The sequence below is a fragment of the Pseudomonas arvensis genome, assembly GCF_056688935.1.
In genome coordinates, this window is record NZ_CP162038.1 from 5,807,664 (window position 1) to 5,862,497 (window position 54,834).

56 protein-coding genes and 1 riboswitch (2 of these 57 running past the window's edge) are annotated in these 54,834 nt (G+C 61.4%); of the genes, 28 read left to right on the top strand and 28 right to left on the bottom strand.

Translation table 11 applies throughout. The annotated features are described in order from the left end of the window. From AB3G88_RS26450 to AB3G88_RS26460, 3 genes are all read right to left on the bottom strand, one after another. A protein-coding gene (locus tag AB3G88_RS26450; RefSeq protein ID WP_158879138.1) for a formate/nitrite transporter family protein crosses the window boundary here: on the bottom strand, positions 1 to 687 show its 5' portion. It extends 201 nt beyond the left edge of the window; the window shows 687 of its 888 coding nt (coding positions 1-687); it begins with the start codon at positions 685 to 687; its stop codon lies off the left edge, out of view. Between the two features lie 71 nt (positions 688 to 758). Then, positions 759 to 2,675, bottom strand: coding sequence for a patatin-like phospholipase family protein (locus AB3G88_RS26455; protein ID WP_480452354.1), 1,917 nt, complete (start codon positions 2,673 to 2,675; stop codon positions 759 to 761). A 100-nt stretch (positions 2,676 to 2,775) separates the two neighbouring features. Further along, the gene (locus AB3G88_RS26460; protein WP_099585803.1) at positions 2,776 to 3,180 is read right to left on the bottom strand and encodes an acyl-CoA thioesterase; all 405 of its coding nucleotides are present in this window, start codon (positions 3,178 to 3,180) and stop codon (positions 2,776 to 2,778) included. Between the two features lie 198 nt (positions 3,181 to 3,378). Next, a riboswitch (S-adenosyl-L-homocysteine riboswitch) is annotated at positions 3,379 to 3,485 on the top strand. Positions 3,486 to 3,506: 21 nt separating this feature from the next. Between AB3G88_RS26460 and ahcY the strand changes: the two genes are divergently transcribed. The 5 genes from ahcY (at position 3,507) to rhlE2 (ending at position 10,070) form a co-directional block, all read left to right on the top strand. Next, positions 3,507 to 4,916 carry an adenosylhomocysteinase gene (gene ahcY, locus AB3G88_RS26465; RefSeq protein ID WP_480452357.1) on the top strand — a complete coding sequence of 470 codons (1,410 nt, stop codon included), beginning with the start codon at positions 3,507 to 3,509 and terminating at the stop codon, positions 4,914 to 4,916. A gap of 178 nt (positions 4,917 to 5,094) precedes the next feature. Further along, positions 5,095 to 5,940, top strand: a complete 846-nt coding sequence (gene metF / locus AB3G88_RS26470; RefSeq protein ID WP_480452359.1) for a methylenetetrahydrofolate reductase [NAD(P)H] — start codon at positions 5,095 to 5,097, stop codon at positions 5,938 to 5,940. Between the two features lie 83 nt (positions 5,941 to 6,023). Further along, positions 6,024 to 7,106: a hypothetical protein gene (locus AB3G88_RS26475; RefSeq protein WP_480452361.1), complete on the top strand. Its 1,083-nt coding sequence runs from the start codon at positions 6,024 to 6,026 to the stop codon at positions 7,104 to 7,106. 63 nt (positions 7,107 to 7,169) lie between these two features. Further along, positions 7,170 to 7,961, top strand: a complete 792-nt coding sequence (locus AB3G88_RS26480) for a substrate-binding periplasmic protein (RefSeq protein WP_099585805.1) — start codon at positions 7,170 to 7,172, stop codon at positions 7,959 to 7,961. 222 nt (positions 7,962 to 8,183) lie between these two features. Further along, complete coding sequence (rhlE2, locus tag AB3G88_RS26485) at positions 8,184 to 10,070, top strand: RNA helicase RhlE2 (RefSeq protein WP_099585806.1); 1,887 nt, start codon at positions 8,184 to 8,186, stop codon at positions 10,068 to 10,070. A gap of 94 nt (positions 10,071 to 10,164) precedes the next feature. On the opposite strand, the gene AB3G88_RS26490 is transcribed toward rhlE2, so the two are convergent. Together AB3G88_RS26490 and AB3G88_RS26495 are read right to left on the bottom strand one after the other, a co-directional pair. Then, a complete protein-coding gene (locus AB3G88_RS26490) occupies positions 10,165 to 10,743 on the bottom strand; it encodes a YceI family protein (RefSeq protein WP_480452364.1) in 579 nt (192 codons plus the stop codon). A gap of 32 nt (positions 10,744 to 10,775) precedes the next feature. Beyond that, positions 10,776 to 11,327: a cytochrome b gene (locus AB3G88_RS26495; RefSeq protein ID WP_112192650.1), complete on the bottom strand. Its 552-nt coding sequence runs from the start codon at positions 11,325 to 11,327 to the stop codon at positions 10,776 to 10,778. A 272-nt stretch (positions 11,328 to 11,599) separates the two neighbouring features. Here AB3G88_RS26495 and AB3G88_RS26500 point away from each other — a divergent pair, with 272 nt between their 5' ends. After that, positions 11,600 to 13,006 (top strand): adenosylmethionine--8-amino-7-oxononanoate transaminase, encoded by a 1,407-nt coding sequence (locus AB3G88_RS26500; protein ID WP_112192651.1) that lies wholly within the window; start codon positions 11,600 to 11,602, stop codon positions 13,004 to 13,006. A gap of 32 nt (positions 13,007 to 13,038) precedes the next feature. Beyond that, positions 13,039 to 13,758 carry a 16S rRNA (uracil(1498)-N(3))-methyltransferase gene (locus tag AB3G88_RS26505; protein ID WP_158879140.1) on the top strand — a complete coding sequence of 240 codons (720 nt, stop codon included), beginning with the start codon at positions 13,039 to 13,041 and terminating at the stop codon, positions 13,756 to 13,758. Positions 13,759 to 13,831: 73 nt separating this feature from the next. Here AB3G88_RS26505 and AB3G88_RS26510 read toward each other — a convergent pair whose 3' ends face one another. Genes AB3G88_RS26510 through AB3G88_RS26520 form a run of 3 tightly spaced genes read right to left on the bottom strand, consistent with a single transcriptional unit; the run spans position 13,832 to position 16,359 of the window. After that, positions 13,832 to 14,734 carry a transporter substrate-binding domain-containing protein gene (locus AB3G88_RS26510; protein WP_480452368.1) on the bottom strand — a complete coding sequence of 301 codons (903 nt, stop codon included), beginning with the start codon at positions 14,732 to 14,734 and terminating at the stop codon, positions 13,832 to 13,834. Positions 14,735 to 14,750: 16 nt separating this feature from the next. After that, the gene (locus AB3G88_RS26515) at positions 14,751 to 15,101 is read right to left on the bottom strand and encodes a RidA family protein (protein ID WP_480452369.1); all 351 of its coding nucleotides are present in this window, start codon (positions 15,099 to 15,101) and stop codon (positions 14,751 to 14,753) included. A 10-nt stretch (positions 15,102 to 15,111) separates the two neighbouring features. After that, a complete protein-coding gene (locus AB3G88_RS26520) occupies positions 15,112 to 16,359 on the bottom strand; it encodes a D-amino acid dehydrogenase (protein WP_480452372.1) in 1,248 nt (415 codons plus the stop codon). 97 nt (positions 16,360 to 16,456) lie between these two features. Between AB3G88_RS26520 and AB3G88_RS26525 the strand changes: the two genes are divergently transcribed. After that, a complete protein-coding gene (locus AB3G88_RS26525; protein ID WP_480452374.1) occupies positions 16,457 to 17,359 on the top strand; it encodes a LysR family transcriptional regulator in 903 nt (300 codons plus the stop codon). On the opposite strand, the gene trhA is transcribed toward AB3G88_RS26525, so the two are convergent. Beyond that, positions 17,354 to 17,971 carry a PAQR family membrane homeostasis protein TrhA gene (gene trhA / locus AB3G88_RS26530; RefSeq protein ID WP_099585815.1) on the bottom strand — a complete coding sequence of 206 codons (618 nt, stop codon included), beginning with the start codon at positions 17,969 to 17,971 and terminating at the stop codon, positions 17,354 to 17,356. The two genes, AB3G88_RS26525 and trhA, sit on opposite strands and share 6 nt — an antisense overlap. A 144-nt stretch (positions 17,972 to 18,115) precedes the next feature. On the opposite strand from trhA, the gene AB3G88_RS26535 reads away from it, so the two are divergent. Then, the gene (locus AB3G88_RS26535) at positions 18,116 to 19,030 is read left to right on the top strand and encodes a LysR family transcriptional regulator (protein ID WP_099585816.1); all 915 of its coding nucleotides are present in this window, start codon (positions 18,116 to 18,118) and stop codon (positions 19,028 to 19,030) included. Positions 19,031 to 19,140: 110 nt separating this feature from the next. On the opposite strand, the gene madM is transcribed toward AB3G88_RS26535, so the two are convergent. The 10 genes from madM to AB3G88_RS26585 all read right to left on the bottom strand — a co-directional run bounded on the left by madM (position 19,141) and on the right by AB3G88_RS26585 (position 26,760). Continuing rightward, positions 19,141 to 19,905 carry a malonate transporter subunit MadM gene (gene madM, locus AB3G88_RS26540; RefSeq protein ID WP_099585817.1) on the bottom strand — a complete coding sequence of 255 codons (765 nt, stop codon included), beginning with the start codon at positions 19,903 to 19,905 and terminating at the stop codon, positions 19,141 to 19,143. Between the two features lie 5 nt (positions 19,906 to 19,910). Further along, entirely contained in the window at positions 19,911 to 20,303 is a 393-nt protein-coding gene (gene madL, locus AB3G88_RS26545; RefSeq protein ID WP_112192657.1) for a malonate transporter subunit MadL, read from the bottom strand. A 67-nt stretch (positions 20,304 to 20,370) separates the two neighbouring features. Continuing rightward, positions 20,371 to 21,270 (bottom strand): malonate decarboxylase subunit epsilon, encoded by a 900-nt coding sequence (mdcH, locus tag AB3G88_RS26550; RefSeq protein ID WP_480452378.1) that lies wholly within the window; start codon positions 21,268 to 21,270, stop codon positions 20,371 to 20,373. Next, entirely contained in the window at positions 21,267 to 21,863 is a 597-nt protein-coding gene (locus AB3G88_RS26555; RefSeq protein ID WP_099585820.1) for a malonate decarboxylase holo-ACP synthase, read from the bottom strand. The genes mdcH and AB3G88_RS26555 overlap by 4 nt, the downstream gene beginning before the upstream one ends. Then, positions 21,857 to 22,615 carry a biotin-independent malonate decarboxylase subunit gamma gene (gene mdcE, locus AB3G88_RS26560; RefSeq protein WP_099585821.1) on the bottom strand — a complete coding sequence of 253 codons (759 nt, stop codon included), beginning with the start codon at positions 22,613 to 22,615 and terminating at the stop codon, positions 21,857 to 21,859. The genes AB3G88_RS26555 and mdcE overlap by 7 nt, the downstream gene beginning before the upstream one ends. After that, a complete protein-coding gene (locus AB3G88_RS26565) occupies positions 22,612 to 23,451 on the bottom strand; it encodes a biotin-independent malonate decarboxylase subunit beta (protein WP_480452380.1) in 840 nt (279 codons plus the stop codon). Before AB3G88_RS26565 ends, mdcE begins: the two co-directional genes overlap by 4 nt. Further along, a complete protein-coding gene (locus AB3G88_RS26570) occupies positions 23,444 to 23,743 on the bottom strand; it encodes a malonate decarboxylase subunit delta (RefSeq protein ID WP_112192661.1) in 300 nt (99 codons plus the stop codon). The genes AB3G88_RS26565 and AB3G88_RS26570 overlap by 8 nt, the downstream gene beginning before the upstream one ends. Beyond that, positions 23,743 to 24,576, bottom strand: a complete 834-nt coding sequence (locus tag AB3G88_RS26575) for a triphosphoribosyl-dephospho-CoA synthase (protein ID WP_480452382.1) — start codon at positions 24,574 to 24,576, stop codon at positions 23,743 to 23,745. The genes AB3G88_RS26570 and AB3G88_RS26575 overlap by 1 nt, the downstream gene beginning before the upstream one ends. Next, positions 24,577 to 26,247: a malonate decarboxylase subunit alpha gene (gene mdcA / locus AB3G88_RS26580; protein WP_480452384.1), complete on the bottom strand. Its 1,671-nt coding sequence runs from the start codon at positions 26,245 to 26,247 to the stop codon at positions 24,577 to 24,579. 258 nt (positions 26,248 to 26,505) lie between these two features. After that, positions 26,506 to 26,760, bottom strand: coding sequence for a DUF6124 family protein (locus AB3G88_RS26585; protein ID WP_480452386.1), 255 nt, complete (start codon positions 26,758 to 26,760; stop codon positions 26,506 to 26,508). A 563-nt stretch (positions 26,761 to 27,323) separates the two neighbouring features. Between AB3G88_RS26585 and AB3G88_RS26590 the strand changes: the two genes are divergently transcribed. Further along, complete coding sequence (locus AB3G88_RS26590; protein WP_480452389.1) at positions 27,324 to 27,611, top strand: HigA family addiction module antitoxin; 288 nt, start codon at positions 27,324 to 27,326, stop codon at positions 27,609 to 27,611. A 19-nt stretch (positions 27,612 to 27,630) separates the two neighbouring features. Here AB3G88_RS26590 and AB3G88_RS26595 read toward each other — a convergent pair whose 3' ends face one another. Continuing rightward, positions 27,631 to 28,323 (bottom strand): NBR1-Ig-like domain-containing protein, encoded by a 693-nt coding sequence (locus tag AB3G88_RS26595; RefSeq protein WP_158879147.1) that lies wholly within the window; start codon positions 28,321 to 28,323, stop codon positions 27,631 to 27,633. Positions 28,324 to 28,553: 230 nt separating this feature from the next. Between AB3G88_RS26595 and AB3G88_RS26600 the strand changes: the two genes are divergently transcribed. After that, on the top strand, positions 28,554 to 29,360 hold the full coding sequence (locus tag AB3G88_RS26600; RefSeq protein ID WP_158879148.1) for a 2OG-Fe(II) oxygenase: 807 nt from the start codon (positions 28,554 to 28,556) through the stop codon (positions 29,358 to 29,360). Between the two features lie 22 nt (positions 29,361 to 29,382). Beyond that, positions 29,383 to 30,009, top strand: coding sequence for a LysE/ArgO family amino acid transporter (locus AB3G88_RS26605; RefSeq protein WP_158879149.1), 627 nt, complete (start codon positions 29,383 to 29,385; stop codon positions 30,007 to 30,009). A gap of 64 nt (positions 30,010 to 30,073) precedes the next feature. Here the strand turns inward: AB3G88_RS26605 and AB3G88_RS26610 are convergent, their stop codons facing one another. From AB3G88_RS26610 to pilG, 6 genes are all read right to left on the bottom strand, one after another. After that, complete coding sequence (locus AB3G88_RS26610; RefSeq protein ID WP_099585829.1) at positions 30,074 to 30,529, bottom strand: chemotaxis protein CheW; 456 nt, start codon at positions 30,527 to 30,529, stop codon at positions 30,074 to 30,076. Further along, on the bottom strand, positions 30,522 to 36,341 hold the full coding sequence (locus AB3G88_RS26615; protein ID WP_480452392.1) for an Hpt domain-containing protein: 5,820 nt from the start codon (positions 36,339 to 36,341) through the stop codon (positions 30,522 to 30,524). The genes AB3G88_RS26610 and AB3G88_RS26615 overlap by 8 nt, the downstream gene beginning before the upstream one ends. A gap of 107 nt (positions 36,342 to 36,448) precedes the next feature. After that, positions 36,449 to 38,500 (bottom strand): methyl-accepting chemotaxis protein, encoded by a 2,052-nt coding sequence (locus AB3G88_RS26620; protein WP_112192664.1) that lies wholly within the window; start codon positions 38,498 to 38,500, stop codon positions 36,449 to 36,451. Continuing rightward, the gene (locus tag AB3G88_RS26625) at positions 38,497 to 39,021 is read right to left on the bottom strand and encodes a chemotaxis protein CheW (RefSeq protein ID WP_099585832.1); all 525 of its coding nucleotides are present in this window, start codon (positions 39,019 to 39,021) and stop codon (positions 38,497 to 38,499) included. Before AB3G88_RS26625 ends, AB3G88_RS26620 begins: the two co-directional genes overlap by 4 nt. A 12-nt stretch (positions 39,022 to 39,033) precedes the next feature. Then, the gene (gene pilH, locus AB3G88_RS26630; protein ID WP_003176670.1) at positions 39,034 to 39,399 is read right to left on the bottom strand and encodes a twitching motility response regulator PilH; all 366 of its coding nucleotides are present in this window, start codon (positions 39,397 to 39,399) and stop codon (positions 39,034 to 39,036) included. A gap of 46 nt (positions 39,400 to 39,445) precedes the next feature. Then, positions 39,446 to 39,853 (bottom strand): twitching motility response regulator PilG, encoded by a 408-nt coding sequence (gene pilG / locus AB3G88_RS26635; RefSeq protein ID WP_400527561.1) that lies wholly within the window; start codon positions 39,851 to 39,853, stop codon positions 39,446 to 39,448. 238 nt (positions 39,854 to 40,091) lie between these two features. Between pilG and gshB the strand changes: the two genes are divergently transcribed. The 7 genes from gshB (at position 40,092) to AB3G88_RS26670 (ending at position 45,979) form a co-directional block, all read left to right on the top strand. Then, a complete protein-coding gene (gene gshB / locus AB3G88_RS26640) occupies positions 40,092 to 41,045 on the top strand; it encodes a glutathione synthase (protein ID WP_099585834.1) in 954 nt (317 codons plus the stop codon). Between the two features lie 77 nt (positions 41,046 to 41,122). After that, positions 41,123 to 42,028 (top strand): energy transducer TonB, encoded by a 906-nt coding sequence (locus tag AB3G88_RS26645; RefSeq protein ID WP_099585835.1) that lies wholly within the window; start codon positions 41,123 to 41,125, stop codon positions 42,026 to 42,028. 67 nt (positions 42,029 to 42,095) lie between these two features. Continuing rightward, the gene (locus tag AB3G88_RS26650) at positions 42,096 to 42,665 is read left to right on the top strand and encodes a YqgE/AlgH family protein (protein ID WP_099585836.1); all 570 of its coding nucleotides are present in this window, start codon (positions 42,096 to 42,098) and stop codon (positions 42,663 to 42,665) included. Continuing rightward, the gene (gene ruvX / locus AB3G88_RS26655) at positions 42,665 to 43,102 is read left to right on the top strand and encodes a Holliday junction resolvase RuvX (RefSeq protein WP_003176676.1); all 438 of its coding nucleotides are present in this window, start codon (positions 42,665 to 42,667) and stop codon (positions 43,100 to 43,102) included. The genes AB3G88_RS26650 and ruvX overlap by 1 nt, the downstream gene beginning before the upstream one ends. A gap of 73 nt (positions 43,103 to 43,175) precedes the next feature. After that, a complete protein-coding gene (gene pyrR, locus AB3G88_RS26660; RefSeq protein WP_099585837.1) occupies positions 43,176 to 43,682 on the top strand; it encodes a bifunctional pyr operon transcriptional regulator/uracil phosphoribosyltransferase PyrR in 507 nt (168 codons plus the stop codon). Between the two features lie 24 nt (positions 43,683 to 43,706). Next, complete coding sequence (locus tag AB3G88_RS26665) at positions 43,707 to 44,711, top strand: aspartate carbamoyltransferase catalytic subunit (RefSeq protein WP_099585838.1); 1,005 nt, start codon at positions 43,707 to 43,709, stop codon at positions 44,709 to 44,711. After that, the gene (locus AB3G88_RS26670; RefSeq protein ID WP_480452398.1) at positions 44,708 to 45,979 is read left to right on the top strand and encodes a dihydroorotase; all 1,272 of its coding nucleotides are present in this window, start codon (positions 44,708 to 44,710) and stop codon (positions 45,977 to 45,979) included. Before AB3G88_RS26665 ends, AB3G88_RS26670 begins: the two co-directional genes overlap by 4 nt. A 116-nt stretch (positions 45,980 to 46,095) precedes the next feature. Here the strand turns inward: AB3G88_RS26670 and AB3G88_RS26675 are convergent, their stop codons facing one another. Next, complete coding sequence (locus AB3G88_RS26675) at positions 46,096 to 46,524, bottom strand: NINE protein (RefSeq protein WP_099585840.1); 429 nt, start codon at positions 46,522 to 46,524, stop codon at positions 46,096 to 46,098. 250 nt (positions 46,525 to 46,774) lie between these two features. Here AB3G88_RS26675 and AB3G88_RS26680 point away from each other — a divergent pair, with 250 nt between their 5' ends. Next, a complete protein-coding gene (locus AB3G88_RS26680; protein ID WP_099585841.1) occupies positions 46,775 to 47,413 on the top strand; it encodes a C40 family peptidase in 639 nt (212 codons plus the stop codon). Positions 47,414 to 47,492: 79 nt separating this feature from the next. Here AB3G88_RS26680 and AB3G88_RS26685 read toward each other — a convergent pair whose 3' ends face one another. After that, entirely contained in the window at positions 47,493 to 48,527 is a 1,035-nt protein-coding gene (locus AB3G88_RS26685) for a type IV pilus twitching motility protein PilT (protein ID WP_099585842.1), read from the bottom strand. 57 nt (positions 48,528 to 48,584) lie between these two features. Here AB3G88_RS26685 and AB3G88_RS26690 point away from each other — a divergent pair, with 57 nt between their 5' ends. From AB3G88_RS26690 to hemW, 8 genes are all read left to right on the top strand, one after another. Further along, positions 48,585 to 49,271 carry a YggS family pyridoxal phosphate-dependent enzyme gene (locus AB3G88_RS26690; RefSeq protein WP_480452401.1) on the top strand — a complete coding sequence of 229 codons (687 nt, stop codon included), beginning with the start codon at positions 48,585 to 48,587 and terminating at the stop codon, positions 49,269 to 49,271. 33 nt (positions 49,272 to 49,304) lie between these two features. Further along, a complete protein-coding gene (gene proC / locus AB3G88_RS26695; protein ID WP_480452403.1) occupies positions 49,305 to 50,123 on the top strand; it encodes a pyrroline-5-carboxylate reductase in 819 nt (272 codons plus the stop codon). Positions 50,124 to 50,132: 9 nt separating this feature from the next. Then, on the top strand, positions 50,133 to 50,723 hold the full coding sequence (locus AB3G88_RS26700; RefSeq protein WP_099585845.1) for a YggT family protein: 591 nt from the start codon (positions 50,133 to 50,135) through the stop codon (positions 50,721 to 50,723). Positions 50,724 to 50,839: 116 nt separating this feature from the next. Further along, the gene (gene metX, locus AB3G88_RS26705) at positions 50,840 to 51,982 is read left to right on the top strand and encodes a homoserine O-succinyltransferase MetX (RefSeq protein WP_112192671.1); all 1,143 of its coding nucleotides are present in this window, start codon (positions 50,840 to 50,842) and stop codon (positions 51,980 to 51,982) included. 28 nt (positions 51,983 to 52,010) lie between these two features. Continuing rightward, positions 52,011 to 52,631 carry a methionine biosynthesis protein MetW gene (gene metW, locus AB3G88_RS26710; RefSeq protein ID WP_017735309.1) on the top strand — a complete coding sequence of 207 codons (621 nt, stop codon included), beginning with the start codon at positions 52,011 to 52,013 and terminating at the stop codon, positions 52,629 to 52,631. A gap of 21 nt (positions 52,632 to 52,652) precedes the next feature. Continuing rightward, the gene (locus AB3G88_RS26715; protein ID WP_099585847.1) at positions 52,653 to 53,087 is read left to right on the top strand and encodes a DUF4426 domain-containing protein; all 435 of its coding nucleotides are present in this window, start codon (positions 52,653 to 52,655) and stop codon (positions 53,085 to 53,087) included. After that, entirely contained in the window at positions 53,084 to 53,680 is a 597-nt protein-coding gene (gene rdgB / locus AB3G88_RS26720; RefSeq protein WP_112192673.1) for an RdgB/HAM1 family non-canonical purine NTP pyrophosphatase, read from the top strand. The genes AB3G88_RS26715 and rdgB overlap by 4 nt, the downstream gene beginning before the upstream one ends. Continuing rightward, a protein-coding gene (gene hemW / locus AB3G88_RS26725) for a radical SAM family heme chaperone HemW (protein ID WP_099585849.1) crosses the window boundary here: on the top strand, positions 53,677 to 54,834 show its 5' portion. The gene runs 45 nt beyond the window's last position; only the first 1,158 of its 1,203 coding nucleotides appear in the window; the start codon lies at positions 53,677 to 53,679; the stop codon falls past the right edge of the window. Before rdgB ends, hemW begins: the two co-directional genes overlap by 4 nt.

The window sequence follows — 54,834 nt, forward strand, 5'->3', positions numbered from 1 at the left end:
CACTTCTGCCGAACCCACCACGATATGGGTGAAATCCCCCAGCGCCATCAGGTAGGTGATCAGGATGATGATCCACATCTTGGCGCTTTCCATCGATGGAATCATCCACACCATGGTGGCGATCATCCAGCCGGAGATGATGCCCTTGGCGAACATCTGACCGGGGTCGTTTTCCATGATCTTGCGCCCGATCTCCAGGAAGGCCATGTCGGTCTTGGTATCGAAGATCGGCAGGTGCAGCATCACATAGGCCACCAACAGGGTGCCGCAGAGGTTGCCCACCAGCACCACTGACCACAGCCGAAGCAGACGCCCGGCATTGGCCAGAGTTGGCTTGCTCATGACCGGCAGCACGGCGGTAAGAGTGTTTTCAGTGAACAGTTGCTGGCGCGCAAGAATCACCGCCAGAAAGCCCGCACAGTAGCCGAAGCTGGCAATCACCTTGAATGCTTCACCCTCGGGCAGGCGTGAATTGAGCAGGCCCATGGCCATCAGCGACAGGCCCATGGTCAACCCGGCGGCCAATGCCGACCACCACAAGGCGGCCACGTTGCGCTCCAGTTCCTGGTCACCCTGGGTGCGGATGATTTCATGCAGCACCGCTGCACGGGGTGGCTGGTTATCGTCCACATCCTGCTGCTCTTCCTGCGAAAGGTTGGGAGTTTTGCCGTCTTCGTGTTTGGCCATGATGGTCCAGAGTCCAAGGGGTGCCTGTAGCTACGACACGCCCCAGCGATGGCTGTTCAGTGGCCAGGTCACTAAACCGGAATACGCCAGGCCCTGGCCTGTTCCACCGTCGTGGAATTGACCGGCTTACCCCAGGGTTTATTGCGTGCTCCGTAATTTTGAACAATGCCGTCAAGCACGCGGTTGAATGCTGCCGGCGTGGTCGCTTTGGCCAAGTCACGCGCCGCCGCTTGCAACAACTCGACATTGGCATCTGGCTGGCCCGGACGGTACTGCGATGGGTAAATGACCTCACGGGTGAAGTTCTCAGCCCTCACCGCGAGATCACGCCTCTGCATTTCGGCGACGGCACTGGTCATGACCTTGGAGATTGGCGTTTTAACCAATGCCTGCATGGCGCCCATCTGCAAAAGCTGCTGGAAGTTACGCTGCCCACCGGCATTAAGGCGCTGCCCCAGCCACTCGACTTGTTCGGGCCGACGAGCAAGTGCGTCCAGGTTACGTAGTGCCGATGCCAACTTCGGCGTGAGCGCAAGCGCTCCTGCAGATTGATTGTCATCCGTAATCGCACCGTCCAGCACCCCCAACGCCTCGTAAGCATCCTCGCGAAACTTCAGTACGGCTCCGGCAGCCGGATCATTCTCCAAGTGACCCTGAACACGGGTGATGACTTCATCATCCATCGCCAACAGCGCACTTTCCAATGAGGCGAACGGATGATGCTCACGTGTTGTGTCACGCCTTTCCAGATGGGCCGCTACCGCTTGACGCGCCAGCGCCTGCAGATAATTTTTCTGTTCAGGGGTCATGGTGAAGTTGACGGTGCCATTGAGCAGGCCGCGGAAGTCACCTTTTGTGGTGTTCAGCGGCAACGTCACGGTCTGATCAGCGAGTGTTTTGAGCCGATCATCTTGATAAGCCTCGGCCGCCGTGTGCGGAGTATCGGTAAAGGTGTCGACCAGATGACTGAAAAAACCACCGCTTTTTTGCGGCGTTGCAGGCTTTTCGGATTCGAATTGGACGATCAGCGGCTCGTCTCTGTTCCAGATGCTCTCTGGCAACGAACGGTCAATGACATTGGGAGCAGGGGTATTGAGGAGCAGCCCACCATCGCGAAAGGCCGTAACTTCTGAACCCTGCTGAAATCCTTGGCCCTGCTCGACCGGGCTCTTGAACAGCATCGGCAACGAACCCGAAATATGGGCAGCGCGGGCGATGTCCATGTCTGGGGTCAGGTTGGCGTTGAACACCACCAACTGCGGGCGACCGTCGAACATAGCTGTGCCGGTGATATTGAGTTGCTTGATTGCAGGGATAACGCGATTCAACACCTCAAGATCGCGAAAGGTGGGCGCCCCTCCGGCACTGAGCCGGTCGGCAATCTTCATGAGTTCTGCTGGCCGGGTGGCCCTGGGCGTGTCGGCGATATGGGCGAGAATTGATTTGCGCGACTCATTGCGCATCATCTCTACCAATAGGGGTGCCTCGCTTTGCAGGCGCGGCATCATGGTCAATAAGAGCTGGGAAATATTACCAACCGGACCAGGCAGTCGCTTGGCGAGCTTTCCAAGGGTCGAACTTGCATCTTGCAACCAGGCTGTTACCGGGTCTTGGCTGTTGAGCAAACCGGGCAGGTCGATACGATCCAGCAGGCTATCGAACGCCTTGCCGCCTATTCCGCTGGCAAGCAATACGCCAGAAATCGCCCCCGCGGATGAGCCGGACACCACTTTGATACCCTGCATTTTCCCGACATCTTCAAGCGCCTGCGTCATCCCGGAAAAGGCCACACCTTTGGCACCGCCACCGCTGAGCACCAGGTGTCCAGGCGCAGGCGGTGACAAAACCACCTCCACTGCGCCACTGCTGTCGCGATAGAGGCTCAACTTACGGGGCCCTAGACCCTCGACCAACGAGGTGCTAGTGCTTGGGTCCAAAGGACAAGGCAACGGCGGCTGAACCTGATGAACGGAACCGGACACTTTCATACGCAAGCCTCTCACTGCAGGGTGTGAGACTGAGTGATGAGCACGCTACTAAAAGATCCACGCAGAATGATCCGGTAATTAAAATCCAAGCGCTGCCGTGTTATTCACGAAGGCTGTCATCCTGGAACTGGTCTTTCACGTATTTGATCTCTGTACGGCCGTGAGGGGCCGGCAGGCCGTCTTCGCCGAGGTTGACGAAGACCATTTTTTCCACGGTGAGGATGCTTTTGCGGGTGATCTTGTTGCGCACTTCACAGGTCAGCGTGATGGAGGTGCGGCCGAACTCGGTGGCGGTGATACCCAACTCGATAATGTCGCCCTGGCGCGACGCGCTGACGAAGTTGATTTCGGAAATGTATTTGGTCACCACCCGCTGGTTGCCCAGTTGGACGATGGCGTAGATAGCTGCTTCTTCGTCGATCCAGCGCAGCAGGCTACCGCCGAACAGGGTGCCGTTGGGGTTGAGGTCTTCGGGTTTTACCCATTTGCGGGTGTGGAAGTTCATGGTCACTCCAAAGCGTCTTGCCGAATGATGGGCAACATCATGGCAGAGCCCAGGCCCAAGCTCTATGAGCCATTGCCTATCAAGCCCATGAACGATCTTCATGCCGCCGACAGAAAGGCTTGGGAAGTCTGGCGCACACGGCTATAATCGCCCCCGTTTCAAAACGGTCATTTTCAATTGATACCGTTCTCCCGCCACCTGTCCGAGGGGCGCTGCAGCAGGTTCAACCTGTCAGGCTCGGATGGGGCGTTGTCCGGCCTGATTCCCCTGGCCTGATACTAAACGCACAACGGCGCCCATTCGCACACTACGAATGGAGGCTCTTCATGAGCGCTGTCAACACGCCTGCAGATTTCACCGACTACAAAGTCGCCGACATGTCCCTCGCCGCCTGGGGCCGTCGCGAAACCTTTATCGCCGAATCCGAGATGCCAGCCCTGATGGGCCTGCGTCGCAAGTATGCCGGCGAGCAACCGCTCAAGGGCGCGAAGATTCTCGGCTGTATCCACATGACCATTCAGACTGCCGTACTGATCGAAACCCTGGTTGCCCTGGGTGCCGAAGTGCGTTGGTCGTCCTGCAACATCTTCTCGACTCAAGACCAGGCCGCCGCTGCGATCGCTGCTGCCGGTATCGCGGTTTACGCCTGGAAAGGCGAAACCGAAGAAGAGTACGAGTGGTGCCTGGAGCAAACCATCCTCAAAGATGGCGCGCCTTGGGATGCCAACATGATCCTCGACGACGGCGGCGACCTGACCGAGCTGCTGCACAAGAAATACCCGGCGATCCTGGACCGCGTCCACGGCGTCACCGAAGAAACCACCACTGGCGTACACCGCCTGCTGGACATGCTGGCCAAGGGCGAGCTGAAAATCCCGGCCATCAACGTCAATGACTCGGTGACCAAGAGCAAGAACGACAACAAGTACGGCTGCCGTCACAGCCTGAACGACGCCATCAAGCGCGGCACCGACCACCTGCTGTCGGGCAAGCAAGCCCTGGTGATCGGCTACGGTGACGTGGGCAAGGGTTCGTCCCAGTCCCTGCGTCAGGAAGGCATGATCGTCAAGGTCTCCGAAGTTGACCCGATCTGCGCCATGCAAGCCTGCATGGACGGTTTCGAAGTGGTTTCGCCGTTCATCGACGGCCAGAACGACGGCACCGAAGCGAGCATCGACAAGGCCCTGCTGGGCAAGATCGACCTGATCGTGACCACCACCGGCAACGTGAATGTTTGCGACGCAAACATGCTCAAAGCCCTGAAGAAGCGCGCCGTTGTCTGCAATATCGGCCACTTTGACAATGAAATCGACACCGCTTTCATGCGCAAGAACTGGGCATGGGAAGAAGTGAAGCCACAGGTGCACAAGGTTCACCGTACCGGTGCTGGCGATTTCGACCCGCAGAACGACGACTACCTGATCCTGCTGGCTGAAGGCCGTCTGGTTAACCTGGGTAACGCCACTGGCCACCCAAGCCGCATCATGGATGGCTCGTTCGCCAACCAGGTACTGGCCCAGATCTTCCTGTTCGGCCAGAAATACGCCGACCTGTCGCCTGCCCAGAAAGCAGAGCGCCTGACCGTGGAAGTACTGCCGAAGAAACTCGACGAAGAAGTGGCCCTGGAAATGGTCAGCGGCTTCGGCGGCGTAGTGACTCAACTGACCAAGACTCAGGCCGACTACATCGGCGTGACCGTTGAAGGTCCGTTCAAGCCGCACGCTTACCGCTACTGATATGCCTGCTGCCTGCTCTCCTAGTGGGGGCGGGCTTCTAATGTGGGAGGGGGCTTGCCCCCGATGGCGGTAGGTCAGTCGATATATTTACTAACTGACACTCCGCTATCGGGAGCAAGCCCCCTCCCACATCGACGGTGTGCATATTGCGCAATTATGAGCTTCCAAGGGTATGACCATGTCCCAAGACCGTCGCTACAGCTTCGAGTTCTTCCCGACCAAGACCGATGCTGGGCATGAAAAACTGATGGCGACTGCCAAGCAGTTGGCCAGCTACAACCCTGACTTTTTCTCCTGCACCTACGGCGCCGGCGGTTCGACACGTGATCGCACGATCAACACCGTGTTGCAGCTCGAAAGCGAAGTCAAAGTTCCCGCCGCTCCGCACTTGTCGTGCGTGGGCGACAGCAAGGACGACCTGCGCGGCCTGCTGACCCAATACAAGGCTGCCGGCATCCAGCGCATTGTCGCCCTGCGTGGCGACCTGCCCTCCGGCATGGGCATGGCCAGCGGTGAGCTGCGCTACGCCAATGACCTGGTGAGCTTCATCCGCGAAGAAAGCGGCGATCACTTCCATATCGAAGTGGCGGCTTACCCGGAGATGCATCCTCAAGCGCGCAATTTCGAAGACGATCTGCAAAACTTCGTGCGCAAGGCCAACGCTGGCGCCAATAGCGCGATCACCCAGTACTTCTTCAACGCCGACAGCTACTTCTACTTCGTCGAGCGTGTACGGGCGATGGGTGTGAACATCCCAATCGTGCCGGGCATCATGCCGATCACCAACTACAGCAAGCTGGCGCGTTTCTCCGACGCCTGCGGTGCCGAGATTCCACGCTGGGTACGCAAGCAACTGGAAGCCTACGGCGACGACGTCAAGAGCATCCAGGCGTTCGGTGAGCAGGTCATCAGCGAAATGTGTGAGCGTTTGTTACAAGGTAGCGCACCAGGGTTGCACTTCTATACCCTGAACCAGGCTGAGCCGAGCCTTGCTATCTGGAACAACCTTAAACTGCCACGCTAGGCCAGTTTAATAGCAGTACCCGGCCCTCGTTATCACGGGGGCTTTTTTTGCCTGTATATCCTCGGAAAGGAAACCAGCAGTAAATGAATACAGCGCCCCCGACTCCCCGCCCGCAGCTGATCTACCTGGTATTCGGCGCCGAGACCTACCATCAGGAAGCCGTATTCAGTATCGCCAGTGCCCTTTCTCACCTGGGCGGCCCCCAGGACATGCCGTTGGATATCCAAGTCTTCAGCGACAATCCGGCGCCCTACCGTGGCCTGCCGGTGCAGGTCCATGTATTGGACGACGCGACGCGCCAGCGCTGGAGCGAGCCCCACGGCTACCACTTCCGCACCAAACATGTGCTGTTGCGCCAGGTGCTGCAAACGGCTGAACGGGCGCTGCTGATCGACACCGACACGTTTTTCCACGATTCGCCCATGGCGCTGTTCGAACGCGTCGCACCTGGCGCCGTGTTGTGCAATGCCTTCCACGCCAAGTACGGCGATAACCACGAAAGCGTGCTGTATGAAGCCCTGGCCAAACACTTGGCCGACAAAGGCCTGGCCGACGACGAAATGTGGCTGCTCAACTCCGGCGTCATGGGCCTGACCCGGCAAGACGCGCACATTCTGGATTGCTCGATCGAGCTGATGGACGAACTGTTCCCCATGGCCCGCGGCGCCTACACCCTGGAAGAGTTCTGCCTGTCGGTGGCCGCGTACCGCACACTCGACGTCCGCCAGTGCCCCGACCTCATCCATCACTACTGGAGCCGCAAGCAGTTGTTCCGGGCCAAGGTCAAGGCGTGGGTGACCAAGCACGCCGCCGACCCGCTCTGCGCCCAGGCCCTGGCCGATACACGCAAGGTCTCCGCGCACCTGCCCCGTCCGCCACGCCTGCAACGCTTGATGTACAAGCTGATCACCCTGGCGCTGCCCAAGCGCAAGCAGCAGTTCATCCGCGAGATTCTCTACGGCTGCTACGAGCACGAAAATGAATTCGACCAAGCCTGTGGCCCGGTTTGGTGGGACAAGGCGCTGCAGAACCAGGAAGAACGCCAGAAATCCCCCGTCGACGCGCACCAACTCGAACATTGGTTCGCCAACCCTGTGGTGCGGCTGATTCTCGGCGAGCGACGTGCAGCCATCTACGAACACCTGATGACCTCGCCCACAAAATAGCAGCGCCCGCAGAAGCTTGCGCCAGAGCTTCTCTTTAGCTCACGGGCGTCGTAACCTCAGGGTATGCCCGTCATTCTGAAGCTGTTGACCGCTGCATTTTTTACTTGCCTGAGCCTGGCCGCTTACGGCGAGAAATTGCGTATTGTCACCGAGCCGTGGGCGCCTTATGTCTATGAGGAACACGGCGCCATGCACGGGCTGGACTACGAAACCACGGTGATCGTATTCCAGCGCCTGGGGGTCGAGGTGCAATGGCAGTTCCTGCCCTGGAAGCGCTGCCTGGCCATGCTTGATCAAGGTCATGCTGACGGTGCGCTGGATATTTTCCACAGCCACGACCGCGACGCGCTGTTGCTGTACCCCAGCGAACCCCTGTCGCAGGTGGAGTTCGTAATGTTCTACGCCAACGAACGTCCGCATCCGATCCAAAGCCTTGACGAGCTGCGCGGCCTCACGGTCGGCACGTCGCCAGGCTACCTGTACGGTTCGCCCTTTATCGACTCCACCGAATTCAACCGCGAGCCGGCCCCCAGCCATGAAGCCAACTTCGGCAAATTGCTGCTGGGGCGCATCGACCTGTTGATCACCGACCGCCGGGTGGGCCAGCACGTGATCAAGGCACTGGGCCTGGAAAACAAAGTCAGCCAGGCCCCCGTGGTGGTCAGCCGCCAGCAACAATACCTCGCCGTACGCCGTGGCGCGGGCATGGACCTGTTGGTGCAACGTTTTGCCGCCGAGCTCAAACGCTTCAAACAGGAGCCGGCCTATACGCAATTGAGCGTCAAATATGGTGGAATCCAAGCGTTTACAGCGTTCGGACACGCCGTTGAGCAGCAGGAAAGCGGCGCGCCGTGATTGCTCTGTTATACTCCGGCCTTCCCGCCAGGCTTACGCCCGGCCGCTGAGGTCTTGAAAAAGGCACCCAACCCCGCTACTGCGCAGCTTTGAAGCCCGCGCGAGCCGGTGGAGTGCCCGCCAGACGCAGCAGGACCGGACGGGATTGCGCTCCCCTAAGCGCCATTCACGCCCGGCAAGATTATCCCTTTGGGCCAAGCCCTAACTAAAACAGGATTACTCATGTCCTTTGCTTCCCTCGGTCTCTCCGAGGCTTTAGTCCGCGCCATCGAGGCAGCGGGCTATACCGAGCCTACTCCGGTGCAACAGCGGGCCATTCCCGCCGTGTTGCAAGGTCGCGACCTGATGGTTGCGGCTCAGACAGGTACTGGTAAAACCGGCGGCTTCGCCCTCCCGATTCTGGAGCGGTTGTTTCCCAATGGTCACCCGGACAAATCCCAGCGTCACGGCCCGCGCCAACCGCGCGTACTGGTCCTGACCCCTACCCGCGAACTCGCCGCCCAGGTGCACGACAGCTTCAAGCTGTACGCCCGCGACTTGAAGTTCGTCAGCGCCTGCATCTTCGGCGGCGTCGGCATGAACCCACAAGTTCAGGCCATGTCCCGTGGTGTTGACGTGCTGGTGGCATGCCCTGGTCGCTTGCTCGACCTGTGCGGCCAAGGCAGCGTCGACTTGTCCCACGTGGAAATCCTCGTGCTGGACGAAGCCGACCGCATGCTCGACATGGGTTTTGTCCATGACGTGAAAAAAGTCCTCGCCCGCCTGCCGGCCAAACGTCAGAACCTGCTGTTCTCGGCAACGTTCTCCCAGGACATCACCGCCCTGGCCGGCAAGCTGCTGCACAACCCGGAACGCATCGAAGTCACGCCACCGAACACCACGGTCGAGCGTATCGAGCAACGCGTGTTCCGCCTGGCCGCCAGCCACAAGCGCTCGCTGCTGGCCCACCTGATCACCCACGGCGCGTGGGAACAGGTGCTGGTGTTCACCCGTACCAAGCACGGTGCCAACCGTCTGGCTGAATACCTGGACAAGCACGGCCTCACCGCCGTCGCCATCCACGGTAACAAGAGCCAGAACGCGCGCACCAAGGCCCTGGCTGACTTCAAGGCCGGCAGCGTACGTATCCTGGTAGCAACCGATATCGCCGCACGCGGCCTGGATATCGACCAGTTGCCACACGTGGTCAACTTCGAGCTGCCAAACGTCGACGAAGACTATGTACACCGTATCGGCCGTACTGGCCGTGCCGGTCGTTCGGGCGAGGCCATTTCCCTGGTCGCACCGGACGAAGAAAAACTGCTGAAAAGCATCGAGCGCATGACCAAGCAGAAAATCGCCGACGGCGACCTGATGGGCTTCGATGCCAGCGCCGTAGAGGCCGAGAAGCCTGAAGTGCGCGAACGTCCGGACGTGCGTAACCCACGCAACCCACGCGGTCCGAAGGGCGATGGCCCGAACGGCGGCGGTGGCGGCGGTGGTCGTCGTGACAAAGGCAAAGACAAAGGCGGCAAGGAAAAAGCGCCCGCCAACGGCCGTGGCGAACGCCCTGCCCGCGAGCAGAAACCCCGCGAAGGGACCCCGGCCCGCGAACAGCGTCAGCCAAGCCAGCCGCCCCGCGCTACCGCCGACCGTGCCCCGGACGAGTTCCTCGACGACGACGTGGATAACTTCGGTAACCGCGTTGACTACGTACCCCAGGCCAAACCGGCCCAAGGCCGTGGTCGTCGTCCAGGTGCGCCAGCACAGGGCGCAGGCACGGGCGCACCCCGTGGCGGCCAGCCACAGGGCGCTCGCCAAAACGGTCCGCGCAACAGCAGCGGCGGCACCACCGGCACTCCACCTGCCAAGCGCAGCGGCCCGCGTAGCGGTGCACCGCGTGACGGCCAGGCCCGTCGTGAAGACTCGCGCAGCAACAACCGCCGACCGGCCCGTGACGACCAACCTCGTTCGTCCGAGCCAGCCGTGCAAAACCCGCGCGGTGGCCCGGCGCCGAAGATCATCCACAAGGAGTCGAAAGCTGACCGCTTCCCGACACCTGAGCAGTTGGATCAACTGCCAGGCCGCCCTCGTGGTGAAAAACCAGCGCTGCTGACCCGCAACCGCTGAGTTTTAAAGCACCATAAAAAATGCCCCGCCTCTTTCGAGACGGGGCATTTTTTTGGACTCAGCAAAAACAGATGAGCCCTGCTGTGGGCAGAAATTACTTCTGCTTGACGCCTTCCAGCGAGATGTCCAGGTCAACAGTCTGCGACGACGGGCCTGGGCCTTTGATGCCGAAGTCGTTCAGGTTCAGCGTGGTGGTGGCGTTGAAGCCAGCGCGCTCGCCACCCCATGGATCCTTGCCTTCACCGTTGAAAGTGGCCTTGAAGGTCACAGGCTTGGTCACGCCGTGGAAGGTCAGGTCGCCAGTCACGTCAGCGGTTTTTGCGCCGGTGGACTTAACAGCGGTAGACACGAACTTGGCATCAGCAAACTTGGCAACGTCCAGGAAGTCCTTGCTGGCGATGTGCTTGTCACGTTCAGCGTGGTTGGACCACAGGCTGGCGGTTTTCACGTCGACGGCGATTTTGCTGGCTTCAGGCTTGGCGGCATCCCAGCTGAACGAGCCATCCCAGTCCTTGAAGGTACCGTGGATGAAGCTGTAGCCCAGGTGGCTGATTTTCCAGTCGATGAAGGCGTGCTGGCCTTCCTTGTCGATTTTGTAGTCAGCGGCCATCACCTGACCGGCAGACAGCAGAGCAGTACCGAGTGCCAGAGCAGCGAGTGTCTTTTTCAACATGCTTTATATTCCTTGTGAGTCGAGGTTGAACATCAGGCTTTGCGCCCCAGCATTCGCGTGAGGGTCGCATCACGATCGATAAAGTGGTGTTTCAACGCAGCCACGCCATGTAGGCCAGCGAAGACCACGAGCACCCAGGCCAGGTACAGATGCACCAGGCCTGCGTTGTCTGCCTGGTCCGGTAGACCGGAAACCACGGCAGGAATTTCAAACAAGCCAAACACCGGGATACCGACACCGTCTGCGGTGGAAATCAGGTAACCGGCAATCATCACGGCAAACAGGCCGAAATAGAGGAACCCGTGGCCAAACGCAGCACCGAGGCGGGTCAGGCGGCTGTAGCTGGCCAACGGTGGCGGTGGCGGGCTGAGCAGGCGCCAGACGATACGCACCAGCATGATGGCGAACAGCGTGATACCGATGCTCTTGTGCAGGTCCGGCGCATCTTTGCGCCAGGCGCTGTAGTAGTCGAGCCCGACCATCCACAAGCCCAGGGCGAACAGACCGAATACAACCAGGGCCACGCCCCAGTGCAAAATCATACTGACCCAGCCGTAACGGGCTGGAGAGTTACGTAGCTGCATGTACTTAATCCCGTAAGAGCCGCGCCCAAGATTAGCGTTTTACCTATCGAATTAAAGCGGAAAATTTCGCTTTGAAATATCGAGAAATACGATCTGGAGCGTATGCACAATAAGTTAACCAAGGATTAAGGACTATTCCTAAGAAACGTGACAGTCCGTCCTGCGTTTACTCCGAATTCCCGACAATGGCTTGTGACCCAGGCCACCATTGCATAGGCTTGCGCGATTGTTTCGCCTGCGCCGCTCGCAGGACCGCTTCGAGGAGATCACCGATGGGCTTGAACAACCAGTGGATGCAACGCGACCTCGCCGTGCTGTGGCATCCCTGCACCCAGATGAAAGACCACCAGCAACTGCCGCTCATCCCGATCAAGCGCGGTGAAGGCGTCTGGCTGGAAGACTTCGAAGGCAAGCGCTACCTCGACGCCGTCAGTTCCTGGTGGGTCAACGTGTTCGGCCACGCCAACCCGCGCATCAACCAGCGCATCAAGGACCAGGTCGATCAGTTGGAACACGTGATCCTCGCCGGCTTCAGCCACCAGCCGGTGATTGAGCTTTCCGAGCGCCTGGTGGCGATGACGCCCGAAGGCCTGACCCGCTGCTTCTACGCTGACAACGGTTCGTCGTGCATTGAAGTCGCCCTGAAGATGAGCTTCCACTACTGGCTCAACCGCGGCCTGCCGGACAAAAAACGCTTTGTCACCCTGACCAACAGCTACCACGGCGAAACCATCGCGGCGATGTCGGTGGGCGACGTGCCGTTGTTTACCGAGACCTACAAGGCGCTGCTGCTCGACACCCTCAAGGTGCCAAGCCCGGACTGCTACCTGCGGCCCGAAGGCATGAGCTGGGAAGAGCACTCGCGCAACATGTTCCTGGCCATGGAACAGACCCTGGCAGAAAACCACGCCACCGTCGCCGCCGTGATCGTCGAGCCGCTGATCCAGGGCGCCGGCGGCATGCGCATGTACCACCCGGTGTACCTCAAGCTGCTGCGCGAAGCCTGCGACCGCTACGGCGTGCACCTGATCCACGACGAAATCGCCGTAGGCTTCGGCCGTACCGGCACGATGTTCGCCTGTGAGCAGGCCGGCATCCGCCCGGACTTCCTGTGCCTGTCCAAGGCCCTGACGGGTGGCTACCTGCCGCTGGCGGCCGTGGTCACCACGGACGACGTCTACGACGCGTTCTACGATGACTACCCAACCCTGCGCGCCTTTCTGCATTCCCACAGCTACACCGGCAACCCGCTGGCGTGCGCGGCGGCCCTGGCAACCCTGGATATTTTCGAAGAAGACAACGTCATCGAAAACAACAAGGCCCTGGCCCAGCGCATGGCTACCGCCACTGCCCACCTGGTCGATCACCCCCATGTGTCGGAAGTGCGCCAGACCGGCATGGTATTGGCCATCGAAATGGTCCAGGACAAGGCCACCAAGACCGCCTACCCGTGGCAGGAACGCCGTGGCTTGAAGGTGTTCGAACACGCCCTGGAACGTGGCGCGCTGCTGCGGCCATTGGGTAGCGTGGTGTATTTCCTGCCGCCGTATGTGATTACGCCGGAGCAGATCGACTTCCTCGCCACCGTCGCCAGCGAAGGCATCGATATCGCGACCAACAGCAAGGTCAGCGTCGCCGTGCCAACAGACTTCCACCCAGGCTTTCGCGACCCGGGCTGATGGCTCCTACCTAAATTCTTCAGAGAACAGACATGAGACTGTCCCGCTTTTTCACCGACACCCCGCTGAGCCTCGGTGACCATGAACTGCCCGAAGCCCAGGCGCACTACATCAGCCGCGTGCTGCGCATGGTCGACGGCGATGCCGTGCAATTGTTCGACGGCTCCGGCCAGGAGTTTCGCGGCACCTTGCTGGAGGTCGGGAAAAAACGTGTCACCGTAAACCTCACCGAAAGCTTCAACGGCCAGGCTGAATCGCCGCTGCACATCCACCTCGGCCAGGGCCTGTCCCGAGGCGAGCGCATGGATTGGGCGATCCAGAAAGCCACTGAATTGGGGGTCAACCAAATCACGCCGATTTTCAGCGACCGCTGCGAAGTGCGCCTCAAGGACGAACGCGCCGACAAGCGCCTGCTGCACTGGCGCCAAGTGGCGATCAGTGCGTGTGAGCAATGCGGACGCTCCACGGTGCCGCTGATTCACCCACCGCTGTTGCTGGCGGACTGGCTGAAACAGGCCGAAGCCGACCTCAAGCTGGTGCTGCACCCGGTGGCCGAGCCGATGATCAGCCATGTCAAGCCGTCGAGCCTGGCCTTCCTGATCGGGCCGGAAGGCGGCTTGACCGACCATGAAGTCGACACTGCCCAAAGTGCCGGCTTCCATGCAGCGCGCCTGGGTCCGCGGGTGTTGCGCACCGAGACCGCGCCCGTCGTCGCATTGGCCGTCGCCCAACAACTCTGGGGCGACTTCTAACCGTCTTTGCCAACCCAGTCAAAAATGTGAGAGGGAGCTTGCCCCTCCCACATTTGGATTGGGTTACCCCGTCTTACTCGACAGGGTCGCTGACCGGTTTGGCAATGATCGCCTTCAACTCACTGGTCATCGGGAACTCCAGGTTCAGGCCCTTGGGCGGAATCGGTTGTTCAAACCAGCGCTGGTAGATCCCGTTGATCTCGCCGCTGCGGTACAACTCACCCAAGGTCTCGTTGACCACCGCGAGAAACTGCGGATCGTCCTTGCGCACCATGCAGCTGTAGATCTCCCGCGACTGCTCCTCGCCCACCACGACCCAATTGTGCGGGTCCCTGGCTTTGGCGCGCTCGCCATAGAGCAGCGCGTCGTCCATGTAGAACGCCACTGCGCGGCCCGTCTCCAGCATCTTGAACGCCTCGCCGTGATCCTTGGCGCTGATCACGAACATATTGGTTTTGTGCTGGGCGTTGTAGCTCTTGAGAAAACGTTCGTTGGTAGTGCCGGCGGTGGTCACCACGTTCTTGCCCGCAAGATCGCTGAAGCCTTTGATGCCACTGTCTTTGGCCGTCAGTAACTGGCCTTTCACGTAGATAAACCCATAGGAAAACGCCACCTGCTTCTGCCGCTCGGCGGTCACGCCGGTGGAGCCGCACTCCAGGTCGACGGTGCCGTTCTGCACCAGCGGAATTCGGGTCTGGGACGTCACCAGGTTGTACTTCACCTTGAGGTCCGCCAACCCGGTTTTCTGCTGGACGCGCTCGACAATCCTGCTCGCCAGGTCCACCGAATAGCCCATGGGCTTGCCGCTGTGATCCCCCACATAGGAAAACGGCACCGACGCATCGCGATAGCCCAGGGTGATGGACTTGGCGTTGGCGATCTTGCTCAACGTGCCGTTCAGCGCCGGTTCATTGGCCTGAACCTGAGCCCCGAACAACAGCCCCAATGTACAGCCGGTCAACAGGATTTTTTTCATTGTTATGCTCCGTTGGTTATTTACGTACAGCAATGACGCTGATTTCCACCAGCACAGTCGGCCGTGCCAGCTCCGCCTGCAAGGTGGTGCGAGTGGGCGCCATCCCCGGCGACAGCCACGCCGACCACTCCTCGTTCATCGGTGCAAAGCCGGTGCAGATGTCTTTCAGGTAAATGGTTGCATTGAGCAGGTGATCCTTGTCACTGCCCGCATGGGCCAGCAGCTCGTCGATCTTGGCCAGCACTTCGCGGGTTTGTGTCGCTACATCCTGACCGTCACCCGGCACCTGGCCGGATAGGAACACCAAGTCCTTATAGGTCACGGCACCCGAAAGACGCTCGTTGCTGCTGATTCGGTTGATGGTCATGTGTGCATCCTCAAGCGGCGCGGGGCGCCAGGCCCTGCATATCAATGGACGGTGTGCGCTGGCCGATCAGTTCGGCCAACAAGTGGCCGCTGCCGCACGCCAGGGTGAAGCCCAGCGCGCCATGGCCCAGGTTCAGCCACAGGTTGCGATAGACGCTGGCGCCGATCAGCGGCACACCGGTAGGCGTGGCGGGGCGCATGCCGGCCCATTCCACCCCATGGTCGTAGTCACCCGCTGTAGGAAATGTCTCGACAGCCTGACGTTTCATCAGCGCCAGTCGTTTGGGCTCAAGGCCGGCATCGAAGCCGACGATATCCACCATCGCCGCGACCCGCAGTTGTTCGCCGATGCGTGCGTAGACGATCTTGCGGTCGTAGTCGGTGATGCTCACATTCGGCGCCTGATGCTGCGGGCCAATCGGCACACTCAGGCTGTAGCCCTTGAGCGGATACAACGGCAGCGACAACCCCGGCAACCCCAGCTCCGCGCTGCGATGCCCGGCCGCCAGCACCAGTTGCTCGACCGACATCACGTCATCGCCCAACTCGATGGCCGTGACTGCACCGTCGGCGTGACGAATCCCGGTCACCTTGCGCCCCAGCATAAAGGTGCAGCGCCCCGAAGCTTCAAGCCGCTGCGCCAGCCGTTGGCAAAAGGCATGACAGTCCGCCACTTCCTCATTCGGCGTGTAGATACCGCCGACAAAACCCTGCGCCGCGTGGGCCAGTGCAGGTTCCAGGCGGACGCAATCCAGCGTGGAAAGAACCTGTTGCTGCAGGACATCGGTGACCTTATTGCGCGCTCGCTCAAACGTGTCGGCAGTGCGAAACGTCACCAGCTTGCCGTTGCGCCGCCAATCGAAGTCGCCCAGGCGGTCGTCGACACGCCATTGTTGCAGGGTGCTCTGGCTCAGGGAGGCCAGACGCAGCAGGTGGGCCGCGTTACGCGTGTTCACCGAGCCACGGCAGGCGCCAATGAATGCGGCCATCCAGCGCCACTGTTGCGGGTCCAGGCGCGGGCGCAGCTTCAACGGCGAATCGCCGCGCAACAGCCAGCCAATCGCTTGCAGCGGCACACCGGCGTCGGCCAGCGGCGCCACATAACGGTAGGACAACTGCCCGCCGTTGGCGTAACTGGTCTCGCTGCCCAGGCTGTCGCGGGCGTCGATCACTGTCACCTCATGGCCTGCGCGTACCAACGCGTAGGCGCTGGCCAAACCGATCACCCCACCGCCAATGATGCACACCATCGCTGCCACCCGCCCGAATCAAGAGGTTTCAAGCGTAGGCGCAGGTGACAGGCCACCGACAATGAATAAAGATGGGCCACCTATAAACAAAGGTTATGGACTTGCCATGCGCTTGCGTCATATCGAGATCTTCCAGGCGATCCGCCAGACCGGCTCCGTCAGCGCCGCCGCGCAATTGCTGCACGTGTCGCAGCCCGCAGTGACCAAAGTGTTGCAGCACGCCGAATTGCAGCTGGGTTTCCCCTTGTTCCTGCGCGTGCGCGGCAAGTTGCAACCCACACCGGAAGCCCTGGCGCTGGAAAGCGAAGTCGAGAAAGTCACCGCGAGCCTGCAAGGGGTGCGGCGCCTGGCCAAGAGCTTGCGCCGTGCACCGGGACAAAGCGTGCGCATCGGTGCCATCCCCGCGCTGGCGCTATCGCTGCTGCCACCGGCGATTCTGGAATGGAAGCGCGACTACCCGGACATGGCCTGTGAACTGTCCAGCGACCATAGCCGCGAACTGGTGCAAAAGCTGTTGATGCGCGAGATTGACCTGGCGCTGACGCTCAATTTCTCAGGCCATCCGGGGTTGACCACCCAAGTGCTGGCCAACGGCGTGCTGGTGGCGTTGGCGTCCAAAGGCTATTGGCCGGATGCGGAACTGCATCAGCCGTTGCCGTTGGCCGACCTGGCCGGCGCGCCGCTGATTGGGTTATCCAGCGCCGACCCGCTGGCCGCCAAACTCGACACCTACCTGGAGAGTGTCGAACCGGCGCCACGGGTGACGATCTCGGTGCAAACCTATTCATTGGCGCGCGCGATGGTCGAGTCCGGCGCGGGGTTGACCGTGATCGACCCCTTCACCGCACTGGGCGCCTCGACGGCCACTACCTGCATCCGCCCTCTCACGCCGCCGCTGCCGATCACCCTGTACGCCCTGACACGCGCCAATGAGCCGCCACCGCATATGTTGGCCAAGCTGTTGGAGATCTTCGGCAACCGCGCCTGTGAGTTGCTGGAACGCCTATAGCACGTAGCGCATGATCGCCACGAAATGCAGCAGGCTGCCGCCGATCACAAACAGATGCCAGATCCCATGGGAGTGCCGCAGGCGGTCCTCCAGGGCAAAAAAGATAATGCCGACGGTGTACAACACCCCGCCCGACGCCAGCCAGGTAAACCCAGCGGTGCCCAATGCGGCGATCAGCGGCTTGACCGCCACCAGGACAATCCAGCCCATCACTGCGTAGATGACGATCGACAAAACGCGCGCCTCGGAGCGCGGCTTGATCTCCTGCAAAATGCCAATCACCGCCAGCCCCCACACGATGCCGAACAGCGTCCAGCCCCACGGGCCTCTTAGCGTCACCAGGCAAAACGGCGTGTAACTGCCGGCGATCAACAGGTAGATCGAAAAGTGATCGACCTTCTGCATGATCTCTTTTCGCCGCCCGCGCACGCTGTGGTACACGGTCGACGCGCTGTACAGCACCATCAGCGTAAAACCATAAATCGCCACGCTGACGATCTTCCAGGGGCTGCCATCGAGGCTCGCCACCACCAACATCCACACGGCGCCAATACACGCCGCGACTGCACCGAGCAAATGGCTCCAGGCGTTGAATCGTTCCCCGTGATACATGTGTTACCGACCTCCTGTAACCATTAACGGCTGGCGGCAAGCCTCCCGCCTTGGGCTTAAGAGTGCAAGCGCCGCATGACGTTCCAGCGACGCCGCGCAGTTTTGCGGGCACAATCGGGAACATTCGAACAAGAGCCTGCGGCCATGCTGATCGACGAAGAATTCACCCTCAAAAAGCTCGAAATCTTCCTGGCGTTCATGCGTACCGGCAACCTGGCCCGCGCCGCGGCCGAGTTGCAAACCAGCAACGTCAGCGTGCACCGCGCCATCCACTCCCTGGAAAACGCCCTGCGCTGCCCGCTGTTCAAACACGAAGGACGCAACCTCACACCGCTGGAAAGCGCCTACGTACTCGAAGAACGCGCACAGAAACTGGTGGCCGATGTGGTCGACAGCGTGCGCCTGACCCGCGAAGCCGCGGGTTTTTCCGCCGAGCGTTTCAAGCTGGGCTCGCTGTATTCGCTGACGGTCAAAACCGTGCCGCAGCTGATCATGGGCCTGAAGATCCGCCGCAGCGAGCTCAACATCGACCTGATCCTGGGCTCCAACTTCGACCTGCTCTACAAGCTCAAGAACATGGAAGTGGACGCGATCCTGATCTCCCTCGACGAACACGCCAACGACCCCGATTGCGAGCAGATTGCGCTGTTCTCCGACGACATCTTCCTCGCCACACCGGCCGATTCACCCTTCGACCGTGAACGCGAAATCGACCTGGCCGACGTGCGCGACGCTACTTTCATCACCCTCACCCAAGGCTTCGCCACTCACCAGGATGGCAACCGGGTGTTCAAGCAAGCGGGGTTCGAGCCGAAAGTGGCGATGCAGGTCAATGACATCTTCACGCTGTTGAGCATGGTCAGTTCGGGGGTGGGTTATGCGCTGCTGCCGGGGCGGATTGCGGCGGTGTATGAGAACCGCGTGAAGCTGATACCGCTGCAACCCAGGTATCGGTTGCAGCAGCAGATTGGCGTGGTGTTCTTGAAGGCCAAGGAACGTGACCCGAATTTACTGGCGCTGTTGGCGGAGTGTCGGATGTATGCCAATCGGCAGGCCTGAGACCGCTATCGGGGGCAAGCCCCCTCCCACACTTGAATGTATCCGCAATTAAAAATGTGGGAGGGGGCTTGCCCCCGATAGCGCCACACCAGACAGCACAAATCACGAAATCAGCCCACCAACCCCCGCATCAGCAAAAACAGCAACGACGGCCCCAGCAGACACCCCAGCGCCGTATAGAACGCTGCGGTCAAACAGCCGTAAGGCACCAGCTTCGGATCAGTCGCCGCCAACCCGCCCGCCACGCCGCTGGACGTGCCCATCAACCCGCCAAAAATCACCGCACTGCGCGGATTGTTCAAACCGATCAGCGGTGCCACGAACGGCGTCATCACCATCACCAGAATGGCCTTGATCAACCCCGCCGCAATCGACAACGCCATCACCTCGGAGCTGGCACCAATCGCCGCGCCCGTCACCGGGCCGACGATGTAGGTCACGGCGCCCGCGCCAATGGTGGTGAGGCTCACCGCATCGGTGTAACCGAACGCCATGGCCACGCCGACGCCGGCGACAAACGACGAGCCCACCCCGACAAACAGCGCAAGCACACCCACGTATCCAGCGCGCTTGAGCTCATCGACACTCACACCAAACGCCGTGGCGACAATCGCGAAGTCGCGCAGCATCGCCCCGCCCAACAGGCCGATGCCCGACAACAACGGAATATCCACCACACCCTTGGCGCCACCCGTGAAGGCACCACCGACGTACGACAGCACCAGCCCGAGCAGGATGGCGATGGCTGAGCCGTGCAGGCGACCTTTGGTAAAGGTGTCGGAGATCCAGTAGGACACCCACATGGTCAGGCCGATCACCGCGAAACCGCTGATCAGGCCGTAGCCGGTGATCACTTTCATCAAGGATTCGTACATGGCGATCACCCCGCCTCTTTGGTGGGAACGGCCGCGCTCGGCTCACGATTGCCGATGCGCACCAACACCGGCACCAGGGCAAAGCCCAGCACCACGGCCAGGGTCCCGGCCAGTATCGCCATGGGCCCGCCACTGATGGCGCCATACACGTTCTGCTGGGCCGCCATGGCCACCACGATAGGGATATAGATCGCCGCCCAGAAACTCACGCCCTGCTCCGACTTGCCGGTAAACAAGCCCCGCTTGCCGAGGTAACTGCCCAGGCCAATCAACAGCAACATGGCGATGCCCACCCCGCCGACGTTGGCAGGAATACCCATCCACTTACCCAGCAGTTCACCGACAAACAGGCCAGCCAACGTGCAGAGCGCCAGAAACGCCACACCGTAGATAATCATTGTTGTTGTCCTCAAAGTGCTCGATCGAAATTGTTGTTTTTGTGCTTCGAAAGCCTTGGGTGGTGCTTTATCGGTGGCGGCGCTCCTCCTCTTGCAGCAGGGCCTGCAACGTGTCCAGGCGCGCGCCTTCACAGGCGATCACCGTACCTTGTTCGAATAGGCGGCGTGACAGACCGGTGAGCACGGCGCCCGGCGGCAGTTCGATTTGCAGGCGCACGCCGCGCTCATAGGCGCTTTGCACGGTGCCGCGCCAGTCGACCACGCGGCACATGTTGAAGGCCAAGTCGTCGCGCAGTTGCTCGGGATTGTGGATCGGCCGCGCACGGGTGCTGCTCAAATAGGTGATACGCGGTGCCTTCAGTGCAACGAACGCTTGCGCCAGCGCCTGGGCCGGTTGCTCCAGCAATGCGCAATGGGACGGCACGCTGACCGCCAGGCGCTTGGCGACGCCATTGCCTTTGATGCGCTCGGCAACGCGCTTCATGGCGGCATCACTGCCGGCGATGACGGTCTGGTTGTCGGCATTGATATTGGCCAGGTACACCGGGGTTTGCGGGCTGTGGACCTCAGCCAGCAAGGTTTCGACGGTGGATAACTGCGGGCCTATCAAAACAGTCATGCCATAGCCCTGTGGATAAGCCTGTTGCATCAGCTCACCACGCAGGCTGACCAACCTGACCGCATCGGCAAACGCCAGCGCGCCGGCGATTACCGCTGCCGGGTAGGCACCGATGGACAGGCCAGCCACGTAATCCGGGGTGTGTTGCAGGAGGCGAGCGTGGGCCACGCCGGCGATCAACAGGCACAGTTGCACGGCGCGGGTACTGGCCAAGGCTTGCGCGCAGTCGAGCCGGCGCACGTCTTCGCCCAAGGCATCGCTGGCCTCGGCCAGGATGTCCGCCGGCAACGCCTGAAGCATGCCCGTGCGCTGGGCGCCCTGCCCCGGGAACACCAGCAGACTGCTCATGCCACGGCCTGCCAGGGGTCGAGTACAAGGTGCGCACCGCTGACGGTTTTGAGCAATACGCGGCGTGACGGCCCGGCCCATTCGCGCAAGGCGACGGCGCCGAACGGGGTTTGCAGCTGCAGGTCAACGCTGCACGCCGCCTTATCCAATTGTTCCAGAAGCGCCCGCGCATCGTTGCGATCCAGCGGCTCAGGTGCGCGCAGGATCAAATCCAGGTCACTCATCGCATGCAGCGCTTCAATACCGCTCGCCAACTCAAAACCCGCACTGCCACTGACGCCCCAGCTTGCCTGGCCCAGCACCGGTCGCACCTGCTGCAATGCCTGCAACGCGGGCAAATCCCGGGTCGAGATCACGGCGCGCAACGCCTCCGGCACCACGCGCCGACGCACCGCCGCCATCGGCATCACGGCGGCAAAACGCTGTTCGCGCAAACGCCCACGCACACCGATCGCCACCTCGCCCGGCTCGGCGAGGGCGCGACGCACCACCACCGGGTGACCGGCGCTGATCACGTCCACCGCCCAGGCCGGTGCGTCGGCGGGCAGATGCGCCGGGGTCATGCCCCAGAGCAGGTCGTGGGCGTTCACCATTGCTCGCGCAACAGTTGGCGCACGTGGCTGGAAGCGGCACGATTGGTGGCGCCGAGGCGTCCGCTCAAATCGGACGTGCCAATGTCCTTGATCGCACTCACCAGACAATCACTGACCCGCGCCACATCGTCGGCGGTGGGCTGTTCAATCTGGCTGACCGTCAAGGTTTCCCACAGCAAACCAAGGCTGGCGTAACTGTCGATGTCATAGGCCATGGGCGGCACGCTGGCGGCCAATGCTTCCAGCTCTTCGACGCTGCGCAGGGTCACCCGCGCCGCCGACGCCTTGCCCATGGCGTGCACCATCACACCAGGATCGCGCAGGGCGATCAGGCGATTGGCCTGGTAGCCGTGGGCGAGGAAAGCACCGGACATGGCCTTGCCCACCAGTAGCGCGATCACCGGATGCCCGGCCAATCGGGCGCGGGCGTAGCTGTCGGCGGCGGCGGCCAGGGCTTGATGGATGCCCAGGGCTTCTTCACGACGGCCATAGGCTTGGCTCGGCACATCGACGATAGCGATGATGGGACGCTTGTCGCCGCGAGCGATGGCTTCGTCCACGGCCTTGGCCAACCCCCAGCCTTCCAGCAGGCCGACTTCGCCATTGCGGGCACGGGGGAAGCGGTTTTGCTCATCCGTGACCACGGCGATAAAACGACCTAATGGGCCATCGGCGACTTTCAGCGAAGCCGGCAACCCGTCAACAGGTGCGGCGCCGGCGCTCAATGCGTTGAACCACTGCAAACCTCTCATGAGCGTTCTCCCTGATACAGATCGCGAACCGTCGCCGGGTCGATTTGCGCCGCCGCGTCCAGTTCGGCCAGGCGTGCGAGATACAGAGCAGCCTGCTGGCTGCGCTGTTGAGCGGGCATGCCTTGATGCAGCAACGCGGTGACGGTCTGTTGGATCTGCGCCACATCGTCGGCCACATAACGGTCGGCGAGACCGCTGTTGAAGCGCTGCTCGCCGCCGGTAAGGCTCCAGATAAACGGGCGGTCACGGGAGTCGTACTCCTCCAGCCCGGCTTCCTGCTCGATCACTTGCGGGCCGTTGAGGCCCAGGCGCGCTTCGCGGGTCACCACCAGATAGCTGCACAATCCGGCGGCAATGGACATGCCGCCAAAACAGCCAACGCTGCCCGCCACCACACCGATCACCGGTTGGTATTGGCGCAGGTCGACAATCGCCGCGTGGATATCAGCAATCGCAGCCAGGCCCAGGTTGGCTTCCTGCAATCGCACGCCGCCGGTTTCCAGCAGCAGCACGGCGCGGGTCGCAATGCCTTTGCGGTTGTCCTCGGCGGCCAGTTCCAGCGCGCCGGCGATTTTTGCGCCGCCGACCTCACCCAGGCTACCGCCCTGGAAATTGCCTTCGATGGCGGCGATCACCACCGGTAAGCCATCGATGCTGCCCTTGGCGATGATCACGCCGTCGTCAGCCTGGGGCACCACGCCCTGGCGGCTGAGCCAGGGCGACATGACCCGTTGGAACGGGTCGATCAATTCGCGGAACGTGCCGGCGTCCAGCAAGGCCTTGGCCCGCTGCCGAGCGCCCAGCTCAACGAAACTGTGTCTGGAGAAATCAATCATGGCCGATCTCCTCGAAACCTTGCTCCAGGCGCAAGCGCACCACGCCGGGGGTGGCACCGAAATCGTGGATATCAATCTTCAGGGCGGGCGGCGTCTGCTCCTGGAAGATGCGTTCGAACACATGCTGCCAGCGTTGCTGAGCGCCATTCACCGAGGTCTGTACCTGAATGGTCAGCGTGCCGGGCGTGCCCGGTTCCAGCAGGACTTCCAGGTCGCCGGAGCCGACGCAACCCACCAGCGCACGACCTTTCGGCGGCTGCCCGGCGGGGAACTCAAAGGATAAGGTTTCCATCACAACGCTCCGTCGAGGCGGTCGATAAACAGGCAGGCGGCCAACAGGTCGGCGGCGCCGCCGGGGGAGGCATTCAGGGCCAGCAATTGGTGGTCGAGCTCATGCAGCTGGCGGCGCCCGGCGAGGCTTGCGCTGCCGCCCGCATCGAGCACTGCCTGGGCGCCACGCTGCATCGCGTGCAAGCCTTCGGTGCCGGCGCGGTAGAGCACGCAGGTGTCGGCCAGCTCGGTCATGATCGCCAGCAAGGCGTCGAGGCGTGCGTTCTGTTCGCCGGCGTTCTGGCTGCGGCTTTTGTGCAGTTGCACCAGGCCGCGTTGCATCACCGAGGGGAAGCCAAGTTGTGCTTCTTCACGGGCTCCACGGGCGCCGTAGCGTTGCGCGACCTCAGCACCGTGGCTCCGCGATTGCGGGGCGTAGCGGTCGTTGAGCAGGGCCAATCGGGCGGCATTCAGCGTTACTGCGCGAGGTTCCAGGGCTGCCGCAGCAGTGAGCAAGCCGAGCGCCCAGATCGCGCCGCGATGGGTGTTTACACCGTTGGTGGTGATCAGCATCGCTTGCTCACCTTCACGGCCGATCCGCCCGAGGGCTTCGCGCAGGGGCAAGCCGACCTCACCGACTTCAAGCGCAGCTTCGGCCATTTCCTTGAACATCGGCCACAACGACAGCGCCGAGGCGTGCATCAGCCCCAGGTGCAAATCGCTGTGGGCGCCATTGCCGCGACGGTCCACCAGGGCAGGTTTGGGCGACAGATCGGCTTCATCGATCAATGCATCAACGGCCATGTCCGCCAGGCGATCCGCGAGGCTGAGTTCGTGCAGTTTAAGAGCGCGCATTTACCAGCTCCTGAATTTGGCGGGCGGGTTGTACAGGCCACCGGACCAGTCCACCAGATCGGCCACGCTCTTGGCGGCCAACAGCTCGCGGGTGGCGTCGGTACGACGGATGCCCAGATCTTCGGGCAAGGCGATCAGGCCCTCGCGGCGCATGCGCGCGGTGTCCTTGGGGTTGTGGCGCAGGCCGATGGCGGTCACGCCGGCAACGGCGGCAATCATCGCCTGGCGCTCTTCCAGGGAGCGCGCCTTGTACAGGTAGGCGATGCCTTCTTCGGTGAGCAGGTGGGTGACGTCGTCGCCGTAGATCATGATCGGCGCCAGCGGCATGCCGCTTTTACGTGCCACTTCCACCGCGTCGAGGGTGTCGACGAAGGTGGGTTTGCCGCCCTCCTGGAACGTCTCGACCATTTGCACCACGAGCTTTTTGCCGCGCTCCAACAAGGCCTCAGGCGCATCGTCGTGACGCATATCCAACCACGCCGGGGTACCGTGACGACGGCCACGTGGGTCGTGGCCCATGTTCGGCGCGCCGCCAAAGCCGGCGAGGCGGCCACGGGTCACGGTGCTGGAGTGGCCGTCGCCATCCACTTGCAGGGTGGCGCCGATAAACAGGTCTACCGCGTATTGGCCGGCGAGTTGGCAGAACATGCGGTTGGAGCGCATCGAGCCATCACGGCCGGTGAAGAACACGTCCGGGCGGGCGGCGATGTAGTTCTCCATGCCCAGTTCGGTGCCGAAGCAATGCACGCTTTGCACCCAACCGCTTTCGATCGCCGGGATCAGCGTCGGGTGCGGGTTGAGGGTCCAGTTGCGGCAGATCTTGCCCTTCAGGCCGAGGGATTCGCCGTAGGTGGGCAGGATCAGCTCGATGGCGGCGGTGTTGAAACCGATGCCATGGTTGAGCGACTGCACATTGTGTTTTTCGTAGATGCCACGGATCGCCATCATCGCCATCAGCACGTGGACTGGCTTGATGTGGCGCGGGTCGCGGGTGAACAGCGGCTCGATGTAGAACGGCTTGTCGGCCACCACCACAAAATCCACCCAGCTCGCCGGGATGTCGACGCGGGGCAAGTCGGTGACATCGTCCACCAACTGGTTGACCTGCACGATCACGATGCCATCGCTGAAGGCGGCGGGTTCGATCAGCGCTGGCGTGTCTTCGGTACTGGCGCCGGTGTAGATATTGCCGGCACGGTCGGCCATGAAACCGGCGGAGAGCACCACGTTGGGGATCAGGTCCACCACCAGCCGTGCGTAGAGTTCGATGTAAGTGTGGATCGCACCGACTTCCAGCAGGCCGTCTTCGAGCAACTGGCTGATGCGCAGGGATTGGGTGCCGGCAAAGGAGAAATCGAGCTTGCGGGCGATGCCTTTTTCAAACAGGTCCAAGTGCTCGGAACGGCCGACACTGGGCATGATCATGTGCAAATCGTGGAGCTTGGCGGGGTCGACCTTGGCCAGGGAGCGCGAGAGGAAATCGGCTTGTTTCTGGTTGTTGCCCTCCAATACAACGCGGTCGCCCGGCAGGATCAAGGCTTCAAGCGCTTCGACGATCCTGTCACTGGGCAGCACGGCCCCGTCTGCGTACTTCTTGACCAGCCCGAGCCGCCGCTGCTTCTCATCGCGCCGCCGCGTCCAGCGCGAGTCGGGGGTAGTTATTGTTGTCATGGTCGCTCCACGAGGGTTGCTGTCGTGGGCTTACCTTAGGAGTGATTCAGGGGGCCATCAATCAAGCCCGGCGGTGGATCGTTACGGCTGGAGTAATGGAACATCAGCAAACGCTGACCCGAGCCAGCTGAAGGTCAAAATGTGGTGTCTGTGTGTCAGCTAAGTGATGTATCAACTGACACTCCGCCATCGGGGGCAAGCCCCCTCCCACATTTGCTCGGTGGTGTCTGTGAGATAGCGGTCCCAAACAGGGACTGATCAGTCCCTGTTTGGGACCGCTTGCGCAGAAGGGCTGACCTGCTCCAGCGCTTTATCCACCAATAATTGCCCCAACTCGGCCATTTGCTGAATCCCGAGCATAATGGCGCGCTGGGAAGTGTCCAGGTGGAAGGCCAGGTTGCAGGTGAGTGCGTTGAGGGAGGACAGGGTTTCGCTGGCGTTGACCAGCAGGGTTTCGGTGTCTTGATGAGGGTTTACGGTGAAGAGGGGCGGATTAGGGGTAGGTTTGATCATGATTTACAGCTCCGATATGTGATGGAGACTGCCCGCTCCGCTTGCACGCGAATTAGGGTGGCAGCCGTGCGCAGGTGTGCAAGACCGGGCATATCGGACCCCGGCAGACCCCAAGGGATCTCCCACGCACAGCCGCCATAACGAATACAGCAGGCATAAAAAACGCACGTTGGATGGCTATGGGCGCTGGTGCGCCGACATGTAACCGGACTTGCACGTCCGTGTCACCGTTTTTTGCGATGACGGGACGAAGACTAGGCGCGCGGGCTGAGCGCGACAAGTTCATGCACGGCCCAAAATCTTGCAGGAAAAATCCGAAGCCCCCCGCCTATCTTCATCGTTCCGATAGACAGCGAGGAATGCTCCGACAGGTTTTTCAGGTTGTTGCTCGGAACCCGTCTCTCTAGCCTTTTCCATCCGAATCGTGCCACGGGCAGACATCATGAATCCGACTGTTAAACCCGATGCAAGGCCGTTGCAGAGTGTGATGCATCACATCACAATTTCGACGACCAGGTCGAACTGGTCGATTATCTTGACTACCACTGAGTAGAGGTATCGATATGGGCATGCACAACCCACCTCACCCCGGTGAAATCTTGCTTGAAGATGTAATCCCTGCCCTGGGCATCACCATTACCGAAATGGCGCGACGTCTTGGCTTCGCCCGCGAGACTTATTCAAGGATCTTGCATGGCCACGCCCCGGTCAGCCCGGACCTTGCCGTTCGGTTGGAACGGGCCGGTGTGAGTACCGCGCAGCTATGGTTGTCGATGCAAAGTGCCTACGATTTGTGGCAGGCCGAGCATCGGGAGCAGCCGGTGATTGAGCGGTTTGCGCGGATTGACTAAGTAAAATCCGAGCGGACGCTCAACGTGCCATGACGTTAACCACCACATGCAAAATGAACGCAGGCCCGTAACAAGGCGTCCCCTGCTCATCCTCGATTCGCCAGACTGAAGCCACCGTACAAGTCTCCTTGGGTGCAGCAAATTCCACAGTGATATGCACCGGCTGGCCCGGCAGGGTATCGGCAATAGGGAGTTCGCTGTGCAAGCTACGCAGATGAATGTCCATCACTACCTCCAACTGGCCTTGTGGATCCGCGCGGCGGGCAATCACATATTCCCCATCAACACGTACCAGTCGTCGCCCGCGCCAGGGTCGTGTGCCCAGGTTCTGAATCTCCCAGGTTTTCTGAAAAACTTCCCCCGGCAACACGACGGCTTGATCAGGCGTCGTGACATCGGCATTGAACACCGCAACGTCCTCCGGATCATCAATACCTGCGGCCCGATTGGTGGTAGCCATCGAGCACACATTATCGGGCGCGCCTGTCAGATCAGCGAAGTAGCGAAATAGAAGCAAGGGAGAAACCTGCAATGCCTTCGCCAGCTTGATCAGCGTGCGCACCGACGGGTCCCTCGACGCCCCAGCCGCTAGACCGTACAAGTAGGTTCTGGAGATTCCCGCCTCCTTGGCCAGCACAGTCAGGGGTTTGCCCAGCTCTCGGCTGCGGCGTGCAACCAGTGACCTGAGGGTATCTTTCGTTCTTATATTCATATGAAGTTTACGGTTCCCATTTTTAGGTGAACGTCATTTCTTTGTCCGCCAAAAAAGACAACCTGTCCGCCGCCACGTGTCTTGAACCATGCACACTAGCCCCCTGCTGGCGATGTTGTGAAGGACATGGATGAGGCCCTTTTAGTCAGTCATATCCAGTGTCGTAGTTTCTCGCATGCTTGCGAACCTAGTGTTTGTTGCATTCCTTTACATCTACCCTGGATATAGCCATGAACCACATCAAAGCGTGCTGTGAATCCGTTGCTCAAACAGGCTTTGGCACCCTGCAAATATCAGAAGCGATGCTGCTGGATTACAAAAAAATCGTTGATGGATACTCCGCAATATCGCCAGCCACCAAGGCCTCGTTTTCCTTCGCGAAAGACACCGATGGATTTTTCCCCTTTGGCGCTGAGTACTCGAGCCTTGAGGATCAGCCAGACCTGTGTGAGCGATTTTGTTACTGGCCTGCGCATTCATCAAAACGAAGAACCTTTGAATTCACACGAAGTGATTTTTTTGCCGCCGTTAGCGCTTTTGAACAACAGATCAGCGAACTTGCCCAGGAATTGATGGATGGGATTTGCGCGGAGTTTGGAGCCACTTCGTTGAGCTCTTTGCGCGCAGCGTCCTATCTGCAACTGTGTGTCTATGGAGCTAATTCCGCGTCGGATCAGCGGCAGTTTGCTCAGGACCCTCACGAGGATGGTCATCTGTTGTCATTTATCAAGCCTACTCATGATGGCCTCGTCCTGGTTCGAGGCAGCTCGCTGGAGCCGGTACGCCTCTTGGAGAACGAGGTTGCAATTTTGGCCGGATCGTTACTGACCGACCTCTCAGACTGTGCGATTCCCGCTGCATACCACGCGGTTCTGGCTCCTCGGAGACCAATGCCACGCAGCTCTCTCATTTACTTCGTCAACCCTGATGTGGAGCAGGAACTGACAGGCTTTTTCCGCCACCAGCCGATCGACTTGAAAAGTACCGTCAACGCACGCCATACCGGTTTCGGTAATCAACCCCTTCAATTGAACTGATACCCAGGCGGTCGAGTACTCCATGACTCCAGACTTCAACGCCTTTTATCTCGAAGGTCTTCTACTGGGCATCGGACTGTTCGCCGCTCCTGGACCGAAGGACACCCTGGTTATTCGCCAGGGTGTCAGTCGCAGCCCTGTCTGGGGTGTGGTGGCGGTATGCGTGTTCGCCGATATCATCCTCATCGCTCTTGGGGTGATGGGATTGGGCTCGTTGCTCGGCAGCAAGCCAGGTTTGGTGGCATTCCTACTGTTGTCGGGAGCGGCCTATCTGTTGTGGTTTGGCTGGCAGCGGTTATTGGTTTGTGTGCGTAACCAGTCGATGCCAGATACTCAAAGCAACCTCACCTCACGACGGGGATTGCTACGCACGGCATTGATACTTGGATTTGCCAATCCGTATGCCTGGCTGGATACCGTGGTGCTGATTGGCTCTATTGGTGCGGCAAAGCCCGTCAGCCAACAAGCGTTCTTTGCCGGCGGCGCAATGACCGCGTCGCTGGTATGGTTTGTGGTTTTGACGTTGGGATGCCAAAGGTTGACGGGGCTATTTCGTTCGGCAAAGGTCTGGCGTTTATTGGACGCGGGCGTGGTCATTTTGATGGTGTACCTGGCGGGTATGCTGATTGCCGACTTTCATCTGCTGTAGCGTCACCGAACGGCAAAGCGCCCTCACCACAGGTGCCTTTCATTTCTCATGGAGAATGCGCCACTCAGGCCAACCCGGACTCAACCAATAAAGCCTCCAACCCCATCAAATCCGGCACCTTCGCCACCTGTTCCCCCACCTGCACCGCCGCCAATTCCAAAGGGCACAGCGGCACGTCCACGTAGCTCAACTCGCTGTCGAGCTTGTACGACCGGGGAATCCCCTGGATAACCAACGCAATGAACTTCAACGTCGGTCGCCCACCCAGCGCGTTCAACACCACGATCCGTGAGCGTTCGCCAGTCACGCTGGCCTCGCCGCACGCGGCTTCGAAACTGATCAACGGAATCTGCCGATCCCGCCACGTCACTTGCCGCAGATACCACGGCGGCGCATCGCTGGCCGGTTCGCCGCGTTGGAAGTCGATCAGTTCGGCCACGGCGACGTTGGGCAGCACCAGGTGACGGTCAGCCAGGGGCAGCAGCAGGCCGGTGAGTTGGCTGGTGCGGTGGTCAAGCATGGGACTTGCTCCAGTAGGCGATGCTTTCCAGCAGCACCGACTCTTGATACGGCTTGCCGAGGTAGTCGTTGACGCCAATGGCCATGGCGCGGTCGCGGTGTTTCTGGCCGGTGCGGGAGGTGATCATGATGATCGGCAGGCGCATCAGGCGTGGGTCGTTGCGCACTTGCGTGGCCACTTCAAAACCGTCCATGCGCGGCATTTCGATGTCGAGCAGCATCAGGTCCGGGGTGTGTTCTTCGAGCAACGCGAGGGCGTCGATGCCATCTTTGGCGGTGAGCACGTTCATGCCGTTGCGTTCCAGCAGGCGGCTGGTGACTTTACGCACGGTGACCGAGTCGTCCACCACCAGCACCAGCAGCGGGCGCTTTTTCAGTGGGTCGTTGAGGATCAGCGGCGCATCCACCGACTGGGCCGGCAACGCCGGTTGCCGTTCGCGGATATGCGCAAGCAAGTCGATGATCAGCACCACGCGGCCGTCGCCCAGGATGGTCGCGCCGGACAACCCCTGCACCCCGGCAAACTGCGGCCCCAGGCCCTTGACCACGATCTCCCGGGTACCGGCCATGGCGTCCACATGCACCGCCACGCGGCGCTCATTGCACTGCACCAGCAACACCGGCACCGGTTGGTACTGGCCCAATAATTTGGGCCGGCCGACGGTGTGCAGCAGGTCGCCCAGGTAGAACAACTCGTAGCTCTGCCCGGCATATTCATAGCGTGGCGGATCTTGCTGATAGTGCCCCGCCAGCTCATGGGGCAGCACCCGCACCAACGCTTCGATGGTATTGAGCGGGATCGCGTATTGATCGTCCGCGCACTGCACCATCAGCGCACGGTTGACCGACACGGTGAACGGCAAACGAATGCGAAAATGCACGCCCTCGCCCGGCGTCGACTCAATGAACATCGAGCCGCCAAGCTGGCGTACTTCTTCATGCACCACGTCCATGCCCACGCCACGTCCGGAAATCTGGGTGATTTTCTCGGCAGTGGAGAACCCCGGCTGCAAGATAAACTGCAACACGTCGCGGTCGCTGATCTCTTGATGAGGGCCGAGCAAACCACGCTTGATCGCCTTGCGCCGCACCGCGTCCAGGGGCACGCCAGCGCCGTCGTCGCGCATGTCGAACACGATGTCGCCGCCTTCGTGGGTCAGGTCCAGGGTGATGCGGCCCTTTTTCGGCTTGCCGGCCAGCAGGCGCGCCTCACTGGATTCCAGGCCATGATCGACGGCGTTGCGCAGCATGTGTTCCAAAGGCGCCGCCATGCGTTCCAGCACGTTGCGGTCCATCTCACCTTCGGCGTTGCCGACGATGAATTCCACGTCCTTGCCCAACTCGCCCGCCACCTGGCGCACGATGCGTTTGAGGCGTGGCAGCATGCGTTCGAACGGCACCATGCGCGTGCGCATCAGGCCTTCCTGCAATTCGGTGTTGATGCGTGCCTGTTGCTGCAACAGGGCGTGCGCGTCCTCGTTGCGACGGTCGAGGGTGTCCTTCAGATCGAGCAAATCGGAGGCGGATTCGGACAACGCACGTGACAATTGCTGCAACTGCGAATGGCGGTCCATTTCCAACGGGTCGAAGTCTTCATAGCCCAGGCGCTCGGCCTCGGCCTGTTGGCGGCTGAGGATGCGGCCCTGGGTTTCGGTGTCGAGGCGGCGCAGTTGATCGCGCATGCGCTCGATGGTGGTTTCCACCTCGGTCAGGGCGATGCGTGCGTCATTGACTTGCTGTTCAATACGACCACGGAAGATCGAGGTTTCGCCGGCCAGATTGACCAGGTCATCCAGCAGATCAGCGGAGATCTTCACCATGTCGGCGGCGGGATCAACGACCGCCTCGGTCTTGCCTGCGGGCAATGCGACCGGTGCCACTGCTTCTACGCTTGGGTGCACCAGGCTTCTGATGCGTCCGATAAGCTTGTCCACCGCGCCCACGGGCAAGCCGTCTGCCACGGCGTCGATCATCTGCGCCAGGCGGTCATGGCAGCCTTGCAGCAGCGCGAACAGTTCGGCGGACGGTGCGAGCAAGCCGGCCGATAGCCCTTCGTAGAGAAACTCAAGCTCATGAGCCAGGTCACCAATCGGTCCGATCTCGACCATGCGCGCGCCGCCCTTGAGGGTGTGCAGGTCGCGCAGCAGGGTCTCGACTTCCTGGCGATTGTTCGGCTCGGCCTGCCAGCGCAGCAGCGCGCTGCCGGAGCTGTCGAGAATATCGGCGGCTTCTTCGAGGAAGATATCCAGCAATTCCGGGTCGGCGCCCGCCGTTTCAGGCGCAGGAGCCTGTGCGGCGGGCGTACTGCTCTGGCGCAGTTCGCGCAGCTTGGCAACCAGCTCGGCGCTGTCGCTCAAGGGCTGGTGGCGGTGCAGTTCGTCCAGCTGTAAAGCCAGGCGTTCATGGCTGGCCATGAGCACCTGGGACAGCTCGGTGCTGTAGCTGTAGCGCCGGTCCACCAGGCCTTCGTAAAGGCATTCCAATTCGTAGGCAAGATCGCCCACCGGGCCGATTTCGGCCATGCGCGCGCCGCCCTTGAGGGTGTGCAGGTCGCGCTGCAACGAGGACAACGGTGCCGCGTTTTCAGGTTCCAGCAACCAGCGTTTGAGGGACTGCCCGGCGCTGTCGAGAATGTCCACGGCTTCTTCGAGGAAGATCTCGACGATCTCATCGTCCATCGCCGTTTCATGCTCCAACTGCGCGGTGGCAGCGCCCAGTTCAGCAATACTCAGCGCACGGTTGCCGTCGGTTTTGATCAGGCCGGTGGCGGACGGGTCGAGGGCATCGTCCAGCAGGTCGCGCAGGGCCTGCACCCGGGCCGGCACCGGGCTGATTTCCTGGCCGGCGGCCAACTGGTCAAGCATGTTGATCAGTGCTTCATGGGCCTGTTCGGCCTCATGGAAAAACCGCTCGCTGACCGCCAGGCTGCTCTCTTCCACCGCACCATAGAGGTCGAGCAAGGCTTCGCACAACTCGTCGATGGGATGCAGGTCGGCGGTGTGTGCGCCCTCTCCCAGGGTGGTCAGTTCATCCAGCAGAGCGGTGAGTTCCTGGCGCTCGCCGGGGTGCTGTTGCCAGCGCCGCAGCAGGCTTTCGGCGTCGAGCAGGATGTCCATGCCCTGGGCCAGGAAGTTGGTGATCAGTTGCGGGTCGCGTTTGATGCGCAAGCCGGTGTTGGGCGCGTCGAGCAGCGCGGCCAACTGATGGTCGAGCAGGGTTTGGGTGCGGCCAATCAGGTCGGCCGCGCCCTTGATCGGCACCAGAGGGTCGCGGTCCAGTTGGCGTAAGCCACGCTGGAACAGGGCTTCGGCTTCCAGCAGCAACTCCACTTCGTCCAGGTCCAGCGGCAGGCGATGGGCCTTGTATTCGCGGGTCAGGTGATCCAGCGGTCGCACCAGTTCGGCGATCGGTAATACGCCGGCCATGTAGGCACTGCCCTTGAGGGTGTGCAGGGCGCGTTGCAGCTCATCGCTGACTTGCAGCGGCACATGCTCGGCGGCCTGTTGCAGGAAGTGGTTGAGGCTGTCCAGGTGGCTCTGGGCTTCATTGCGGAAGATCTCCAGCAGCATCGGGTCATGGGGCTCGGCAGCGGATACAGCGCCGCCACCGGCCAAGGCGTGGGCGCGAGCGGCCAGTGCGTCGACTTCGTCGCGTTGGTGTTGGTCGTCCGTCGCAAAGTCGGCGATCAATTCCGGCAGCAAAGCCACGGCATCATCCAGCACCTGCTGGATTCCGGGGCCGAGGGCCACGCTGCGTTCGAGCACACGGTTCAGCAGGTTTTCCACGGCCCATGCCAGTTCGGCCAGCACCAGGGCGCGCACCATGCGACCACTGCCTTTCAAGGTATGGAAGGCGCGGCGCATTTCGCCTTGGGCGGTTTTGTCCGCGCTGTTGGGCAAGTGACGGTGCAGCACGTCGAGGACTTCGTCGGTTTCTTCGAGGAAGACTTCGCGCAGTTCATCGTCGATGGGCGCTTCATCAGCCGGGGGTGGCAACAGGCTACCGGGGCGTTGCAAGGCCGGCGGGTTGAGGCGCGACGTGGGGTTGGCCAACGCGTCGAACTGGGATTGGCTCGGGGCCTCATCCGCCGACAGCACGCCATCGGGGGCCAGCAAGGCCTGGCGCCAGGGTTTTTCAGCAGGCAGGTAACCCAGCGCCGCGAGGCTTTGGGTGGCCAGTTCCAATACCCGTTCACCGGCGGCGTCGGGGTCCTGGAGCATGCGTTCGAGGTAGTACTCCAGGCTGCTGATTACCTCGGCAAAATGGGCCAACTGGGTCTCGGACGGCGCGTCATGGTTGACGACCAACTGCTCATCGACGTAATCGGTGCAGCCGCGCATCAGGCTCGCTGCACGCGGCAGCGGAATCATCGCCAATGCTCCGCGCACTTGGCTCAGCAGTTCCGGCAGGGACTCCAGGCGCTGACGGTCCCAGTCGGCTTCGATGCAGTCAATCACCAGCTCTTTGGCTTGCTTCAGGCACTGGCAAGACTCGCGGATTACCAGTTGGTGAATCTGAGTCAGGTCGGTGGTGGGCAGGCGGCTTTCTTCGCGGCTTTCCGGTTCGACGGTGCCGGCCATTCCGGCCAGGGTGGCTTCGACGTAGAGCAGCGCGCCCGCGACGTCCATCAGTACGGCGTCATTGGGTTCGCGTTGGCCTTGGGCCAGGCTCAGTACCACCGCAAGCTGATCGATGATGACTTTGCGCGGCTGGCCGAACCCCAGCACCGCCAGGGTATCGGCGATCTGCCGCAGCGGCGCCAGCAGCGCATCGAGGTCGTGGGTGTGTTGGCGGTCGCTGCGTACGAACAGGTCGAGGCGCTCCTTGACCCGCACCAGCTCTTCACACAACGCACCGAGCACCGAGCCCATGGCATTGCGGTCCGGCCCGGCCAGGCGGGCACGTTCGGCGTCGACCACGGCGCTGTCGGGCAAGGCTTCATCCAGGCCGTAGCGTTCCTTGAGGCTTTGCATGCGCGGCGTCGGCCGGGTGACTTTGGCGACGTAGAACAACAGGCTCTTGAGCAACTCATCCGGCGCAGACTGGTTGATTCCGCCAATGCCTTGAGCCAGCAAACGCTTGAGCTGCTTGTCACTGGCCTTGAGCAGGCTGCGCAAGGCCGGGCTGTTGGCAACAACGCCGGTGAGCATGCCTTCGACCAGCGCCGACGTCACTTGCCACAACGGCAACAATGGCGCGCCCTGGCACAGGGCTTCAAGGCGTGCGAACACACGCGCCATGTCTTCCAGATTGCTGGGGCCGTGGTCTTCACGCAGCAACCCGGCGAGGGCCTGTTGCAGCAGTTGGTGCCATTGGCGCAGTTGTTCATGCAGGTCCGGCACTGCGCGTTGGGCCAGGGCTTCATCGGGCAGCGGCGCAATCGACAGCAGTTGTGGGCTGAACAGGCTGGTTTCCGAGAGCAGGCTTTCACCTCGCGCACTGCGCAGGTCGTTGAGCAGCGGCAGCACCACCAACGGCAGATCGCGGCGGGCGCTGTGCACGCGGTCGAGGTACAGGGGCAGTTGACCAAGGGCCTGTTGCAGCAGACGGATACTTTCCTCGCGCTGGCTGACCTGCCCGGCCTGGAGCGCCAGGGCCAGTTCTTCGATCTCTTCGGCGAGCAGCGCCGCACCGTAGAACTCGACCATTTGCAGCGCGCCATGCACTTGATGGATACCGGCCAGGCATTGGCAGATCACGTTATCGTCATGGGTTTCGACAAACGCATCCAGCGCCGAACGGGCCTGTTTCAGGGTTTCGGCAATGTCGCCCTTGACCCATTCGAGGGCCACGTAGTCGTGCCGGTCAACCATAACTGCTCCGCTTAGAATTCGTGGGTTGCTGGTATTGCCCAGATCTCAACAATGATTGAGATCCAATGTGGGAGGGGGCTTGCCCCCTCCCACATTTGGAATGCATTTCAGTCATCTGCCTGTTTCGGGGGTGGGAGGGTGAAACCCGACACCGACCTGCGCAACTGGCTCGCCATCTTCGCCAGGTTACCGATGCTTTCGGCAGTCGCGGTCGACCCCGACGACGTCTGCGTAGTGATCTGCTGGATCACGTTCATGGTCAGGGAGATCTGCCCCGCCGATGACGTCTGCTGCTGCGCTGCATTGGAGATGCTCTGGATCAACGCCGCCAAGGTCTTCGACACGCCTTCAATCTCTTCCAGCGCCACGCCGGCATCCTGGGCCAGCCGTGCGCCGCGGACCACTTCGGTGGTGGTCTGCTCCATGGAGATGACCGCCTCGTTGGTGTCGGTCTGGATCGCCCTCACCAGGGTTTCGATCTGCCGCGTGGCGGCCGATGAGCGCTCGGCCAGTCGCTGCACTTCATCCGCCACCACCGCAAAGCCGCGTCCGGCATCCCCGGCCATGCTCGCCTGGATGGCGGCGTTGAGGGCGAGGATATTGGTCTGGTCGGCGATGTCGTCGATCAGGCTGACGATGTCGCCAATCTCCTGGGACGATTCGCCCAGGCGCTTGATGCGCTTGGCGGTGTCCTGGATCTGTTCGCGGATGTTGTCCATGCCGTGGATGGTGTTGTGAACCACCTCGTTGCCCTTGTTCGCAATCTCCACCGAGCGTTCCGCCACGGCCGAGGATTCGGCGGCGTTGGCCGATACTTGGTCGATGGACTGGGCCATCTGGTTGATCGCGGTGGACGCTTCGGCGATCTGCTGGGCCTGATGCTCCGAGGCCTGGGCCAGGTGCATGGCGGTGGCCTGGGTTTCTTGCACCGCACCGGCAACTTGGCCGGCGGTGAGGTTGATCGTCGCGACCAGATCGCGCAGTTGGTCCACGGAATAGTTGATGGAGTCGGCGATGGTGCCGGTGAAGTCTTCGGTCACCGAGGCCGTCACGGTGAGGTCGCCATCGGCCAGGTCTTCGATTTCATCGAGCAGGCGCATGATCGCGTTCTGGTTGCGCTCGTTCTTCTCGGCAGTCTCGTGCAGTTGGCGGTTGGTCTCACGCACCATCACCAGGCCAATCAGGATGATCGAGGCCAACGCCAGCAGGCCCAGCACGTAGCCGCCAATGGTGTCGAAGCTGCGCCCGCTGGCGAGGTTTTCAAACCCGGTGGCCAGGTGCGAGGCTTCATCGAGCAGGGTTTGCGACAGATTGAAAATATTGCTCGCCGAGGCGCGCACCTGAAACAGTTGCGGTGAGGTTTCGAGGATTTCATCCACGGAGCCGGAGACAAATTCGAACAGTTCGGCGATATCCGCCAGCCGCGCGCGGGCATCGTGGTCTTCGACCTGGGTGATGCGCAGGCCGGGGTTGCCGTTGAGCATGCCATTGAGCACCTGGCCAAAACGGGCGGCATCGCGGCCAAAGGTGTCGGCGGCCTGCGCGGCTGTTTCGTCGCCGGCCAGCACGGTGTTGACCGCCCCCAGAATACGTTCGGCCAGCAGCGACTGGCGCTGGGCCAGGGCCACCTGGCTGGCCGGGGCGCCACGTTGCAGCAGGATGTCGACGACCTTTTCCGATTCCATCTGCAATTGCGGCACGGTTTCGGCCAGGGTCGCGGCCACCTGGTGCAGAGACAGCACGGTCTGCTCGCTGGCGAGGATGGCGTCGGTGTTTTTCAGCAGCGCTTCCCAGTCGGTCTGCACTGCGCGCATCTCGGCCCGCACCGCACTGGGCGCCGCAGGCAGGCCGGTTTGCGGGTCGCCTTTTTTCAGGTAGCCCCAGCGCTGGGCAAAATCGTTGCGCGCGTCACCCAGCAGCTTGAAGGCAGCGGCCTTGCCGGCGGCGGCTTCGGTAGCGTTCTTGGCAATGCGCTGGGACAGCACCCGCAGCTCACCGGCGTGGCCGATGTACTGTTTGTCGTAGGTGGACTGGGTGTTGAGGTACGCGAAGTTGGCGAAGAGCAGCATGATGAACACGATCAGTGCGATAAACAGCACGATGATCTGTGAGCGGCTGCGCGAGCCGGCCTGGGGTTTGGGCGCGGTAGCGGTGGTCATGCGGCGACGTCCATGAAGCCTGGGGCCTGGGCCAGGGCGAAGGGGCTGAAGACCTGCCACGGCGGGTCGCCGTCGAACTGGCCCTGGATAAACGGCGCGCCGGGGCTGGCACTCGCCAGCAAGGCGTCTTGTGCAAAATGCTGCATGCCCACCACCTCGTCTACCAACAACCCGACAAACAGATCGTTGTACTCCACCACCAGCACCCGCCGCTGCTTGCGCGCCTTGGACAGCGCAAGGCCGAGGAAACCACCCAGGTCCATCACCGGCAGCAGGCGCCCGCGCAGGTTAGCAACACCTTTGACCCAGGCCTTGACCCCGGGCATTAAAGTGCATCGCGGTTCATGCAGGACTTCGGCGACTTCGCCCATGGGCGCCACATACCAATGTTGCCCCAGGCGAAAGCCGATCCCGCTCCAGCGTTGCAGGCGGGCTTCCTGGGACGGCAGGTCGGCGGCCAGCAGGCGGCAGCGGCGGTCGATGTCCAGCAGCAACTCGAAGGCGGTTTGCGACTCGGTCATGATGGCGTGCCGTCAGCCGGCCAGCACCTTGTTCAGGGTGGCGATCAGGGTTTCTTCGTCGACCGGCTTGGTCAGGTAATCCTTGGCGCCCTGGCGTGCGCCCCAGATCTTGTCGGTTTCCTGGTCTTTGGTGGTAATGATGATGATCGGGATAGCGTTGGTTTCCGGCTCCTTGGACAACTGGCGCGTGGCCTGGAAGCCATTGAGGCCCGGCATCACGATGTCCATCAGTACTGCATCGGGCTTTTCCTGGCGAGCCAGGGCTACGCCGTCGGCGCCGTTTTCGGCCTTGAGGACCTGATGACCGTGCTTTTCCAGCATGCCGGTGAGTTTGTACATTTCAGTCGGCGAATCGTCGACGATCAGAACACGTGCCATGGTTTTCCCCACTACATTGGTCGGCGCCGGCCCTTGTGGGGCGGCGTCAGTGTGCTTGTTCTACTGCGGCGAACCCCGGCACATACGCCTTGATCGCACCCAGCAGTTCTTCCTTGCTGAAAGGCTTGGTCAAAAACTGATCGACACCCACGATGCGCCCCTTGGCCTTGTCGAACAGGCCGTCCTTGGAGGACAGCATGATCACCGGGATCGACTTGAACGCCGGGTTGTTCTTCACCAGGGCGCAGGTCTGATAGCCATCCAGGCGCGGCATCATGATGTCGACAAAGATAATGTGCGGGTGATGATCAACAATCCGGGCCAGGGCATCGAAACCGTCGAGGGCCGTAATGACCTCGCAGCCCGAGTGCTTCAACAGCGTCTCGGCGGTGCGGCGGATCGTTTTCGAATCGTCGATCACCATCACTCTCAAGGCGTTGGGATGCTGTTCCATATCTGCTCTACCATCGCCACAGCGAATCGGTTTTCGGTGTGTACTGCCTGATGTTGCACAGGATGAGCGTCGCAGGCCTTGGATTTCAAGGGCTGCTGCGCCGTGGCAGTCTTTTTAGCACAGTCTCGGGGAGCAATCTATCGAGGCACCCGCCAGGTGGTTTTTCCTTGACCCACAACAGCCGCAGCGCCACTCTGACGCCACTTTTATGCGCCCAATTTGCTAGAGGAAATCCCCCATGAGCGTTCGCGTCGGCATTGTCATGGACCCTATCGCCAGCATTTCCTATAAAAAGGACAGCTCGCTGGCCATGCTCCTGGCCGCCCAGGCCCGCGGCTGGACCCTGTTTTATATGGAGCAGCGCGATCTGTACCAGGGCGACGGCGAGGCCCGCGCACGCATGCGCCCGCTGCAGGTGTTCGCCAACCCGGAAAAATGGTTCGAGCTTTCGGACGAGATCGACAGCCCGCTGAGCGATCTGGACGTGATCCTGATGCGCAAGGATCCGCCGTTCGACATGGAATTCGTCTACTCCACTTACCTGCTGGAGCAGGCCGAGCGCGCCGGTGTACTGATCGTCAACAAGCCGCAGAGCCTGCGCGACTGCAATGAAAAGCTGTTCGCCACGCTGTTCCCGCAATGCACACCGCCGACCGTGGTCAGCCGCCGCGCCGATGTGCTGCGTGAGTTCGCCGCCAAACATGGCGATGTGATCCTCAAGCCGCTGGACGGCATGGGCGGCACGTCGATCTTCCGTCACCGCGCCGGCGACCCGAACCTGTCGGTAATCCTGGAAACCCTGACCGTGCTGGGTACTCAGCAGATCATGGGCCAGGCTTACATTCCGGCGATCAAGGACGGCGACAAGCGCATCCTGATGATCGACGGCGAACCGGTGGACTACTGCCTGGCGCGTATCCCGGCAGCCGGTGAGACCCGTGGCAACCTGGCCGCCGGTGGTCGCGGTGAAGCGCGTCCTCTGACGGACAAGGACCGTTGGATTGCAGCCCAAGTCGGCCCGACCCTGCGGGAAAAGGGTTTACTGTTTGTAGGCCTTGACGTGATTGGTGAAAATCTCACCGAAATCAACGTCACCAGCCCGACCTGTATCCGCGAGATCGACAACGCCTTTGGCACCAACATCGGCGAAATGCTGATGGCCGCCATTGAGCGCAAGCTACAAGCCAAGTGACATAGAACAGCCGGACACGCACCAACATTGCGTTATCATGCGCCACCTGTGAAACGCGCGATGTTGGTTTTTTTGTCATGACACTCCCGTCCGATCTGCCCCCCGAACTCTCCCATAGCGGCGTGCGCCCGGCTGATCGGCTCGGATTTACCCTGTTCCTGGCCGCCTTGATTCACTTGGCCTTGCTCCTCGGCGTGGGTTTCACCATGGTCGAGCCCAAGCAAATCACCAAGACCCTGGAAATCACCCTCGCCACCTTCAAGAGTGAAAAGAAGCCTGAGAAAGCGGACTTTCTGGCTCAGGACAATCAACAGGGCAGCGGCACCCTCGACAAGAAAGCCATCCCCAAGACCACCGAACTGGCACCGTTCCAGGACAACAAGGTCAATAAGGTCACGCCGCCTCCCTCGCCCAAGCCTGAGGTCAAGCAGGCTACACCCAAGCCGACGGTGACCACCGTCGCACCCAAACCACAAAAAGCCCCGGTCCAGCGCGAAAAGACCAAGACCGAGCCGCAGCCGGAGCCCGTGAAGCCGGCGCCTACTTTCGACAGCTCGACCCTGTCCGACGAAATCTCCAGCCTGGAAGCCGAACTGGCCAACGAACAGCAGTTGTACGCCAAGCGCCCACGCATCTACCGCCTGAATGCCGCCTCGACCATGCGCGACAAAGGCGCCTGGTATAAGGACGAGTGGCGCAAGAAGGTCGAGCGCATCGGCAACCTCAACTACCCGGAAGAAGCACGGCGCCAGCAGATTTACGGCAATTTGCGTCTATTAGTGTCGATCAACCGCGATGGCACCTTATATGAAGTGCAGGTGCTGGAGTCCTCCGGCCAGCCGCTGCTGGACCAGGCCGCACAGCGTATCGTGCGCCTGGCTGCGCCATTCGCGCCGTTTACCGGCGACCTGAACGACGTGGACCGCCTGGAAATCATCCGCACGTGGAAGTTTGCCAAGGGCGATCGGCTGTCGAGCAATTGATGACAATTGCCCTGTGCGACACATCCCCAGCTTGTCAGTTCGCCCCTCCAACGCCACACTAGCGGACATGAAAAATGTCAGCCCGACCTACCTCAAGCACCAATTCCTGATCGCCATGCCCCATATGGCCGACCCGAACTTTGCGCACACCTTGACCTACATCGTCGAGCACACGGCCAAGGGTGCCATGGGGTTGGTTGTGAATCGGCCCCAAGCGCTGAACCTGGCCGATATCCTTGAGCAATTGCGCCCCGAGATCGATCCGCCGGCCCGTTGCCAGGGTGTTCCGATCTACATCGGCGGGCCGGTACAGACGGATCGCGGCTTTGTGCTGCACCCGACCGGGCCGACGTTCCAGGCCACGGTGGACCTGGACGGCGTGTCGCTGTCCACCTCCCAGGACGTGTTGTTCGCCATCGCCGACGGCGTAGGCCCCGAGCAAAGTGTGATCACCCTGGGCTACGCCGGCTGGGAAGCCGGGCAACTGGAAGCCGAACTGGCCAGCAATGCCTGGCTGACCTGCCCGTTTGATGCCGACATTCTGTTCAACACTGCCAGCGAACTACGCCTGGAAGCGGCCGCCGCCAAGCTGCGCGTCAACCTCAGCCTGCTGACCAGCCAGGCGGGGCACGCCTGATGGCCTTGCGTCTGATCCTCGGCTTTGACTACGGCACCAAACAGATCGGCGTAGCGGTCGGCCAGGTAATCACCGGCCAGGCCCGTGAGCTGTGCACCCTGAAGGCCCAGAACGGCATACCGGACTGGAACCAGGTCGAAGCCCTCATTAAAGAGTGGAAGCCCGACGCGGTGGTGGTCGGCCTGCCCCTGAACATGGACGGCACCCCCAGCGACATGTGCCTGCGCGCCGAAAAGTTCGCCCGCCGCCTCAACGGCCGCTACAACATTCCCTTCTATACCCACGACGAACGCCTGACGACCTTTGAAGCCAAGGGTGAACGCCGCGACCGTGGCGGGCAGAAAGGCAGCTACCGCGACAACCCCGTGGACGCCATCGCCGCCGCCTTGCTGTTGCAGGGCTGGCTGGATGAAAACACCGCTTTATTTGAATCCTGACTGACGCGGCTTGCCGCGTCTTCTTACGTTTGAGCCCGGAACTTGCCTACAGCAAGGCCTTGAAGGAGCCACCATGAGCCTGCCGAACCCCGCCGAACTGATCAGCCAGATGGCAATACGCCTCAAGGCTAACCTGGAACACCGTGGCATCAGCGAGCCGCGCTTCATCGGCATTCGCACCGGTGGCGTGTGGGTGGCCCAGGCGCTGCTGGAAGCACTGGGCAGCGATTCGCCCCTGGGCACCCTGGACGTATCCTTTTACCGCGATGACTTCAGCCAGAACGGCCTGCATCCACAAGTGCGCCCGTCGGCCCTGCCGTTCGAGATCGAAGGCCAGCACCTGGTGCTGATCGACGACGTGCTGATGAGCGGCCGCACCATCCGCGCCGCCATGAACGAGCTGTTCGACTACGGCCGCCCGGCCAGTATCACGCTGGTCTGCCTGCTGGACCTGGATGCCGGCGAGTTGCCGATCAGCCCGGATGTGGTCGGCGCCACACTGTCGCTGCAAGCCCGGCAACGGGTAAAATTGTCCGGTCCCACGCCGCTCGAACTCGAACTGCAAGACCTTGCCCTTTAAACCGCCTTGTACAGAGTCCCCGCGATGACGCCTCTAGATGCCAAGCGCCCGCTGCAGCTCAATGCTCAGGGCCAGTTGCAACACTTTTTGTCCCTCGACGGTTTGCCCCGCGAACTGCTCACCGAAATCCTCGACACGGCCGATTCGTTTCTCGAAGTCGGTGGCCGGGCGGTGAAGAAAGTCCCGTTGCTGCGCGGCAAAACCATCTGCAATGTGTTCTTCGAGAACTCCACGCGCACCCGTACCACCTTTGAACTGGCGGCCCAGCGGCTGTCGGCCGACGTGATCACGCTGAACGTGTCCACGTCGTCGGCGAGCAAGGGCGAAACCCTGCTCGACACCCTGCGCAACCTGGAAGCCATGGCTGCCGACATGTTCGTGGTGCGCCACGGCGACTCCGGCGCCGCGCACTTTATCGCCGAGCACGTGTGCCCCCAGGTGGCGATCATCAACGGCGGCGACGGCCGTCACGCCCACCCGACCCAGGGCATGCTCGACATGCTCACCATCCGTCGGCACAAGGGCAGCTTTGAAAACCTCTCGGTGGCCATCGTCGGCGACATCCTGCACTCGCGGGTCGCACGCTCGAACATGCTGGCCCTGAAAACCCTGGGTTGCCCGGATATCCGCGTGATCGCGCCAAAAACCCTGCTGCCCATCGGCATCGAGCAATACGGCGTGAAGGTCTACACCGACATGGCCGAAGGCCTCAAGGATGTCGACGTGGTGATCATGCTGCGCCTGCAACGCGAGCGCATGTCCGGCGGCCTGCTGCCGAGCGAGGGTGAGTTCTACCGCCTGTTCGGCCTGACCACCGCACGCCTGGCCGGCGCCAAGCCGGACGCCATCGTGATGCACCCAGGCCCGATCAACCGAGGGGTGGAAATTGAGTCGGCGGTGGCCGACGGCAGCCAGTCGGTGATTCTCAACCAAGTGACCTACGGCATCGCCGTGCGCATGGCCGTATTGTCCATGGCCATGAGCGGACAAACCGCGCAACGTCAATTCGAGCAGGAGAACGCCCAGTGAAGCTCAGCATTCTTGGCGCTCGCGTTATCGATCCGGCCAGTGGCCTGGATCAAGTCACCGATCTTCATCTGGAGGCCGGCAAGATCATCGCCATTGGCGCCGCTCCCGGCGGTTTCAGCCCCAGCGAGACGATCGACGCCAAAGGCCTGGTGGCCGCGCCCGGGCTGGTGGACCTGAACGTCGCCCTGCGCGAGCCGGGCTACAGCCGTAAAGGCAGCATCGCCAGCGAAACCCGTGCCGCTGCGGCCGGTGGCGTGACCAGCCTATGCTGCCCGCCGCACACCAAGCCCGTTCTGGACACCTCGGCCGTGACCGAGCTGATCCTCGACCGCGCCCGTGAAGCCGGCAATTGCAAAGTGTTCCCCATCGGCGCCCTGAGCAAAGGCCTGGACGGCGAACAACTCGCCGAACTGATCGCCCTGCGCGACGCCGGGTGTGTAGCCTTCGGCAACGGCCTGGAGAGCTTCCGCAGCACCCGCACCCTGTGCCGCGCCCTGGAATACGCCGCCACCTTCGACTTGACGGTGATCTTCCACTCCCAGGACCGCGACCTGGCGGAAGGTGGCCTGGCCCATGAAGGCGCCGTGGCCAGCTTCCTCGGCCTGCCGGGCATCCCGGAAACCGCCGAGACCGTGGCCCTGGCCCGTGACCTGCTGCTGGTGGAGCAAAGTGGCGTGCGTGCGCACTTCAGCCAGTTGACCAGCGCACGCGGTGTCGCCCTGATCGCCCAGGCGCAGGCCCGTGGGTTGCCGGTGACAGCGGATGTGGCGTTGTATCAGCTGATCCTGACGGATGAGGCACTGATCGATTTCTCCAGCCTGTACCACGTGCAACCGCCGCTGCGCACCCTGGCCGATCGCGAAGGTTTGCGCGCGGCGGTGAAGTCCGGTGTGGTCTCGGCGATTTCCAGCCACCACCAGCCCCACGAGCGTGATGCCAAGCTGGCGCCGTTTGGTGCGACCGAGCCGGGTATCAGCAGCGTTGAGCTGTTGCTGCCGCTGGCGATGACGTTGGTGGAAGACGGCTTGCTGGATTTGCCGACACTGCTGGCACGCCTGAGCGCCGGCCCGGCTGAAGCATTGCGCCTGCCGGCGGGTAAGTTGGCGGTGGGTGCGGCGGCGGACCTGGTGCTGTTTGACCCGGCCAGCTCCACGATTGCCGGGGAACACTGGCTATCCAAGGGTGAGAACTGCCCGTTCATCGGGCATAGCCTGCCGGCGGCGGTGCGTTATACCTTGGTGGATGGGCGGATCAGCTACCAGGCCTAAAATAAGGTGGGGCTCGCTCGCGAATGCGGTGTATCAGTCATGTAGATGTCGACTGACATTCAGCATTCGCGGGCAAGCCCGCTCCCACACTGGGTTCTGCGCAGGCCTCTAAAGATTCAGCGGCCGCCGTTGCGCTCGGCATTGCGAATCGAAACCTGGGTATTCAACGTCCAGAAGTCATACAGCACGCCCACCAGGAACAAGCCCCCCGTCAGCAGGTAGATCAGCCCCGTGATCCATTTGCCCTGGTACATGCGGTGCACGCCAAACACGCCAAGAAACGTCAACAGAATCCAGGCCACGTTGTATTCGATGGGGCCGGCGGTAAAACGCAGGTCGGCTTCACGGTCCATCGCGGGGATCAGGAACAGGTCGATCAGCCAGCCGATACCCAGCAAACCCAGGGTAAGAAACCAGATCGTGCCGGTTACCGGCTTACCGTAATAGAAGCGGTGCGCGCCGGTAAACCCGAAAATCCACAGCAGGTAACCGATCACTTTGCTGTGGGTGTCTTGTCGCGGCCCAACCTGTTGATAGGTGTTCATGGCGTACCTCTTTTGCTTCGATAGATAAATTTTTTCATTTTCTTTGTGACTTTTTTACGGGCGCCCGACGTACGGCAAATGGTATCGTCCCACCCCTGAAAGCCTTATGCCACCTGACTTGTGTAGGACAATTGCGGCAATTCGTCGCGTATTTCCTGATTTTGACGTCAAGGTTCAGTCGACAAACGGCCTGAGATCGACACAAAAAGCTGTTATAAAGTTGCGCGCAAACCCATAAGAGCCACGCCTGATGCGACCATTTTTAAAGACATGGCTAACCATTTGCCTATTAGTGCCATTGGCCGCCCACGCCACCAATCGTGAGCAACGACTTCCAAACGTCAACGGTTTCACCCCTAAAGTCCACAGCACGCCAAGCACTGCCAAATCGGCAAAGCCGACCGTCAGCCGCCCGACTCAACTGAGCAAGGCCCACGGTAAAGCAGTTCCAGGCCTGGTGGCAGTCAACACCAAGCAAAGCAGCAACGTCCTCAGCCGTGCCGTCAACGTGCTCGGTACACCTTATCGTTGGGGCGGCAGCAGCCCAAGTAAAGGGTTCGACTGCAGCGGCCTGGTGAAATATGCATTCAACGACGTCGCCGCCGTGGATCTGCCGCGCACTTCCAACGCCATGGCCGCCGGCCACGGGCAGAAGGTTGATCGCAAGGACCTGAAACCGGGTGACCTGCTGTTCTTCAAACTGAAGAGCCGCCAGGTGAACCACGTTGCCATCTACCTGGGCAACGACCGTTTTATCCACGCACCGCGCCGTGGCAAGTCGGTGAGCATCGACACGCTGAAAAAGCCGTTCTGGGACAAGAACTACGTGATTGCCAAGCGAGTGCTGCCTAAAGAGCAGAACAACAACCTGCGGGTCGTCCAGCGCTGATCTTCAGCTGAAATGCAGTAATCAATGTGGGAGGGGGCAAGCCCCCTCCCACATTTGGATCTCCTTATGTCTCCCGATCTTATATATCCCCAGGCACCCTCGCCTTCTCCCGCGCATCCTCTCGGCTGACCAGCCCTTCGCTGACCAACGCCTTCAAGCTCATATCCAGCGTTTTCATCCCCAACGCCCCACCGGTCTGAATCGCCGAGACCATCTGCGCCACCTTGTCCTCACGAATCAAGTTACGAATGGCCGGCGTGCCCAGCATGATTTCATGGGCCGCCACGCGCCCGCCGCCATGCTTTTTCACCAGTACCTGGGATACCACCGCCTGCAACGACTCGGACAGCATCGAGCGGACCATGGCTTTTTCGCCGGCCGGGAACACGTCCACCAGCCTGTCCACGGTCTTTGCCGCCGAGGTGGTGTGCAGGGTGCCAAATACCAGATGCCCGGTCTCAGCCGCCGTCAGCGCCAGGCGGATGGTTTCCAGATCACGCAATTCGCCCACCAGAATCACATCGGGGTCTTCACGCAGCGCCGAACGCAGGGCCGCCGAAAAACTGTGGGTGTCACGGTGCACCTGGCGCTGATTGATCAGCGCGGTTTTCGGCCTGTGGATAAATTCGATGGGGTCTTCCAGCGTGAGGATGTGCTGGCGCCGGTGTTGGTTGAGATAGTCGATCATGGCGGCCAGAGTGGTGGACTTGCCGGAGCCCGTAGGCCCGGTGACCAGCACAAGACCACGGGGCAATTGGGCGATCCGCTGGAACACTTCCCCCAGGCCCAGGCTTTCCAGGCTCTGGACGTCGGCCGGGATGGTGCGAAACACCGCGCCCATGCCGCGATCCTGCTGGAACACATTCGCCCGGAACCGCGCCACGCCTGGCAGCTCGAAGGCAAAATCCGTTTCAAGAGATGTTTCGAAATCCTTTTGTTGGTATTGGTTGAGCAAAGGGCTCAATAAATCCGCCACTTGCACAGCTGAAAGCACCGGGCAATCCATCGGCCAGATTTCGCCATCGATTCGCAACATGGGCGCCAGCCCAGCCGACAGGTGCAGGTCGCAGGCGCCACGGCGCACGCCGGCCACCAGTAATTCAGTGATATCCATAGGGCTTTCCATTTCCAGTAGAATGCCGCGGACTCCATATCCACGGGCGCATCTTGAATGTCGACGATAGCAGACAACATCGGCCAGGTTAGCCAGCGCATCCGCGCCGCAGCCGACGCCGTGCAACGTGACGCAAGCAGCATCCACCTGCTGGCCGTGAGCAAGACCAAACCCGCCCAAGCCGTGCGTGAAGCCTACGCCGCCGGTATGTGCGACTTTGGCGAGAACTACCTGCAGGAAGCCTTGGGCAAACAGGCCGAATTAACCGAACTGCCCTTGAGTTGGCACTTCATCGGCCCCATTCAATCGAACAAGACGCGCGCTATCGCCGAGAACTTCGCTTGGGTGCATTCCGTGGACCGCCTCAAAATTGCACAACGCCTGTCCGAACAACGCCCGGCCGACCTGCCACCGCTGAATATCTGCATCCAGGTCAATGTCAGTGGCGAAGCCAGCAAGTCCGGCTGTACGCCCGCCGACCTGCCGGCCCTGGTCGATGCGATCAGCGCCCTGCCGCGCCTGACGCTGCGCGGCCTGATGGCAATCCCCGAGCCGACCGAAGATCGCGCCGAGCAAGATGCAGCATTCGCCACCGTTCGCGACCTGCAAGCCAGTTTGAACCTGCCGTTGGACACTCTTTCCATGGGCATGAGCCATGACCTTGAGTCGGCCATCGCCCAAGGCGCCACCTGGGTGCGGATCGGTACCGCACTGTTTGGTGCCCGTGATTACGGCCAGCCGTGAAATGGCTGACCTCCCTCTGAATAAGGACCTGTCATGAGCAACACGCGTATTGCCTTTATCGGCGCCGGCAACATGGCGGCCAGCCTGATCGGTGGCCTGCGGGCCAAGGGCCTGGACGCCGCGCAGATCCGCGCCAGCGATCCGGGCGCAGACACCCGTGCGCGCGTCAGCGCCGAGCATGGTATCGACACCTTCGCCGACAACGCCGAAGCCATCCAGGGCGTCGACGTGATCGTGCTGGCGGTCAAGCCACAGGCCATGAAGGCCGTGTGCGAAAGCCTGCGCCCGAACCTGAAACCGCATCAGTTGGTGGTGTCCATCGCCGCCGGCATTACCTGCGCCAGCATGAAAAACTGGCTCGGTGCCCAGCCTATCGTACGCTGTATGCCCAACACTCCGGCCCTGCTGCGCCAGGGCGTGAGCGGTTTGTACGCCACTGCCGAGGTCAGCGCCGAGCAACGTAAACAGGCCCAGGAGCTGCTGTCCGCCGTGGGCATTGCCCTGTGGCTGGAACAGGAACAACAACTGGACGCGGTCACCGCTGTCTCCGGCAGCGGCCCGGCGTACTTCTTCCTGCTGATCGAAGCCATGACCGCTGCTGGCGTGAAACTGGGCCTGCCACGGGAAGTCGCTGAGCAACTGTCCGAGCAAACCGCCTTGGGCGCCGCGAAGATGGCCGTCTCCAGCGATGTGGATGCCGCCGAACTGCGCCGCCGCGTGACCTCCCCAGGCGGCACCACGCAGGCCGCCATTGAATCGTTCCAGGCCGGGGGCTTTGAAGCCCTGGTGGAAAAAGCACTGGGTGCCGCTGCGCACCGATCGGCCGAAATGGCCGAACAACTGGGCAACTAAGGAGCCAACATGATTGGTTTGAACACCGCAGCCGTCTACGTGCTGCAAACCCTCGGCAGCCTTTACCTGCTGATCGTGCTGTTGCGTTTCGTGCTGCAACTGGTACGCGCCAACTTCTACAACCCGCTCTGCCAGTTCATCGTCAAGGCCACCCAGCCGTTGCTCAAGCCGCTGCGCCGAGTGATCCCGAGCCTGTTCGGCCTGGACATGTCCTCGCTGGTGCTGGCGATCCTGGTGCAGTTGGCCTTGATGGCGCTGACCCTGCTGCTGACCTACGGCACCACCGGCAATTTCGTACAGTTGCTGATCTGGGCAATCATCGGCGTGACCGCGCTGTTCCTGAAGATTTTCTTCTTCGCCATGATCATCAGCGTGATCCTGTCCTGGGTCGCCCCGGGCAGCCACAACCCTGGCGCCGAGCTGGTCAACCAGATCTGCGAGCCGGCCCTGGCGCCGTTCCGCCGTCTGCTGCCGAACCTGGGCGGCCTGGATATCTCGCCGATCCTCGCGTTCATGGTGCTCAAGCTGCTGGACATGCTAGTGATCAACAACCTGGCGGCCATGACCGGGATGCCAGAGATTCTGCGCTTGCTGATCTGATGAACAAAGGTAGGAGGGACTTGCTCCCTCCCTCATTTCGCACCGCGCAGGCCTTTGCTTGCCGCTGGGTGCAGCGGTCTTTAGACTTACGCCTCATTTAAACGAGAGCAGGGTCGATGCCAGCTGCCTTCCCCCCCGATTCTGTTGGACTGGTCGTGCCCCAAGTGGCGCACTTCAGCGAACCCCTGGCCTTGGCCTGCGGCCGTTCGCTACCCGCCTACGACCTGATCTACGAAACCTATGGCCAACTGAACGCCACGGCGAGCAACGCCGTGCTGATCTGCCACGCCTTGTCCGGCCATCACCATGCTGCGGGTTTCCACAGTGCCGACGAGCGCAAGCCCGGCTGGTGGGACAGCTGCATCGGTCCCGGCAAGCCCATCGACACCAACAAGTTCTTTGTGGTCAGCCTGAACAACCTCGGCGGCTGCAACGGCTCCACCGGCCCCAGCAGCCTCAACCCGGAAACCGGCAAGCCGTTCGGCGCCGACTTCCCGGTGCTCACCGTGGAAGACTGGGTGCACAGCCAGGCGCGTCTCGCCGACCTGCTGGGCATCAGCCAATGGGCCGCCGTGATCGGTGGCAGCCTGGGCGGTATGCAGGCGCTGCAATGGACCATCACTTACCCAGACCGCGTGCGCCATTGCCTGGCCATCGCCTCGGCCCCCAAGTTGTCGGCACAGAACATCGCCTTCAACGAAGTGGCGCGCCAGGCAATCCTCACCGACCCCGAGTTCCACGGCGGTTCGTTCCAGGAAGCCGGTGTGATTCCCAAGCGCGGCCTGATGCTGGCGCGGATGGTCGGGCATATCACCTACCTGTCCGACGACTCCATGGGCGAGAAATTCGGCCGTGGTCTCAAAAGCGAGAAGCTCAACTACGACTTCCACAGCGTCGAATTCCAGGTGGAAAGCTACCTGCGTTATCAGGGCGAGGAGTTCTCCGGGCGTTTCGACGCCAACACCTACCTGCTGATGACCAAGGCTTTGGACTACTTCGACCCAGCCGCCAACTTTGATGACGACCTGGCGAAAACCTTCGAAGGCGCCACGGCCAAGTTCTGCGTGATGTCGTTCACCACCGACTGGCGCTTCTCGCCGGCGCGCTCCCGTGAGCTGGTGGACGCGCTGATGGCCGCACGCAAAGACGTCTGCTACCTGGAGATCGATGCTCCGCAAGGCCACGACGCCTTCCTGATCCCGATCCCGCGTTATTTGCAGGCTTTTAGCAACTACATGAACCGCATTTCGCTTATATGAATTGCTTACGCTTTGAGGTGAGAACGCCATGAGAGCCGACCTGGACATCATCCAAGACTGGATCCCCGCCGGCAGCCGCGTGCTCGACCTGGGCTGCGGCGATGGCGAACTGCTGAGCTGGCTGCGCGATAACAAGCAAGTCACCGGCTACGGCTTGGAAAACGACCCAGACAACATCGCCCAATGCGTGGCCAAGGGCATCAACGTGATCGAGCAGGACCTGGACAAGGGCCTGGGCAACTTTGCCAGCAACAGTTTCGACATCGTGGTGATGACCCAGGCCCTGCAAGCAGTGCACTACCCGGACCGCATCCTCGACGAAATGCTACGCGTGGGTCGCCAGTGCATTATCACCTTCCCCAACTTCGGCCACTGGCGCTGCCGCTGGTACCTGGCGACCAAGGGTCGCATGCCGGTGTCGGATTTCCTGCCGTACACCTGGTACAACACGCCGAACATCCACTTCTGCACCTTCGAAGACTTCGAAGCGCTGTGTGGCGAGCGTGAAGCCAAGGTGATCAACCGCCTTGCCGTCGATCAACAGCACCGCCACGGCTGGGCGAGTAAACTATGGCCCAATCTGTTGGGCGAAATCGGTATCTACCGGGTCAGCAGCCCTGGTCTGACCGACCACAAAATTGCCGTCTAAGCATTTTCGAGAGGGACGTTTATGAGTCGCTTGGCTATTTTTCTACTGACCGCATGCCTGGGCGCCAATGCCATGGCTGCGGACACTATCGACGCTAATCGCAAGAAAGACTTCGGTGATATCACCGTGCACTACAACACCTTCACCTCAAGCTTCCTGCCACCCGAAACCGCCCAAAAAGCCGGCGTGGTGCGCAGCAAGGAGAAGGGTTTGATCAATGTGACCGTGATCAAGGGCGTGGCCCCAGTCGCGGCCCAAGTGACCGGTACCATCAAGGACCTGGGCGGCAAGAGCGAGATGCTGACGTTCAAGCAAATCGAAGAAAAAGGCGGGATCAGCTACCTCGCGCCCTACTCCGTGACCCAGCGTGAATACAAGACCTTTACCATCAACGTTGAAACTGGCGGCAAAGCCCATAGCTTCCAGTTCAACCAGGAACTGTTTCCGGCGCAATGATGAACCTTACTCAACTGGTACTGGCCAGCCATAACGCCGGCAAACTCAAAGAACTCCAGGCCATGCTCGGCGAGTCGGTGCAACTGCGCTCGATTGGCGAGTTCAGCCAGGTCGAGCCGGAAGAGACCGGCTTGTCGTTCGTCGAGAATGCCATCCTCAAAGCGCGGAATGCCGCACGTATTTCAGGCCTGCCGGCGTTGGCGGATGACTCGGGGCTGGCGGTGGATTTCCTCGGCGGCGCACCCGGCATTTATTCGGCGCGCTACGCCGATGGCAAAGGTGACGCAGCCAACAATGCCAAGCTGCTGGACGCCCTCAAGGACGTGCCGGACGCGATGCGCGGCGCGCAGTTCGTCTGCGTGCTGGCTCTGGTACGCCACGCGGACGACCCGTTGCCAATCCTGTGCGAAGGCCTGTGGCACGGGCGCATCCTGCATGCGGCCAGCGGTGAGCATGGTTTTGGCTATGACCCGCTGTTCTGGGTGCCGGAGCGCAACGTCTCCAGCGCCGAACTGAGCCCGACCGACAAGAACCAGATCAGCCACCGCGCCCGCGCAATGGATTTGCTGCGCCAACGCCTGAGCCTGAAATGACCCACGACACCCCGGCGCTGCCGCTGATCCACGGCGGCGCGCAAACACCCCGGGCGGCCCTGCCTGTGCTGCCGCCCCTGGCGCTGTATATCCACATCCCGTGGTGCGTGCGCAAATGCCCGTATTGCGACTTCAACTCCCACACCGCAAGCAAAGTGCTGCCGGAAGAAGAGTATGTGGACGCCCTGCTGGCCGACCTGGACCAGGACCTGCACGCCGTATATGGCCGGGAGTTGAGCTCGATTTTCTTTGGTGGCGGCACGCCCAGCCTGTTCAGCGCCGCAGCACTGGGCCGCCTGCTCAAAGGTGTAGAAGCGCGCATTGCGTTTGCCGGCGATATCGAGATAACCCTGGAAGCCAACCCCGGCACGTTCGAACAAGAGAAGTTCGTGGCGTACCGCAAGCTGGGGATCAACCGCCTGTCCATCGGCATCCAGAGCTTCCAGCAGGAAAAACTCCAGGCCCTGGGCCGCATCCACAATGGCGATGAAGCTGTACGCGCCGCCGGTATGGCGCGCCAGGCCGGGTTCGATAACTTCAACCTGGACTTGATGCACGGCCTGCCCGATCAGTCCCTGGACGACGCCCTCGACGACCTGCGCCAGGCCATCGCGCTCAAGCCCACGCATTTGTCCTGGTACCAGCTGACCCTGGAACCCAACACCGTGTTCTGGAACCAGCCGCCAGCGCTGCCAGAAGACGACACCCTATGGGACATCCAGGAAGCTGGCCAGGCATTGCTGGCCGAACACGGTTACGCCCAATATGAAGTATCGGCCTATGCCCAACCGGGCCGACCGGCGCGACATAACCTGAATTACTGGAGCTTCGGCGACTTTATCGGCATCGGCGCCGGCGCCCACGGCAAGCTCAGCCACCCGGACGGGCGCATTGTGCGCACCTGGAAAACCCGTGCGCCAAAGGACTACCTCAACCCGGCCAAAAGCTTCCAGGCTGGCGCGAAGGAACTGACCAACGACGAGCTACCCTTCGAATTCCTGATGAATGCCTTGCGCCTCACCGAAGGCGTCGACGCCAAGCTCTACGCCGAGCGCACCGGCCTCGACCTGGCAAGCCTCGACGAGGCACGTCGCGAGGCAGAACAAAGTGGCTTAATGCAGGTCGAACCGTCACGCCTGGCGGCCACCGACCGT

Excerpts from the sequence above, each read along its gene's own strand:
- AB3G88_RS26590 (WP_480452389.1), top strand. The coding sequence starts at position 27,324 with ATGGGCATGCACAACCCACCTCACCCCGGTGAAATCTTGCTTGAAGAT.
- AB3G88_RS26615 (WP_480452392.1), bottom strand. The coding sequence starts at position 36,341 with ATGGTTGACCGGCACGACTACGTGGCCCTCGAATGGGTCAAGGGCGAC.
- AB3G88_RS26605 (WP_158879149.1), top strand. The coding sequence starts at position 29,383 with ATGACTCCAGACTTCAACGCCTTTTATCTCGAAGGTCTTCTACTGGGC.
- pilH (WP_003176670.1), bottom strand. The coding sequence starts at position 39,399 with ATGGCACGTGTTCTGATCGTCGACGATTCGCCGACTGAAATGTACAAA.
- AB3G88_RS26680 (WP_099585841.1), top strand. The coding sequence starts at position 46,775 with ATGCGACCATTTTTAAAGACATGGCTAACCATTTGCCTATTAGTGCCA.
- metF (WP_480452359.1), top strand. The coding sequence starts at position 5,095 with ATGTCCCAAGACCGTCGCTACAGCTTCGAGTTCTTCCCGACCAAGACC.
- AB3G88_RS26555 (WP_099585820.1), bottom strand. The coding sequence starts at position 21,863 with ATGGTGAACGCCCACGACCTGCTCTGGGGCATGACCCCGGCGCATCTG.
- AB3G88_RS26480 (WP_099585805.1), top strand. The coding sequence starts at position 7,170 with ATGCCCGTCATTCTGAAGCTGTTGACCGCTGCATTTTTTACTTGCCTG.
- AB3G88_RS26585 (WP_480452386.1), bottom strand. The coding sequence starts at position 26,760 with ATGATCAAACCTACCCCTAATCCGCCCCTCTTCACCGTAAACCCTCAT.
- gshB (WP_099585834.1), top strand. The coding sequence starts at position 40,092 with ATGAGCGTTCGCGTCGGCATTGTCATGGACCCTATCGCCAGCATTTCC.
- AB3G88_RS26510 (WP_480452368.1), bottom strand. The coding sequence starts at position 14,734 with ATGAAAAAAATCCTGTTGACCGGCTGTACATTGGGGCTGTTGTTCGGG.
- AB3G88_RS26620 (WP_112192664.1), bottom strand. The coding sequence starts at position 38,500 with ATGACCACCGCTACCGCGCCCAAACCCCAGGCCGGCTCGCGCAGCCGC.
- AB3G88_RS26685 (WP_099585842.1), bottom strand. The coding sequence starts at position 48,527 with ATGGATATCACTGAATTACTGGTGGCCGGCGTGCGCCGTGGCGCCTGC.
- trhA (WP_099585815.1), bottom strand. The coding sequence starts at position 17,971 with ATGTATCACGGGGAACGATTCAACGCCTGGAGCCATTTGCTCGGTGCA.
- AB3G88_RS26700 (WP_099585845.1), top strand. The coding sequence starts at position 50,133 with ATGATTGGTTTGAACACCGCAGCCGTCTACGTGCTGCAAACCCTCGGC.
- madL (WP_112192657.1), bottom strand. The coding sequence starts at position 20,303 with ATGATTATCTACGGTGTGGCGTTTCTGGCGCTCTGCACGTTGGCTGGC.
- metW (WP_017735309.1), top strand. The coding sequence starts at position 52,011 with ATGAGAGCCGACCTGGACATCATCCAAGACTGGATCCCCGCCGGCAGC.
- mdcH (WP_480452378.1), bottom strand. The coding sequence starts at position 21,270 with ATGAGCAGTCTGCTGGTGTTCCCGGGGCAGGGCGCCCAGCGCACGGGC.
- ruvX (WP_003176676.1), top strand. The coding sequence starts at position 42,665 with ATGGCCTTGCGTCTGATCCTCGGCTTTGACTACGGCACCAAACAGATC.
- AB3G88_RS26610 (WP_099585829.1), bottom strand. The coding sequence starts at position 30,529 with ATGCTTGACCACCGCACCAGCCAACTCACCGGCCTGCTGCTGCCCCTG.
- AB3G88_RS26455 (WP_480452354.1), bottom strand. The coding sequence starts at position 2,675 with ATGAAAGTGTCCGGTTCCGTTCATCAGGTTCAGCCGCCGTTGCCTTGT.
- AB3G88_RS26690 (WP_480452401.1), top strand. The coding sequence starts at position 48,585 with ATGTCGACGATAGCAGACAACATCGGCCAGGTTAGCCAGCGCATCCGC.
- AB3G88_RS26565 (WP_480452380.1), bottom strand. The coding sequence starts at position 23,451 with ATGATTGATTTCTCCAGACACAGTTTCGTTGAGCTGGGCGCTCGGCAG.
- pilG (WP_400527561.1), bottom strand. The coding sequence starts at position 39,853 with ATGGAACAGCATCCCAACGCCTTGAGAGTGATGGTGATCGACGATTCG.
- AB3G88_RS26500 (WP_112192651.1), top strand. The coding sequence starts at position 11,600 with ATGGGCTTGAACAACCAGTGGATGCAACGCGACCTCGCCGTGCTGTGG.
- AB3G88_RS26525 (WP_480452374.1), top strand. The coding sequence starts at position 16,457 with ATGCGCTTGCGTCATATCGAGATCTTCCAGGCGATCCGCCAGACCGGC.
- metX (WP_112192671.1), top strand. The coding sequence starts at position 50,840 with ATGCCAGCTGCCTTCCCCCCCGATTCTGTTGGACTGGTCGTGCCCCAA.
- AB3G88_RS26645 (WP_099585835.1), top strand. The coding sequence starts at position 41,123 with ATGACACTCCCGTCCGATCTGCCCCCCGAACTCTCCCATAGCGGCGTG.
- AB3G88_RS26460 (WP_099585803.1), bottom strand. The coding sequence starts at position 3,180 with ATGAACTTCCACACCCGCAAATGGGTAAAACCCGAAGACCTCAACCCC.
- AB3G88_RS26475 (WP_480452361.1), top strand. The coding sequence starts at position 6,024 with ATGAATACAGCGCCCCCGACTCCCCGCCCGCAGCTGATCTACCTGGTA.
- AB3G88_RS26600 (WP_158879148.1), top strand. The coding sequence starts at position 28,554 with ATGAACCACATCAAAGCGTGCTGTGAATCCGTTGCTCAAACAGGCTTT.
- AB3G88_RS26495 (WP_112192650.1), bottom strand. The coding sequence starts at position 11,327 with ATGCAGCTACGTAACTCTCCAGCCCGTTACGGCTGGGTCAGTATGATT.
- AB3G88_RS26650 (WP_099585836.1), top strand. The coding sequence starts at position 42,096 with ATGAAAAATGTCAGCCCGACCTACCTCAAGCACCAATTCCTGATCGCC.
- AB3G88_RS26570 (WP_112192661.1), bottom strand. The coding sequence starts at position 23,743 with ATGGAAACCTTATCCTTTGAGTTCCCCGCCGGGCAGCCGCCGAAAGGT.
- proC (WP_480452403.1), top strand. The coding sequence starts at position 49,305 with ATGAGCAACACGCGTATTGCCTTTATCGGCGCCGGCAACATGGCGGCC.
- AB3G88_RS26715 (WP_099585847.1), top strand. The coding sequence starts at position 52,653 with ATGAGTCGCTTGGCTATTTTTCTACTGACCGCATGCCTGGGCGCCAAT.
- pyrR (WP_099585837.1), top strand. The coding sequence starts at position 43,176 with ATGAGCCTGCCGAACCCCGCCGAACTGATCAGCCAGATGGCAATACGC.
- mdcA (WP_480452384.1), bottom strand. The coding sequence starts at position 26,247 with ATGACAACAATAACTACCCCCGACTCGCGCTGGACGCGGCGGCGCGAT.
- AB3G88_RS26675 (WP_099585840.1), bottom strand. The coding sequence starts at position 46,524 with ATGAACACCTATCAACAGGTTGGGCCGCGACAAGACACCCACAGCAAA.
- AB3G88_RS26625 (WP_099585832.1), bottom strand. The coding sequence starts at position 39,021 with ATGACCGAGTCGCAAACCGCCTTCGAGTTGCTGCTGGACATCGACCGC.
- ahcY (WP_480452357.1), top strand. The coding sequence starts at position 3,507 with ATGAGCGCTGTCAACACGCCTGCAGATTTCACCGACTACAAAGTCGCC.
- madM (WP_099585817.1), bottom strand. The coding sequence starts at position 19,905 with ATGTACGAATCCTTGATGAAAGTGATCACCGGCTACGGCCTGATCAGC.
- AB3G88_RS26515 (WP_480452369.1), bottom strand. The coding sequence starts at position 15,101 with ATGACCATCAACCGAATCAGCAGCAACGAGCGTCTTTCGGGTGCCGTG.
- rdgB (WP_112192673.1), top strand. The coding sequence starts at position 53,084 with ATGATGAACCTTACTCAACTGGTACTGGCCAGCCATAACGCCGGCAAA.
- AB3G88_RS26490 (WP_480452364.1), bottom strand. The coding sequence starts at position 10,743 with ATGTTGAAAAAGACACTCGCTGCTCTGGCACTCGGTACTGCTCTGCTG.
- AB3G88_RS26505 (WP_158879140.1), top strand. The coding sequence starts at position 13,039 with ATGAGACTGTCCCGCTTTTTCACCGACACCCCGCTGAGCCTCGGTGAC.
- AB3G88_RS26595 (WP_158879147.1), bottom strand. The coding sequence starts at position 28,323 with ATGAATATAAGAACGAAAGATACCCTCAGGTCACTGGTTGCACGCCGC.
- AB3G88_RS26535 (WP_099585816.1), top strand. The coding sequence starts at position 18,116 with ATGCTGATCGACGAAGAATTCACCCTCAAAAAGCTCGAAATCTTCCTG.
- mdcE (WP_099585821.1), bottom strand. The coding sequence starts at position 22,615 with ATGAGAGGTTTGCAGTGGTTCAACGCATTGAGCGCCGGCGCCGCACCT.
- rhlE2 (WP_099585806.1), top strand. The coding sequence starts at position 8,184 with ATGTCCTTTGCTTCCCTCGGTCTCTCCGAGGCTTTAGTCCGCGCCATC.
- AB3G88_RS26575 (WP_480452382.1), bottom strand. The coding sequence starts at position 24,576 with ATGCGCGCTCTTAAACTGCACGAACTCAGCCTCGCGGATCGCCTGGCG.
- AB3G88_RS26665 (WP_099585838.1), top strand. The coding sequence starts at position 43,707 with ATGACGCCTCTAGATGCCAAGCGCCCGCTGCAGCTCAATGCTCAGGGC.